22 protein-coding genes are annotated in these 55,232 nt (G+C 71.0%); 13 read left to right on the top strand and 9 right to left on the bottom strand.

The window, feature by feature from the left end; genetic code table 11:
- The 9 genes from JHC79_RS02300 to JHC79_RS02340 all read right to left on the bottom strand — a co-directional run.
- On the bottom strand, positions 1-806 hold an 806-nt coding region (locus JHC79_RS02300; RefSeq protein ID WP_296388253.1), incomplete at its 3' end, for an alpha/beta fold hydrolase.
- Positions 807-974: 168 nt separating this feature from the next.
- Positions 975-1,715, bottom strand: a complete 741-nt coding sequence (locus JHC79_RS02305; RefSeq protein ID WP_296388254.1) for an aspartate/glutamate racemase family protein — start codon at positions 1,713-1,715, stop codon at positions 975-977.
- Positions 1,716-1,732: 17 nt separating this feature from the next.
- Positions 1,733-3,289, bottom strand: a complete 1,557-nt coding sequence (locus tag JHC79_RS02310; protein WP_296388255.1) for an NCS1 family nucleobase:cation symporter-1 — start codon at positions 3,287-3,289, stop codon at positions 1,733-1,735.
- A gap of 98 nt (positions 3,290-3,387) precedes the next feature.
- Positions 3,388-4,098: a GntR family transcriptional regulator gene (locus JHC79_RS02315; protein ID WP_296388256.1), complete on the bottom strand. Its 711-nt coding sequence runs from the start codon at positions 4,096-4,098 to the stop codon at positions 3,388-3,390.
- Between the two features lie 83 nt (positions 4,099-4,181).
- Positions 4,182-4,691: a hotdog fold domain-containing protein gene (locus JHC79_RS02320; protein WP_296388257.1), complete on the bottom strand. Its 510-nt coding sequence runs from the start codon at positions 4,689-4,691 to the stop codon at positions 4,182-4,184.
- A 32-nt stretch (positions 4,692-4,723) separates the two neighbouring features.
- Positions 4,724-6,286, bottom strand: a complete 1,563-nt coding sequence (locus JHC79_RS02325) for a DUF4153 domain-containing protein (protein ID WP_296388258.1) — start codon at positions 6,284-6,286, stop codon at positions 4,724-4,726.
- 74 nt (positions 6,287-6,360) lie between these two features.
- Complete coding sequence (locus JHC79_RS02330; protein WP_296388271.1) at positions 6,361-7,371, bottom strand: ATP-binding protein; 1,011 nt, start codon at positions 7,369-7,371, stop codon at positions 6,361-6,363.
- A gap of 47 nt (positions 7,372-7,418) precedes the next feature.
- On the bottom strand, positions 7,419-8,159 hold the full coding sequence (locus tag JHC79_RS02335; protein ID WP_296388259.1) for a response regulator transcription factor: 741 nt from the start codon (positions 8,157-8,159) through the stop codon (positions 7,419-7,421).
- Entirely contained in the window at positions 8,156-8,425 is a 270-nt protein-coding gene (locus tag JHC79_RS02340) for a hypothetical protein (protein WP_296388260.1), read from the bottom strand. Before JHC79_RS02340 ends, JHC79_RS02335 begins: the two co-directional genes overlap by 4 nt.
- Positions 8,426-8,707: 282 nt before the next feature.
- Here JHC79_RS02340 and rpsJ point away from each other — a divergent pair, with 282 nt between their 5' ends.
- From rpsJ to JHC79_RS02405, 13 genes are all read left to right on the top strand, one after another.
- Positions 8,708-9,013, top strand: coding sequence for a 30S ribosomal protein S10 (gene rpsJ / locus JHC79_RS02345; protein ID WP_003938093.1), 306 nt, complete (start codon positions 8,708-8,710; stop codon positions 9,011-9,013).
- A 25-nt stretch (positions 9,014-9,038) separates the two neighbouring features.
- The gene (gene rplC, locus JHC79_RS02350; RefSeq protein WP_296388261.1) at positions 9,039-9,695 is read left to right on the top strand and encodes a 50S ribosomal protein L3; all 657 of its coding nucleotides are present in this window, start codon (positions 9,039-9,041) and stop codon (positions 9,693-9,695) included.
- Positions 9,692-10,372 carry a 50S ribosomal protein L4 gene (gene rplD / locus JHC79_RS02355; protein WP_296388262.1) on the top strand — a complete coding sequence of 227 codons (681 nt, stop codon included), beginning with the start codon at positions 9,692-9,694 and terminating at the stop codon, positions 10,370-10,372. The genes rplC and rplD overlap by 4 nt, the downstream gene beginning before the upstream one ends.
- A 2-nt stretch (positions 10,373-10,374) precedes the next feature.
- A complete protein-coding gene (gene rplW, locus JHC79_RS02360) occupies positions 10,375-10,683 on the top strand; it encodes a 50S ribosomal protein L23 (RefSeq protein ID WP_188489365.1) in 309 nt (102 codons plus the stop codon).
- 40 nt (positions 10,684-10,723) lie between these two features.
- Complete coding sequence (gene rplB, locus JHC79_RS02365) at positions 10,724-11,560, top strand: 50S ribosomal protein L2 (RefSeq protein WP_296388263.1); 837 nt, start codon at positions 10,724-10,726, stop codon at positions 11,558-11,560.
- A 17-nt stretch (positions 11,561-11,577) separates the two neighbouring features.
- Entirely contained in the window at positions 11,578-11,859 is a 282-nt protein-coding gene (gene rpsS, locus JHC79_RS02370; protein WP_003940820.1) for a 30S ribosomal protein S19, read from the top strand.
- Positions 11,856-12,299, top strand: a complete 444-nt coding sequence (rplV, locus tag JHC79_RS02375; protein WP_296388264.1) for a 50S ribosomal protein L22 — start codon at positions 11,856-11,858, stop codon at positions 12,297-12,299. Before rpsS ends, rplV begins: the two co-directional genes overlap by 4 nt.
- Positions 12,299-13,141, top strand: a complete 843-nt coding sequence (gene rpsC, locus JHC79_RS02380) for a 30S ribosomal protein S3 (protein ID WP_188489372.1) — start codon at positions 12,299-12,301, stop codon at positions 13,139-13,141. The genes rplV and rpsC overlap by 1 nt, the downstream gene beginning before the upstream one ends.
- A gap of 3 nt (positions 13,142-13,144) precedes the next feature.
- Positions 13,145-13,561, top strand: coding sequence for a 50S ribosomal protein L16 (gene rplP, locus JHC79_RS02385; protein ID WP_188489374.1), 417 nt, complete (start codon positions 13,145-13,147; stop codon positions 13,559-13,561).
- Positions 13,561-13,809 (top strand): 50S ribosomal protein L29, encoded by a 249-nt coding sequence (rpmC, locus tag JHC79_RS02390; protein ID WP_296388265.1) that lies wholly within the window; start codon positions 13,561-13,563, stop codon positions 13,807-13,809. The genes rplP and rpmC overlap by 1 nt, the downstream gene beginning before the upstream one ends.
- Positions 13,806-14,102 carry a 30S ribosomal protein S17 gene (rpsQ, locus tag JHC79_RS02395; protein ID WP_296388266.1) on the top strand — a complete coding sequence of 99 codons (297 nt, stop codon included), beginning with the start codon at positions 13,806-13,808 and terminating at the stop codon, positions 14,100-14,102. Before rpmC ends, rpsQ begins: the two co-directional genes overlap by 4 nt.
- Before the next feature lie 337 nt (positions 14,103-14,439).
- A complete protein-coding gene (locus JHC79_RS02400) occupies positions 14,440-22,587 on the top strand; it encodes a non-ribosomal peptide synthetase (protein WP_296388267.1) in 8,148 nt (2,715 codons plus the stop codon).
- On the top strand, positions 22,584-55,232 hold a 32,649-nt coding region (locus JHC79_RS02405), incomplete at its 3' end, for a non-ribosomal peptide synthase/polyketide synthase (RefSeq protein ID WP_296388268.1). The genes JHC79_RS02400 and JHC79_RS02405, both read left to right, overlap by 4 nt.

Raw genomic sequence — 55,232 nt, forward strand, 5'->3', positions numbered from 1 at the left:
ACGTTGCGGACGGTCGCTCCGGGTCCGGCGGTGAGGAAGGTGCGCTCGGGTGGGGTGACGATGTTGTCGTTGCGGGTCCCGACCGCCACGTAGCGGACTCCCGGTCGCGTGTCGCCGCCCGCGTTCAGACGCGCCAGGAACGGTGATCCGACCATCTGCTCGACGTAGGACGGACCGACCGTGGTGGCTGCGAGGGTCACGACCGGGATGCCGATCAACTGTCCGATCGCGCCGATCATCTGGTTGAAGTTGAACGTCGTGCCGTGGTTGGTGCCCGACAGGCTGACCATGGTCCGGACCGCGTTCGCGGCCGGGTTCTTCGCATTGGTGCCGCCACTGAACTTCAGGTACTGCCGCGCCACCAGGGCGCCCTGCGAGTGACCGACGATGTCGACCTGGGACGCGCCGGTCTCCCGACGAACTCGGTTGACGAACGTGGCGAGTGTCTTGGCCGAACTGGAGATGGTGTCGCCGCCGACCATGTTGAACAGATTCTGCAGGCTGCCGGGGGCACGTTTGCCGTAATCGAGTGCGAACACGCAGTAACCGGCCTCCTTGAGGGCAGGCGAGAGCACCTTCCAGGTGTCGCTCATCCCGGCCCACGTGCCGTGGACGAGGACGACCGGTCGCGGGTGCTCGGCGCTCGGTGTGCACTTCCAGTCGTTGGCTCCGGCGGGGGAGGGATCGGCGGTGTCGCCAGGCGTTGCGGGCGCGGCGTTCGCGGTCCAGGAGAAAGCGATCCACGACGCGATCGCAAGGACCAATCCGGCCCCGATCGACCTCACCCAGGGACTACGCACTCGCATCTATACCTCCAGCTCGCAGGATCCCCGGTTGTATGCGAGCGTACGCACGGACGAGCGTTGTGACGAATGACCACAACCGGACACACGCAGGTGGTTATCGAACAGATGCAGACCGGATACCGAGCCGATGCGATCGCCGACCGGCCCGGTCCGGGATGCAGGCTCGCCTCAGTGGAGGCGGAAGTCCGAGAGCAGACCGGAGTATTCCTTGGCCGGGGGGCGGGAGAACTCTCCGCTGGCGGGACCGGGGAAACCGCCGACCGGGACGAGCGCCTGGAGCAGGCGGACCCCGGCGGCGACGCCGTCGATGACCGGGGCGCCGATCTTGTCGGAGATACGGGCGGCCAGGTCGGCCATCCCGCCGCAGCCGAGCACCACCGACTCCGAGCCGTCGCCGGTGAGCGCCCGTGCGCAGGCGTCGGTGAGGATGACCTCGGTGTCCGGGTTCGACTCGAGTTCGAGCACCGGGATCTCGCACGCGTGCAGTCCGCGGCAGAGGCCGGCGACCCCGTAGCGGTGGGTCAGCTCTTCGGCGCGTCCGATGGTGCGCCCCAGCGTGGTCACGACCGAGAACCCGCCGCCGGAGAGCGCCGCGAGATGCATCGCCGCCTGGGCGATACCGAGAACCGGGGCGCCGGCGATCTCGCGCGCCGCGTCGAGGCCGGGGTCGCCGAAACAGGCGATGAGGTAGGCGTCCGACGGCTGCGCCGAGGCCCGGTCGGCGATGATCGCGGCCAGCAGTCCGGGGACCGACATCGCCTCGTCGTAGTGGCTCTCGATCGAGGCGGGTCCCATCGACGACGTGATCGCGACGATGTCGGTGTCGGGGCCGGCCGCCGAACGTGCCACCTCCGCCATGAGATCGGTCATGGCGGAGGTGGTGTTCGGGTTGATGATGCAGATACGCATGACGCCAGTCTGTCGTGTCAGGCGACGACCTTCTCGGTCGCCTCGACGGTGGGTGGGTTCTCGTAGATGAACGTCGGTGGCAGGAACCGCATGCCCAGCCAGTAGATCGCGAACCCGAGACCGGCTCCGACGAACCAGGTGTAGCTGGCCATGTAGGTGGTGCCCTCGACGACGATCAGGATTCCCGCGATCGCGGCGACGACGGTGGCGATCACGGCGACCGGGTTGACGCCCTTGCGGAACCAGTACGTCGCGGTCGGCGACATGCTGAACAGGTCGTCGATGACGATCTTCTTCTTCTTGACGAGGTAGAAGTCCGCGATGAGCACACCGAACAGCGGCCCGATCACCGCGCCGAGGGTGTCGAGTGTGTAGTGGATCGCCGACGGGTTGTTGAAGAGGTTCCACGGGGTGATCAGCACCGATCCGACAGCGGCGATCATGCCGCCCATGCGCCACGTGATCTTCGTCGGGGCGACGTTGGAGAAGTCGAACGCGGGGGAGACGAAGTTGGCGACGATGTTGATACCGATGGTCGCGATGGCGAAGGTGAGCACACCCAGGACCGCCGCAGTGGTGTTGTCGATGCGATCGACGATGTGCACCGGGTCGGTGATGATGTTGCCGTCGGCGTCTCGTCCGATCACCGTGGCGCCCGCGGAGACCGTGCACACCACCAGGATCGAGAAGAACAGGAAGTTCACCGGCAGGCCGAGGAAGTTGCCCTTCTTCACCGCGGAGAACGACTTGCCGTAGCGGGAGAAGTCGCCGAAGTTCAGCATCGGCCCCGAGAAGTACGACACGACCAGGGCGATGGCGCTCAGCAGTGCGGTGAACGACGCCCATCCGGTCTTGTTCGGACCGGCCGACAGGTCGAAGTGGACGTTGCTCCAGCCGGCCTTGTAGATCAGGTACCCGGCGAGGACGACCATGACGACATAGACCGCCGGACCGCAGAAGTCGATGAACTTGCGGATGGTCTCCATGCCGTTCCAGAACACGATGGCCTGCAGCACCCACATGAGGATGAAGCCGCCCCATCCGAGCAGTGACAGTCCGAGGAACCCGTAGTCGTCCACGGAGTCGAACTTCGCGATCGAGGGCCAGAACTTGATCGCCAACAGACCGAACGCGACGGATGCGAGATAGGTCTGGATCCCGTACCAGGCGACCGCGATCAGGCCGCGCAGGATGGCGGGGAGATTGGCACCGCGGACGCCGAACGCCACCCGTGTCGTCACCGGGTAGGGGACACCGGCCTGCTGCGACGGACGTGCGACGAGGTTGCACAGGAAATAGACCATGAAGATGCCGACCAGCAGCGCGATGAGCACCTGCCAGGCCGAGATGCCGAGTGCGAAAAGGCTTCCCGCGAACACGTAGCCGCCGACACTGTGCACGTCGGACATCCAGAACGCGAAGATGTTGTACGACGTCCAGCTCTGCTTCTTCAGCGGCGCGAGGTCGGAGTTGGTCAGGTCCTGGTGATAGCCGAGCTTGATGACGCTCTCCCCGGCCGCGCTCGCGTGGGTCGGTTCCGCGACGGCATCGCCGGTGGTGATCGTTTCGGTCATGGGCTCTCCTGGTGTTCGAGTGAGCCTAGGCTAGGACCGGGTTATTTCTGCTGCGTTACCGCGAAAGTATATTCTCGCTGCTCGGCGGACTCAGGTGCTCAGGATTCGTCCGCGACGTTCAATTGTGCTGCGGTGTCGATGATCATCGTCTCCAACCGGGAGTGGTGCTCGCGTGCGGTCGTGATGAGTGCGTCCGCGTCGCGGGCGGCGACGGCGTCGATCATCGACTCGTGGTCGGCGTGCAGACGCGCCTGCATCTGAGGTGTCGCGGCCCGCATGAGTTGGAACGGTTCGGTGATGTTCCACGTCGCCTCGAACATGTGGACCAGCCGGTGCATGCCGCAGGGCTCGATCAGCGCCTGGTGGAACCGACGTGACTGATGGTGGTACTCACGGAGATCGCCGGCCTGGGTGGCGGCGTACAGGGCCCGGTGGGCCTCACGCGCGGCCGTCAGATCGTCGGGCGTGGCGAGCTCGACGGCCCGGGTCAGCGCGGCCTGCTCGAGAATCCCTCGTACGAAGTAGATCTCGCGCAGTTCGGCGACGGTGAGCTGCGCTACGAAGTACCCGTTGTTGGTCTGATGGCCGACCAGTCCTTCGCCGACGAGTGTCTTGAGCGCCTCGCGCACCGGGATGGGGCTGACCCCGAAGAGCGCCGCGATCTCGCCGACGGGGATGGCCGAACCGGGAATCGCGCCCCCGTCGAGGATGACCCGGCGAAGCCCGTCGAGCACACTGGCCTGGGACGGGCCGGTGGGGATCGCCGACAGGGCCGACAGCAGCCCTGCGTTCCTGCCCTTACCCGGCATCGCCGAACCCCCTTCCCTCGGCGAGAATTGTCGCAGCTTTCGCACCCGCGCGCGGGGCGGTCTCGGGTTCGGCCGGGGGGACGCTACTTCGGCGTCACCCAGCAGGTGATCGCGCAGTGGACGACCTCGAGACCGGTCTTGTCGGTGATCGCGATGTCGACCACGACCTCGGCGCCGTCACCGATCGTGATCGCGTCGATGGGATCGGCCAGGGTGGCCACGGAGCGCAGGCCGGTGGTCGCCTTGGCGAGGTACTGCGACGTCATGCCCTTGGGCAGCCAGCGCAGCGCGGTGGGTGTCGATGCCTCCATCAGCATCCCCATCGCGGTCTCGGCGAGGTTGCAGGCCGCGATCGCGTGGAAGGTGCCGATGTGGTTGTGCACACCGAACCACTTCGGTGCCGTGACCTCGCAGTATCCGGGTCGCAGTTCCTTCACCGACGGCAGGATGGTCCCGAAGTAGGGGACCCGGGCCACCATGCCGACCGAGAACAGAGCCGCGCCGAGCGCGTTCTGGGGCAGGCGACGCCACAGGGCGTACGTCGGGGTGACCGACTCGGTGTCGGTGGGCAGGGTGGTGATCTCGTCCGTCATGGGTCACGACCTTACTCGTCGGTAGGTTCTCGCTACGGACATGCGCCGCCGATGCCTGCGGTCGGGAGTTCGACGTCGCGCAGGTCGTCGCGCGCCTGTGCGCGGCCGATGGTGAAGCCGGTCCACCCGCGCTCCTCCCGTGCGGTCTCGGCGATGAGCCGGAGCACGCACGGCCGCAACTCCTCAGGGAGTCGGAGCAGCTGTCCGGTCGCGTCCGGGGAGAGCCCGGACAGATATGTGGTGTCGATCCGGGGTGCCGTGTCGCGGGCCGTCGAGGCCTCGTACCGATCGACGTTGATGCGGGCGATCTGAGCATCCGGGTCGGAGACGGCGAACGCCAGTGCCGATCCGATGATCAGTCCGCCGATGGCGCGGGCGAGGTGTCGGGTACCGAGTCCGCCGCCGGCGACCACCAGGGCGAGGACGACTGCGCCGAGACACAGTTCGACCGCCATCACACTGATCCGCAGCCGGGTCGCGCCGTAGGCGTCGATGTAGAGATACATCCGGTGCAGTGCGGACGCCACCACGAGCAGCGTCGCGAGACACAGTCCGCCGAGGATGCCCCGGACCAGGATCCGAGCGCGCGCGGTGGTGCGGTCGGCGCGGTGCCAGGCCACCGACACCACCAGGATCGTCAACGCGGTGACGGCGAACAGCTGCCAGAAGCCCGAGCGTGCGTACTCCGCGGAGGTCAGGTTCGCGGTGCGCTGGACGTAATCGCGCCCACCGATCATGGCGCCGGCCTGCGTACCGAGGAACGCCACGAACAACGCGAGCACGGTGCCGGTGGGCACCGCCCAGGTCCAGGTGTCACGTGCGATCGCCCGCTCGCGATCGATCAGACGCGGCCGCGCGTACCGGAGGTAACAGCCCAACGCCGTGCCGAGGCCGACCACGATGCCCAGCACGACGTTCGCGGTGACGGTGGGGTCGTCGACGTCGGGGGTGAGTGCGGAGAGCAGTGTCGCGAACACGGCGTCGGCGCCGGCGAACAACGCGCCGAACACTCCCACGAGCGCCACGGTGACCGCACCCACCCCGAGCACCGCCCGGGGGTTGCCCACCTTCGAGCCCGCGTAGGCCACCGCGGCGCCGCGCGTCATCCACGCCGACGTGCGTAGCGACACCAGGATCGGCGCAACCATCGCGAATGCCATGTCGCGCAGGGTTCGTCCGCCCACGAGCAGTACCCCGGTGGCGGCGACGGCGAGCAGGACGTACCAGACGGTCAGCCATTCGGCGCTGCGCCACCCGGGCACGGCCAGGAGCGCCACGATGCCTGTGGCCGTGAGGAGTTGCCCCCGCCCCGGTCGTTCGGACGACCCCACGTACACCGCGACGAGAACGGTGATGCCGGTCAGCACGATGCCGATGCCCGACAGATCGTCGGGGAGCAGCAGTGCCGCGGCGACGGCCGCGACGGCGACCGCGGCGAACACCCGGCCGGGGGCGACACGCGGCATGTCCGACGCCAGGTCCCACATCGGCGGCCGCGGCGGCAACGGCGGGAGGGGAGGCAGCGCCGGCTCGGGAGGGTTCGGGTAGACCGTCCCCGGGATGGGGATGCCGGGCCAGGAGGGTGTTTCGGGCATGGGGGTATCGCCTCTCGTCGTGCGGGTGAACTCGGTCCGAACGCGCCGATCGGCGCGGGTGGGTGCAGGTCGGGTCAGTGAGTGGCGGTCGCGGGCAACCGGATCCGGATCCGGCAGCCCTCCGGGTCGTCGACAACGGCGATCTCGCCGCGGTGCAGGTGCACGACCCACTGGGCGATGGCCAGGCCCAGGCCGGTCCCGCCGTCGTGCGAACCGCCCCGGGTGAAACGTTCGAAGATGCGGTGGCGCTCCGCGGGTTCCACGCCGGGGCCCTGGTCAGCCACCTCGAGGACGACGGAGTCGCCGTCGGCGTGGCCGAGGACAGCGATCACGCCGCCCGGTGGTGAGTGTCGGGCCGCGTTGTCGAGGAGGTTGGCCAACACCTGATGGAGGCGGTCCTCGTCGGCCTCGACCACCAGCGCGGCCGGGATGGCGATCGAGAATCCGACGTCGGTGGCCCGCCCGGTGTGCTGGTGCAGTCGCACCCGGCACTGCGCCACCGCATCGGCCGCGAAACGCTGCACCTCGATCGGGTCGTGGTCGAGTCGCACGGCGCCGCCCTCCACCCGGGACAGGTCGAGCAGGTCGGTGATCAGCCGGCCGAGGCGGTCGGTCTGTGTCAGCGCCGACTCCAAGGTGTCCTGATCGGGGGTGCGCACCCCGTCGACGAGGTTCTCCAGTACCGCGTGCAGGGCCGCGACCGGGGTCCGTAGTTCGTGGGCCACGTTGCCGACGACCTCGCGTCGGTACCTGTCCTCGTGGGCCAGGTCCTCGGCCATCTGGTTGAAGGCCGTGGCGAGCGTGCCGATCTCGTCCTTCGACGTGGCGCGCACCCGGGTGGTGTAGTCGCCGCCGGACATCCGACGGACCGCCCCGGTCATCTCGCGCAGCGGCGAGGTCATGCCGTGCGCGAGCACCCACGTGACGACGAGGGCCACCACCAGCGCGACGAGCAGGGCGTACCGGAACGCGAGCTGCTGGGTGACCCAGAACGACACACTCGAGGTGAGCAGCGCGCCTCCCACCACCACGGCGGTCTTGAACTTGAACGACGCGACGGCGTCGAGTGGACGCGGGAAGTGCAGTCGCCGAGCCGGGCCCACGGATGTGTGCGCGACCCGTTCGCGGACGCTCACCGCTGCTCACTCTCCAGCGCGTACCCGACACCGTGCACCGTGCGGATCCGGCCGTGGCCGACCTTGCGCCGCAGGGACCGCACGTGGGAGTCGACCGTCCTGGTCTCGCCGGCGCCCGGCCACTGCCACACCGTCTCGAGCAGCTGTCCGCGACTGAGCACCGCACCCGGGTGGCGGGCCAGCGACACCAACAGGTCGAACTCGGTGCGGGTCAGGTGCACCGACTCGCCGTCGACCACCACCCGGCGTCCGGAGTGGTCGATGTGCAGGTCGCCAAGCATCTGCACGTCCGGGCCCGACGCGGGTGGATCGGCATCGGCCGTTCCGTACCGTTCGGCCCGTCGGATCAGCGCGCGGGTGCGCGCGACCAGCTCGCGCATCGAGAACGGCTTCGACAGGTAGTCGTCGGCACCGACCCCCAGTCCGATGACCAGGTCGGTCTCGCCGGACCGGGCGGTCAGCATCAGTACCGGGGTCGGGGAGTGCGCCTGGATACGTCTGCACACCTCGAGGCCGTCCATCCCCGGCAGCATCAGATCGAGGATGACCACGTCGCAGCCGACCTCGGCATGGGTGGCGACCGCGGCCGGCCCGGTGTCGGCCGTGATCACGTCGAAGCCCTCGGCCCGGAACCTCTCGGCGATGGACTCGCGGATGAGTGGTTCGTCGTCGACCACCAACACCGAGGGCAGCGTTGACGACGAGGACCCGGGCGTCGCGGACGGATGTGCGGTCATGGCAGCGACGGTAGTGTCCGTTTGTCGGTGCGCTGCCGAGATGGTGTGAAGAGTCTGTGAAGGTGGTCGCCGCCCAGGTGGCGGCCGGTCGTCGGCCGGTGTCGACGCAATTTGGCCTCGCCGTCGATCTGTTGCATACTGTTCGGGTTGCCTTGATCGGGAACGCGGATTTTCGCGGCCTCGATCAGGTGCGATCGCCACGGCGGGTCAAGCGGAGACGAACTGGCCCGGTAACCGTCACAGCGATCGACCAGCACGACCAGCACGACCTCGATCCCCCTGATCAGGGATCGCAGCCAAGATCTACCGATGTTCGGCGGAGCTCGGATGTGTCTGCAGAGATATGTCCAAGCCGCCCGACACGCCCGACCTCGGGTGTCGGAGGAATCCGACATCTGAGGTCAGCACGACCGGCCCGCGTCATGCGGGCGAATGCACAACGACAGATGAACAGCGTCGATCACCGTCTCATGAGGAGCAGTGGTCATCTGTGAGCCGCGTGATCGCGGCGCGTCTGCCGACTAGTTACCGACGGAAGAGGACACAGCGTGGCGGGACAAAAGATCCGCATCAGGCTCAAGGCCTATGACCATGAGGCGATCGACGCTTCGGCGCGCAAGATCGTGGAGACCGTGACCCGTACCGGGGCACGTGTGGTCGGCCCGGTGCCGCTGCCCACCGAGAAGAACGTGTACTGCGTGATTCGTTCACCGCACAAGTACAAGGATTCTCGTGAGCACTTCGAGATGCGGACGCACAAGCGATTGATCGACATCCTCGACCCCACGCCGAAGACGGTGGACGCGCTCATGCGCATCGACCTGCCGGCCAGCGTCGACGTCAACATCCAGTAGACGCGGATAGGGACGGAAAGCAGATATGACTCAGAAGAACGTGAAGGGAATCCTGGGCACGAAGCTCGGGATGACCCAGGTCTTCGACGAGAACAACCGGGTTGTCCCGGTGACCGTCGTGAAGGCCGGACCGAATGTGATCACTCAGATCCGTACGCAGGAGACCGACGGCTACACCGCCGTCCAGCTCGCCTACGGTGCGATCGATCCCCGCAAGGTGACCAAGCCGGTCACCGGCCAGTACTCGAAGGCCGGCGTCACGCCGCGTCGTCACCTGGCCGAGATCCGCGTGAACGACATCTCCGAGTACTCCGTGGGCCAGGAGCTGACCGCCGAGATCTTCGCCGACGGTTCCTTCGTCGACGTGACCGGCACCTCCAAGGGCAAGGGGTTCGCGGGCGTCATGAAGCGCCACGGCTTCAAGGGCCTGGGCGCCAGCCACGGCGTGCACCGCGTGCACCGTGCGCCGGGATCCATCGGTGGCTGTGCCACCCCGGGTCGCGTGTTCAAGGGCATGCGGATGGCCGGACGTATGGGTAACGACCGCGTCACCACCCAGAACCTGACCGTGCACAAGGTGGACGCCGAGGCCGGCCTGCTGCTGATCAAGGGAGCGATCCCGGGTCGCAAGGGCGGCATCGTGATCGTCCGCGATGCAGTGAAAGGCGGTGTGAGCGCATGAGCGTCGACACCTCGAAGACCGAAGCCACGAAGTTGACGCTGGACGTCAAGACCGCGGACGGGAAGACCGACGGCACCGTCGAGCTGCCCGCCGAGCTCTTCGACGCGCCCGCCAACATTGCGCTGATGCACCAGGTCGTCATCGCACAGCAGGCCGCGGCTCGGCAGGGTACCCACTCGGCCAAGACCCGCGCCGAGGTCAGCGGTGGCGGCGCCAAGCCGTACCGCCAGAAGGGAACCGGCCGCGCCCGTCAGGGCTCGACCCGTGCTCCGCAGTTCACCGGTGGTGGCGTCGTGCACGGCCCGAAGCCGCGTGACTACAGCCAGCGGACCCCCAAGAAGATGAAGGCCGCCGCCCTGCGCGGAGCCCTCTCGGACCGCGCCCGCAACGAGCGCATCCACGTGATCACCGAACTGGTGGCCGGGCAGACCCCGTCCACCAAGGCGGCTCGCGCCTTCCTGGAGGCCCTCTCGGACCGTCGCAAGTTCCTCGTCGTCGTCGGTCGCGAAGACGTCGCCGCGTGGAAGAGCGTCGCGAACCTGGAGTACGTCCTGCCGATCACTCCCGATCAGCTCAACACCTACGACGTGCTCGATTCCGACGAGGTCGTGTTCAGCGTCGAGGCCCTCAACGCGTTCGTCTCCCGGGCGCTGAAGACCGACGAGAAGGAGGCCTGAGAATGACTGTCATCCAGGCAGATCCGCGCGACATCATCCTCGCCCCGGTGATCTCGGAGAAGTCCTACGGACTCATCGAGGACAACGTGTACACGTTCTTCGTGCACCCGGAGTCGAACAAGACGCAGATCAAGATCGCGATCGAGAAGATCTTCGATGTCACGGTCGAGAGCGTGAACACGGCCAACCGCAAGGGCAAGCGCAAGCGCACCCGCGCCGGGTACGGAAAGCGCAAGGACACCAAGCGCGCCATCGTCACCCTCAGCCCTGACAGCAAGCCCATCGAGATCTTCGGAGGTCCGGTCGGCTGACGCCGGGCGGATCGAGAAGAAGTAGAGGACAAGAAGACTCATGGCTATTCGTAAGTACAAGCCGACGACACCGGGCCGCCGCGGCGCCAGTGGCGCCGACTTCGCCGAGGTCACCCGTGACCACCCGGAGAAGTCGCTCGTCCGCCCGCTGCACGGTCGGGGTGGTCGTAACGCACACGGCCGCATCACCACTCGTCACAAGGGTGGCGGCCACAAGCGTGCCTACCGGTTGATCGACTTCCGTCGCAACGACAAGGACGGCATCAACGCCAAGGTCGCTCACATCGAGTACGACCCCAACCGCACCGCGCGCATCGCGCTGCTGCACTACGTCGACGGCGAGAAGCGCTACATCATCGCGCCGAAGGGCCTGAACCAGGGCGACGTGGTGGAGTCGGGCGCGACCGCCGACATCAAGCCGGGCAACAACCTGCCGATGCGCAACATCCCGACCGGTACCCAGATCCACGCCGTGGAGCTGCGTCCGGGCGGCGGGGCGAAGATGGCACGCAGTGCCGGCGCCTCGATCCAGTTGCTGGGCAAGGAAGGCGCCTACGCCACCCTGCGTATGCCGTCCGGTGAGATCCGTCGCGTCGACGTGCGCTGCCGCGCCACCGTCGGCGAGGTCGGCAACGCCGAGCAGAGCAACATCAACTGGGGCAAGGCCGGCCGCATGCGGTGGAAGGGCAAGCGCCCGACCGTCCGTGGTGTCGTGATGAACCCGGTCGACCACCCGCACGGTGGTGGCGAGGGCAAGACCTCCGGTGGTCGCCACCCGGTCAGCCCGTGGGGACAGCCGGAAGGCCGCACCCGCAAGAACAAGTCCAGCGATCAGCTGATCGTCCGCCGCCGGCGCACCGGCAAGAACAAGCGATAAGCAGGAGGGAGTAGCAGATGCCACGCAGTCTGAAGAAAGGCCCGTTCGTCGACGACCACCTCCTTGCGAAGGTGGACGTCCAGAACGAGAAGGGCACCAAGCAGGTCATCAAGACCTGGTCGCGTCGCTCGACCATCATCCCGGACTTCATCGGGCACACGTTCGCCGTCCACGACGGACGCAAGCACGTGCCGGTGTTCGTCTCGGACTCGATGGTCGGACACAAGCTCGGTGAGTTCGCGCCGACGCGCACCTTCAAGGGACACATCAAGGACGACCGGAAGGCGAAGCGGCGATGAGCGCAGCCAAGAGTGCAGAGACTCTGAACCCGACGGCCAAGGCCACCGCGAAGTTCGTTCGCGTCACGCCCATGAAGGCCCGTCGTGTGATCGACCTGGTCCGCGGTAAGAGCGTGGACGAGGCCCTCGACATCCTGCTGTTCGCGCCTCAGGCCGCGAGCGAGCCGGTTGCCAAGGTCGTCGCCAGCGCGGCGGCCAACGCGGAGAACAACCTGGGACTCGACCGGCGCACGCTGGTCGTCTCGCAGGCGTTCGCCGACGAGGGCCCGACGATGAAGCGTTTCCGTCCGCGGGCCCAGGGCCGCGCGTTCCGGATCCGTAAGCGCACCAGCCACATCACGGTCGTGGTGGAAAGCATCACCGACTCGCGCACGGGCACCGCCTCCAAGCGGTCGCGTACGCCCAAGAAGTCGGCACAAGCCAGCAAGGGAGCTCAGTAGTGGGCCAGAAGATCAACCCGCACGGCTTCCGTCTGGGTATCACCACCGACTGGAAGTCGCGGTGGTACGCCGACAAGCAGTACGCGGACTACGTGAAAGAGGATGTCGCCATCCGTAAGCTCCTGGCCACCGGCCTCGAGCGGGCCGGCATCGCCAAGGTGGAGATCGAGCGCACCCGTGACCGGGTTCGCGTCGACATCCACACCGCCCGTCCGGGCATCGTCATCGGTCGCCGCGGCGCCGAGGCCGATCGCATCCGTGGCGAGCTGGAGAAGCTGACCGGCAAGCAGGTGCAGCTCAACATCCTCGAGGTCAAGAACGCCGAGTCCGAGGCTCAGCTCGTGGCACAGGGTGTCGCCGAGCAGCTCTCGAACCGTGTCGCCTTCCGTCGTGCGATGCGCAAGGCCATCCAGTCGGCCATGCGTCAGCCGAACGTCAAGGGGATCCGGGTGCAGTGCTCGGGTCGTCTGGGCGGCGCCGAGATGAGCCGTAGCGAGTTCTACCGCGAGGGTCGGGTGCCGCTGCACACGCTGCGCGCCGACATCGACTACGGCCTCTACGAGGCGAAGACCACCTTCGGTCGCATCGGCGTGAAGGTCTGGATCTACAAGGGCGACATCGTCGGCGGCAAGCGTGAGCTCACCGCCGTCGCGGCTCCGGCCGGCGATCGCCCGCGTCGTGAGCGTCCGCAGCGTCCGCGCCGTAGTGGTTCCTCGGGAACCACCGCGACGAGCACCGATGCGGGCCGCGCCGCGGCCGAGACCGCTTCCGCCGCACCGGTCACCGAGGCTCCGGCCACGGTCGACGCGGGTGCGACCCCCACCGCGAATCAGGAGGGCTGACCCATGCTGATCCCTCGCCGGGTCAAGCACCGCAAGCAGCACCACCCCAGTCTCAAGGGGCAGGCCAAGGGCGGCACCAAGGTGACGTTCGGTGATTTCGGCATCCAGGCTCTGGAGAGTGCCTACATCACCAACCGGCAGATCGAGTCCGCTCGTATCGCCATCAACCGGCACATCAAGCGTGGCGGCAAGGTGTGGATCAACATCTTCCCGGACCGCCCGCTGACCAAGAAGCCCGCCGAGACCCGCATGGGTTCCGGTAAGGGTTCGCCCGAGTGGTGGGTCGCCCCGGTCAAGCCGGGTCGCGTGCTGTTCGAGATGAGCTACCCCGATGAGCACACCGCTCGCGAGGCCCTGCGCCGCGCGCAGCACAAGCTGCCCATCAAGACCCGCATCGTGACGCGAGAGGAGACGTTCTGATGGCACTGGGAATTGTTGCCGCCGAGCTCCGTGAGCTCAACGACGAAGAACTCCTCGAGCGTCTCCGCGAGTCGAAGGAAGAGCTGTTCAACCTGCGCTTCCAGATGGCAACCGGACAGCTCGACAACAACCGCCGGCTGCGGTTGGTCCGTCGCGAGATCGCACGCGTCTACACCGTGCTGCGTGAGCGTGAACTCGGACTCTCGGCCGGCCCCGATGCTGATGCGAAGGTCGGTGACGACGCATGAGCGACGAGAAGGACGTGAACGTGACACAACCCGCCACCACGGAGCGCGCGCAGCGCAAGGTCCGCGTGGGCTATGTCGTGAGCGACAAGATGCAGAAGACGATCGTGGTCGAGCTCGAGGACCGCGTGAAGCATCCCCTCTACGGCAAGATCATCCGCACCACCTCGAAGGTGAAGGCGCATGACGAGAACGAGACCGCCGGCATCGGCGACCGCGTTCGCCTGATGGAGACCCGCCCGCTGAGCGCCACCAAGCGCTGGCGTCTGGTCGAGGTCCTCGAGAAGGCCAAGTAGCCGACACCGCTGCGTGAACAGATCACGCAGAGCACAACGACCCGTCACCGTTCGCGGTGGCGGGTCTTTGTGTTTCCTACCAATTCCATGTGAATACGGGTGGGTGTGGTCCCATCTCGTGTTACGCGTGTGACGCAACATGATTCGCCAGGTGAACGACTGTGTTCGGTCGACGGAGAACGCATCGGATCGGGTCGTCCGAACGTCCGAATGTTGGAGGTATTCACAGCCTGGGTCGCTATGCTTACGGCGTCGGTCCGGTTGCCCGCTCGGGGGGGTGTGCAACGAAACTCAAGCGGGCCGAGATCTATGGGTCGGGAGAATCGGTGATCAGATCATGGGTGCGCCAAGCAACGGGGGACGGGCGACGGACGGCGAGCGCGTCGCCGGTCTGACGACCGGGCCGATCCCGCTGACCGCTGCCCAGAGAGGCATGTGGTTCGCCGAGCGGCTGCACGCCGACTACTCGGTCACCGTCGCGCACTATCTCGACATCCGCGACGAGGGCCGACCGCTCGACCACGATCTGTTCTGCGCGGCGGTGCTCGAGGCGGCGCGATCCCTGGAGTCCGCGTTCACCCGCATCGTGGTCGTCGACGACGTCCCGATGCAGTGGGTGGACCCGAGCGTCGACTTCCGCGTCGTACCCCTCGACATGCGCTCCGAGCCCGATCCGGTCGCGGCCGCGCGGGCGTGGATGGACGCCGATCACCGTCGGCCGATGGATCTCGAGACCGACCGTGTCGCCATCTCGGCGCTCATCCGTGTCGCCGACGATCGCTGCTTCTGGTACCTGCGGGGCCACCACATCGCCTTCGACGGCTTCTCCGCGCTCACCAGCCTGCACGAGGCCGTGCACCGCTACAACGCGATGCTGGCCGGCGCCGAACACGTCCCGCCCGCCCGGGCCTCGCTCGCCGAGATCTCGGCCGACGACGTCAAGTACGCCCAGAGCACCCGTCGACAGACCGACCGCGAGCACTGGGTCGCCCGCGTCGCCGATCTGCCCGAGGGGCCGACGCTGTCGCGGCGGGCCACCAACGCGCCTCTCTCGCCGGCCAACGTCATGGCGAGCACGCGGATCAGCCGCGCCCGGCAGGATCTCCTCGACGCCACCGCCGCCGCGGGGAACACCTCGGCGGCCGCCCTTCTGACCGCCGCGTTCGCGGCGTACCTGTCGCGGATGACCGGCGTCGACGACGTCGTGCTCAGCCTGCCGGTCACCGGACGCGCCAGCGCCCGGGTGAAGCGCGGGAGCGGGATGGTGGCCAACATGCTGCCGGTCCGGATCGACGGGGTCGTCGGAGCGACCGGGCGTGAGCTGATCGCGCAGGTGCAGCTCGAACTGACCGGCGCCCTGCGGCACCAGCGGTTCCGCTACGAGGACATCCGACTCGCCGCGGGCATGGCCGACGCCACCGCGGCGTCGTTCGGTCCGATCGTCAACCTGGTCTTCTTCGACCGCCGCATCGAGATCGACGGCGCGCGAGCCGACTACCACATCCTGTCCTCGGGAACCCTGGACGATCTGCGGATCAACCTCTACCAGTCGAGTCCGGGTGAGTGCCTGGTCGTGGACCTGCACGGCAACCCGAACCTGTACGACCAGGATGAGCTCGACACCCACCTCGAACGCTTCCTGCTCCTCGTCGATCGCCTACTGGGGTCGCCGGACACGCCGATCGCCGATCTGTCGGTGCTGCTCGACGGCGAGCGCGACGCCCTGCTCGCCCAGGGGCGCGGAGCCCGCCGTGCCGACACCCCGGGAGAGCATCTGCTCGCGGGGTTCGAGGCGCAGGTCGCCGCCACCCCCGATGCCGTCGCGATCGAGGCGCCGGACGTGACGCTGAGCTATCGGGGGTTCGCCGACCTCCGCACCGACCTCGCGCAGCGACTGCGCCACGACGGTGTCGTCCCCGGCGACCGCGTCGTCGTCGCCCTCGACCGCGGGGTCGCCCAGGTCGCCGCGGTCTACGCCGTGCTCACCCTCGGAGCGGTCTACGTCCCGGTCGATCCGACCGACCCCCGCGAACGCCGTGACGCGATCGAGGCCGGCGTCGGGGCGCGGCTGCGCATCGACGCGGCCTACCTGACATCGATCGGTGTCGACCCCACCCGTCCGGCTCCCGCGTCGACGGGCTCGGCGGAACTCGTCGTCGCCCCCGGTGCGGCGGCGTACGTCATCTTCACCTCCGGCTCCACCGGCACGCCGAAGGGCGTCGAGGTCGGACACCGCGCGGTGCTCAACCGCCTGGACTGGATGCAGGACGACCACCGGATCGACGGGACCGACGCCGTCCTGCACAAGACGCCCACCACCTTCGATGTCTCGGTGTGGGAGCTGTTCTGGCCGTTGCGCACCGGGGCGCGGATGGTCATCGCCCGCCCGGGCGGGCATCGCGACCCCGACCACCTGCACGATCTGATGGCCGCCCGGGGCGTGACCGTCGCCCACTTCGTGCCGTCCATGCTCGACGTCTACCTCGACGTGGTGTCGGCCGACGGTCGGGCGACGTCCCTGCCCGCATCCGTGCGTACGGTGTTCACCTCCGGTGAGGCGCTCGGTGCGGCCACCGCTGCGCGGTTGCTGGGTTCGTCGACCGCCGAACTGGTCAACCTCTACGGTCCGACCGAGGCGGCGGTGGACGTGACCGCGCATCGCGTCGCCGCGGGCGTCGACCCCGTGCCGATCGGACGCCCCGTCGCCGAGACCGAGGTCTACGTGCTCGACGCGTCGCTGCGCCCGGTGCCCGCCGGTGTCGCGGGCGAGCTCTACCTCGCCGGCCGTCAGCTCGCGAACGGCTATGTCGGAGCCCCCGGGATCACCGCCGACCGGTTCGTGGCCAACCCGTTCGACGGCACGGGTGCGCGCATGTACCGGACCGGTGACCTGGTGCGCTGGAACGACATCGGCGAGATCGACTACCTGGGTCGCACCGACCTCCAGGTCAAGATCCGCGGACGTCGCGTCGAACTCGGCGAGATCGAGTCGGTGCTCGCGTCCCTTCCCGGTGTCGAGGCCGCGGCCGTGCTCGCCCGCTCCGACCTGGGGCCGGCCGTCACCCTGGTGGCCTACGTCCGCGGCGACGCCGACGTGCTCGACGTCGACATGATCGCCGACCGCTGCCGTCGCCGCCTGCCCTCGCACATGGTGCCCACCGCGGTCGTCGTGCTCGACGACTTCCCCGTCACCTCGTCGGGCAAGTTGAACCGCCGCGCGCTGCCCGCGCCCGTCCTGCGCTCCGACACCCCGCACCGGGAGGCGGAGTCGGCGGTGGAGATCGCGCTCGCCGACCTCATCCGCGGCCTGCTGCGGGTCGAGCGCGTCGGCATGCGCGACAACATCTTCGCCCTCGGCGCCGACTCGTTGATCGCGGCCCGACTGGTGTCGGTGGCGCGCACCGAACACCGGCTCGCGGTCGACCTCGCCGACGTCTTCGACAGCCCCTCGATCGGTGAGCTCGCCGCCCGCACCCAGCCCGTCGCCGACGTCGACGCAGCGGCGCCGTCGCTCCCGCGTCCCGCGTCGATCCCGTTGTCGCACGCACAGACCCGGCTGTGGTTCATCAACCGGATGGACCCGTCGGCCCCCACCTACAACATGTCCGGGGCGGTCCGTCTTGGTCCCGATGTCGACGTGGCCGCGTTCGCCGCGGCGGTGCGCGACGTGGTCGAGCGGCACGCGATCCTGCGGACCGTGTTCCCCTCGGTCGACGGCGAACCGGTGCAGCAGGTCCTCGAGATGGACGCCGTCGCACCCGGACTCGACGCCCAGATCCTCGACGGCCGGGTCGTCGATGCCCAGGGTCTCGACGAGCGGGTCGCGTCGACCGTGAACGCCGAGAGCGCCGTCGCCGCGCTGATCGGGACCGGGTTCGACCTCGAACACGAGATCGGGTTCCGCGCGCACCTGCTGCCCTCGACCGGGCCCGGCGCGACGTCCGAGCCGATCGCGGTGCTGGTGGTCCACCACATCGCCGCCGACGGGCAGTCGCTGCGCCCGTTGATCGGCGACCTGCGGCACGCATACGACCGCCGCCGGGCCGGCGGAGTACCCGAGTTCTCCCCGCTGCCGATCGATTTCGCGGAGGTGGCGCTGCGCCAGCAGGCCCGTCTCGGCGGTCTGGCCGACCCCACCCCGGTGTTGATCGACGGCCTCGAGTTCTGGCGGCGCGAGCTCGACGGTGCCCCCGGTCTGCTCACCCTGCCCACCGACCGACCCCGGCCGCAGGTCGCCGACGGACGCGGTGCGCACGTCGACACCGCGCTCGACGCGGATCTGTCGGCCGGGATCCGAAGTCTGGCCACCCATCTCGCGGTCACCCCGTTCGCGGTCCTGCACACCGGTCTGGCCGTCGTGCTCAGCCGACTCGCGGGGACCGACGACGTCAGCATCGGCAGTGCGGTCGCCGGCCGTGACGACCCGGCGACCGCAGACATGGTCGGCATGTTCGTCAACACCGTCGTCCTGCGGTCCCGGATCCGGCCCGCACAGTCCGTCGCCGACCTGGTGACGTCCTCGCACCGGGGCATCGCCGGCGCCATGGCGCACGCGGAGGTCCCCTTCGAGCGGGTCGTGGACGCACTGGCGCCGCAGCGTTCGTCCGGGTACGCCCCGTTGTTCCAGGTGGCGCTGACGATGCAGTCCGATCCGTTGGCCGGTGTCGCGGACCGCTCCGACATCGACGCCGGGCCCGACGCCCGGGTCCCGGCCGCCAAGTACGACCTGACCGTCACGATCACCGAGCCGGCCGAGGGGACCTCGACCCGCGGATACGCGATCGAGATCAACTACGCCACCGCCCTGTTCGACGAATCGACGATCCGGACGTTGGGCGATCACCTGCGCCGCGTGTTGGGTGCGATCGTCGCCGCACCGTCGGCGCCGGTGGGGCGCATCGGCCTGCTCGACGGCCGCGATCCCGTCGTCGCCACGACGTCGGTTCCGTCGAACCCGCAGCGCACACTGTCGGAGCTGTTGGCGGCGGGCGCCGACGCGGCCGACCCGCACGCCCCGGCGGTGTCGGGCGCGGTGTCGATCACCTGGGCGGTGTTCGAATCACGGACCAACGAGCTCGCCCGCGAACTCATCTCCCGCGGGGTCGGCCCCGGCCAGGTCGTCGCGATCTCCATCGGGCGATCCCACCACTCGGTCATGGCCGTTGTCGCGGTCGCGAAGACCGGGGCGGCCTTCGTCACCATCGACCCCCGTCAACCGGATGCCCGCCGCGCCGCCCTGATCGCCGACAGCACGGCCACTCTCGGACTCACGATCTCGGACCTGGGCACGCCCCCGTCGGACGGGCGGGCCATGACGTGGCTGGCCATCGACGAGGTGTCGTTCGAACTCGGGCTCGCCGGGCACAGCGGGTCGCGCATCCACCCGTCCGAGCTGCGCCGACCGGTGCACACCTCCGACCTCGCCTACCTGCTGTTCACGTCGGGCTCGACCGGACGACCCAAGGCCGCCGCGGTGACCCACGCCGGCCTCGCCGACCTCGTCGCGACGCAGGCGTCGGTACTCAGCTGCGACCGCACCTGCCGGGTGCTGCACGTCGCGTCGCCGAGCTTCGACGTGTCGCTGTTCGAGATGATCATGGGCCTGTGCGCGGGCGCGGAGCTGGTCATCAGCCCGCCGGACGTGTTCGCCGGGCCCGAGCTCGCCGCGCTCATCGCCGGGCGGGGCGTGACCCACGCGGTCATGACACCGTCGGCGTTGGCGACCATCGCACCGTCGGAGGTCCCGACGCTGCGGATCGTGGCGAGCGCGGGCGAGCAGTGCCCGCCGGAGCTCGTCACCCGATGGGCGGGCGCGGGACGCGACCTGCACAACTTCTACGGCCCCACCGAGGCCACGATCACCGCGACCACCACGTCGGCGATGCGGGTCGGTGAGCCGGTCACGATCGGCCGCGCGATCGACGGCATGACCACGCTGGTCCTCGACGACTGGCTGCGCCCGGTGCCCGCCGGCGTCGCCGGTGAGCTGTACCTCGCCGGACCGGCGCTGGGCCGTGGCTACCACGATCGCCCGGGGCTCACCGCCACCCGCTTCGTGGCCAACCCGTTCGACGCCGGCGCGACGCGGATGTACCGGTCCGGGGACCGTGTGACCCGCACCCCCGCAGGCGATCTGATCTACCACGGCCGCACCGACTTCCAGATCAAGATCCGCGGCGTGCGCGTCGAACCGGGCGAGATCGACGACGTCCTGACGTCGATCGACGGCGTCGAGGCCGCGCTCACCGTCGCCACCACCGCCCCGGGCGGGGAGGAGGTGCTCGTCTCCTACGTGACGCCGGCACCGGGTGAGGTCCTGGTCCCGCAGCACGTCGTCGACGCCGCCGCCCGTGCGCTGCCCGCCTACCTGGTCCCGCGCACTGTCGCCGTCCTCGACGAGTTCCCGCTGACCACCGTCGGCAAGATCGACCGGTCGGCGCTGCCGCCGGTGACGTTGACGGTGTCGCCGGATTCGGTGGCCCCTCGCAGCCAGCTCGAGTCGGTCGTGGCCGGCGTGTTCGCCCAGGTGCTCGGGGTCGACACGGTCGGGGTGTACGACAACTTCTTCGCCGCGGGCGGGAACTCGTTGTCGGCGACCAAGGTGGTCGCACGGCTGGAGACCCTGCTGGACCGACGGATCTCGGTACGGACGCTGCTCGAGAACCCGACCGTGGCCACGCTGGTGGGCGCGGTCACCACCGCCGACGTCCGCGGCCCCGTCGCCCCGCCGCTGACGGTGCGTCCTCGTTCCGAGGTCGTCCCGGTCTCCGGCGTGCAGCGCAGCATGTGGCTGGTCAACCGGGCCGACCCGGACTCGGCGTCCTACAACGTCTCCCTCGCGCTGCGGTTGACCGGCGCGGTCGATGTGCCCGCACTGCGCGCCGCCATCACCGACCTCGTGCGGCGTCGCGAGACCCTGCGGACGACGTATCCGCTGCTCGGGGGCGAACCCGTGCAGATGATCCGTCCCGCCGCCGCGGTGGCCGACGATTTCGTGGTCCCGCTCGTCGACCTGACCGCCCGGTCCGCGACCTCGACCGACGAGATCCCCGCCGCGATCGCGGCCGTCACCGACCGCGGCTTCGACCTCACCACCGGCATCCCGGTCCGGGCCGCGGTGGTACGGGTCGGTCCCGACGATCACCTGTTGGTGTTCGTGGTGCACCACATCAGCGCGGACGGTGCCTCGCTGATGCCGCTGGCCCGCGACCTCGTCGACGGCTACACCGCGCACCTCGCCGGCCGGACGATCACGCGGGCACCCCTCCCGCTGAACTACGCGGACTGGGTCGTGTGGCAACGCGAGCGGCTCGCTGCGGTCGACGCCGACGGCGCGACGCACGCCGATCGTCAACTGGCGTACTGGACCCGACGCCTGGCCGGAGCCCCGGACCGCATCGGCCTGCCCACCGACCGGCCACGCCCCACGACCCCGGGTTCCGGCGGTGACGTGCTGGACTTCGAGATCCCGGCGCCGGTCGTCGATGCACTGAAGTCCATTGCGCGCGAACACAACAGCACCCTGTTCATGGTCGTCCACGCCGCGTTCGCGGTGCTGATGTCGCGGCTGTCGGGGCACGACGACGTGGTCGTCGGGACGCCGTACGCCGGGCGGGACGACGAGACCCTCGACGACATGGTCGGCATGTTCGTCAACACCCTGGCCCTGCGTACCCGGGTGCGGTCGGGGGAGGGCTTTGATGACCTGCTGCACCGGGTGCGCGGGGAGGATCTCGCCGACATGGCCCACGCCGACGTCGCGTTCGACGAGATCGTGTCGCGGGTGGTCGCCTCGCCCACCGGTTCGCACAACCCGGTGTTCCAGGTCATGTTCGCGTTCCAGAACATCGTCTTCCCGACCGTCGAGCTCGACGGTCTGCGGATCACCCCGGAACCGCTGACGTCGGTGGCGGCCAAGGTCGACCTCGAGTTCATGCTGTTCCCGGTCGATCCGAGCGGCGCCGACCGCGGCGGCGCGATGGCGGGTCGGGTGATCTTCGCGACCGATCTGTACGACGCGCCCACGGTCGACCGCATCGTCGCCCGCTACGGGCAGGTGCTGCGGGCGGTGGCCTCGGACCCGACGCGCATCGTCGGCGACATCGACATCGCGCTCGACCACCCGACCGATGCCGCGGTCCTGCTCGGGGCCATCGAGGAGTCGGCGGCCGGGACGGGCAGCGATCCGGCCGACCTCGCGCACGTGGTGGCCGAGGCCACCGCGATCGATCCCGACGCGACAGCCGTCGAGTACGGCGGCGTCGCGGTCAGCTTCGCCGAGATCGATTCGATGGCAACGGCACTGATGATGACGCTGCCCGACGGCGACGCGTACGGTGCACTCACCATGGCCCTGACCGCAGTGGTTCCCGAGATCGCCGACGACGGTGCCGAGGTCCTCGACGCCGCGCTGGATCAGCTGCAGGTCAATGCGTGCCGGATCGTCGGCGCCGCGACGGCTCCGGAAACGGCCGACCGGGCGTGAGCGCGATCGATTCCGAACCACCCCAGGCGCCACCACGGCACCGTCCTCGTCCGTCCACCCAGCGGCTCGTCGCACTCGCGGCGTCGATCGCACCCACCCGGGTGGCGTTCGACGGTGCCCGCGCACCCGTCACCTTCTCCGACCTCCGGGCCAAGATCGACGCGACGGTGGCGATGTTGGCCCCGAGGGGAATCGACGCCGAGGCGGGCGTCGGGGTGGCGGTCACCGGGCTGCTGCCGCGCGGCGGTCTCGCGCCCGCGGAGGTCGCCGCCGCGACCACCGCCACCGTCGCTCTGATCCGGTCGACGGCAAACGAGATCGCCGGGACCTCGGACTGGGAATCGGTGGCGGGTCGGTTCCGGTCGGCGGTGCACCGACATCCCGGGCGGACCGCGGTCACCGACATTGACGGCACGACGCTGACCTACCGTGAGCTCGACGAACGCTCGGACCGACTGGCGGCGGGACTGGTCGCGGCCGGAGCCGGCCCGGAGATCCTCGTCGGCGTGGCGCTGCCACGGACGGCCGAGCTGATCGTCGCCCTCGTCGCGGTGGTGAAGTCGGGTGCGGCGTACCTCCCGCTCGACCGCTCGCACCCGCTGGCGCGTCTACACGGCATCGTCACCGATGCCGAGCCGCTGCTCATCGTGACCGACGCCGAGACGCCGGCGTCGTGGGAACGACTGGGGGTGCCGCTGCGGACCGTCGACGACCTCGACGGCCCGGCTGTTCCCGACGCCGGCGTCGCGCTGCCGCAGCGGATCGACGGCCGACACCCGGCCTACGTCATGTACACCTCGGGGTCCACCGGCAACCCGAAGGGCGTCGTCGTCACCCACGACGCCGTCGTCACCCTGCTCGAGGGGCTCGACGAGATCTACGACGCCTCCGCCGACGACGTGTGGTCGATGTTCGCGTCCTACGCCTTCGACGTCTCGGTCGGCGAGATCTGGACGGCCCTGACCACCGGTGGGCGACTGGTGGTCCTCGACCACGTGACGACGCGCTCGCCCGACGATTTCGTGGCCGCCCTCGAGCGGGAACAGGTCACGATCATCAACCTGACGCCGTCGGCGTTCTACCAACTCGCCGCCGCCCTGCGCGATCCCGCCGCCGGCCGGTTGGCGCGATCGGTGCGTCGGATGATCTTCGCCGGTGAGCTCCTCGACGTCGAGCAGGTCCGTCGATGGCACTCCGATCGACTCGCCCTCGACGGCGAACCCGGGCCGCAGCTGAACAACATGTACGGCCCCACCGAGACCACCGTCTACATGACCCGTCGCGAGATGAACGCCGAGTTCGTCTCGCAGGCAACCGCATCCGACATCGGCACCGCGATCCCGGGTAGCGAGGTCCACGTCCTCGACGCGCGTCTGCGGCCGGTTCCCGACGGGGTGCCCGGTGAGGTCTATGTCGCGGGCCCCCAGGTCGTCCGCGGATACCTCGCGCGCACCGATCTCACCGCCGGTCGGTTCGTCGCCAACCCGTTCACCGACAACGGCGAGCGGATGTACCGCACCGGCGATGTCGTCCTCGTTCGCGGCGACTCGTATGAATTCCTCGGCCGCAGTGACGATCAGGTCAAGCTTCGCGGCTACCGGATCGAGCTGGGGGAGGTCGAGGCGGCCCTGCTCGCCACCGACGGTGTCGGGGCCGCGGCCGCGGCCATCCGGCAGCGCGGCGATCTGCCCGAACAGCTCGTCGGTTATGTGGTCGCCGCGCCGGCGACCGGCGGCGACCTCGACGTCGCGTCCGTACGCGCAGCGGTGGCCACGCGGGTGCCGGACTACATGGTCCCCGACGTCGTCATGGCTCTCGACCGACTCCCGTTGAACGTCAACGGCAAACTCGACCGCGCAGCCCTGCCGGTGCCGCAGGCTCTCACCCACGACGACGCGGAGCCGGCCGCGTCCGACGCCGAGAGCGCACTGGCGGACCTGTTCGCCGAGGTCCTCGAGATGGACCGGGTGGGGGTCACCACCTCGCTGTTCGATCTCGGGGGCAACTCGCTCGTGGCCGCGCGGATCGCCGCCCGTAGCGCCGACGCCCTCGACATCGTCGTGACCGTCCGCGACATCTTCGAGGCCCCCAGCGTCCGGGCGCTCGCCGGGCGACTCGCCGCGCGCTCCCACGTCGAGCGACCACCGCTGGTGGCCACCGACCACGACGGTCCGGTGCCGCTGTCGGATGCGCAGCGCCGCATCTGGTTCCTGGCCGAACTCGACCCGCAGAGCGCGGGCTACAACATCCCGCTGGTGCTGCGGTTCCGCGGCGACCTCGACGTCGCCGCGCTCGATCGCGCGCTGCGCGACGTCATCGATCGCCACGCGGTGCTGCGCACGCGGTTCGCGACGACCGACGGTGTGCCCGAACAGGTGGTGCTGCCGGTCGGGGACCACCATCCCGACGTGGCGATCGACCCGCCGATCGACCTGCGCCACCACGACCCCACGTCGCGGACGGAGGCCATCCGGGCGATCGTGGACGCCGGGTTCGACCTCGCGGTCGCGCCGCCGCTGCGGGCGCGGTTGGTCCGCGTCGCCGATCTGGAGTTCGTGTTCGTCGTCGTCGCCCACCACGTCATCAGCGACGGCGGGTCGTTCGGGCCGCTCGCGCGTGACCTGATGACCGCCTACCGGGCGCGCTGGAACGGCGCGGAACCGGACTTCGCGCCGCTGCCGGTGCAGTACGCCGACTACACGCGCTGGCAGCGCGCGGTGCTCGGGGACGACTCCGACCCGACGTCCCTCGCCGCGCAGCAGCTGCGTTTCTGGTCCGAGCAACTCGACGGCATCCCCGAGCTGATCGACCTCCCGCTGGACCGCCCACGCCCCGCGGTGGCCTCCGGTGTCGGCGCGGAGTACGCCTTCGTCGTCGACGCCACGACGGCGGCGGGGCTGCGCCGCGTCGCCGAGGAGTGCGGCGCAACGATGTTCATGGCCGTCCACGCGGTGTTCGCCGTGCTGCTCGCGCGGTCGGGGACCACCGACGACGTCGTGATCGGCACCGCGATCCACGGACGTGGCTCGGCCGAACTCGACGACCTGATCGGCATGTTCGTCAACACCCTCGTCCTGCGCACCCCCGTCGACAGGGGCGAGGGATTCGCTGACCTGCTGAACCGCGTGCGCACCACCGACATCGCCGCTCTCGACGCGACCGAGGTCACCTTCGAGCGGCTGGTCGACCACCTCGACCCGGAGCGCTCCGCCGCGCACGCACCGCTGTTCCAGGTGGCGTTGGCTTTCCAAGACGATCAGCAGGTCCGTTTCGACCTGCCCGGGCTGACCGTCGCCGGCGTCGACACCGAGGTCACCACGACCAAGTTCGACCTCCAGCTCACCGTCTCCGAGGGCGCCCACCCGCACGACGGGGACGACGACGGCGCCCTGTCGGCGGTGTTCACCTACGGCACCGCCCTGTTCGACGAGTCGACGATCGCCGAACTCGCGCGGCGGCTGGCCGCCGTGATCGCCGCGGTCGGAACCGATCCGAGCCGCCCGGTCGGTGACATCGACGTCCTCTCGCCCGAGGAGTCCGTGGCGCTGACGACCGCGGCGGGACCGGCCGAGGTCACCCCCCGGACCCTGCCTGCGATCTTCGCCGACGCCGTCGCGACACACCCGGACGGGATCGCGATCAGTGCCGCCGGTGTCGAGCTCACCTACTCGGAGCTGGCGGCACGGGCGAACGACGTTGCCGCCGTGCTGCACTCGGCCGGGGTCCGGGCCGGTGTCCCGGTGGGGCTGGCGGTCGGTCGGTCGGTCGAGGCGATGATCGGATTCTGGGGCATCGCGGTGGCGGGTGCCGCGGTCGTCCCGATCGACACCGCCTCCCCGCCCGGACGCATCGGGTCGATGATCGCCGACGCGGATCTGCGCGTCGGACTGACCACCGCGGCGACGCGCGCGGAGCTGCCGACGTCGGTGGAGTGGTTCGACCTCGATACGCTCTCGACGACCGCCGAGCACGGCGAGACCGGTTGGCCGCAACCGCGTCTCGACGACATCGCGTACGTCATCTTCACGTCCGGGTCGACCGGTCGACCCAAGGGTGTCGCCGTCACCCACCGCGGACTCGGCGATGTCGTCGCCGAGATCGCCGACCGCTTCGACGTGACCCCCACCTCGCGGGTGCTCCAGTTCGCGTCCCCGAGTTTCGACGCGTCGGTCTTCGAGGTGCTCTTCGCCGTCACATCGGCCTCGACCCAGGTGATCGCGCCGCCGTCGATCTACGGCGGCGAGGAACTCGCGCGTCTGCTCGACGAGGAACACATCACCCACGCGTTCATGACCCCGGCCGCCCTGGCCACCGTCGACTCCCGCGGGCTGGACGACCTGCAGGTCGTCTGCGTGGCCGGCGACGTCTGCGCACCGGAGTTGGTGCGCCGGTGGAGCCGCGGTCGGCGGATGTTCAATCTGTACGGGCCCTCCGAGACCACCATCTGGAGCACCTCGACGCCACCGATGGCGGCCGACGGGCCCGTCCGGATCGGTGCACCGATCACCGGGGTGCGCGTCGCGGTCCTCGACGACCGACTGCGCCCGGTGCCCGCAGGAGTCACCGGCGAGCTGTACATCTCCGGATCATCGCTGGCGAGAGGCTATCTCGGCGCACCGGGGCAGACCGCGGGCCGGTTCGTCGCCGACCCGTCCGGCGCGCCGGGGGAGCGGATGTACCGGACCGGTGACCTGGTCCGGTGGCGTCGCGCCGGCGACCGGTCGGCCGACGCGTGGGAGCTGGAGTTCGCCGGCCGCAGCGATTTCCAGCTGAAGGTCCGCGGGTTCCGCGTCGAACTCGGCGAGATCGACATCGCCCTCGGCGAGCAGCCCGGAGTCGAGTTCGCCGCCACGCTCGGTGTCGATGACCCGGCCTCCGGGACGACGGCGATGGCGTCCTACGTCTATCCACGCGTCGGGCACACCCTCGACGCCCGCGCGCTGCGCGCCGGACTGTCGGATCGTCTGCCCGCGCACATGATCCCCGCGTCGATCACCGTGCTCGACGGGGTGCCGCTGACGTCGGCGGGCAAGCTCGACCGCGCCGCCCTGCGCACCCTCGCCCGCGAGCCGGTCGCGGCCGGGGGTGACGATCACGTCCCGCCCGCCACCGATGTCGAGCGCGTCATCGCCGATGTGTTCGCCGACGTCCTCGGCGCCGATCACGTGTCGGTCACCGAGGACTACTTCGACCTGGGCGGCAACTCGCTGTCGGCCACCCGGGTGACCGCGCGCGTCGGCTCGGCGCTGGGTGTCACCGTCCGGGTCCGCGACCTCTTCGACGCCCCGTCCGTCCGCGCCCTGGCGCAGCGGCTCGACACCCGGGAGCGGGACACCGCACGACCCGAACTACGGCGCCGCCCGCGTCCCGAGACCATCCCGCTGTCGTTCGCGCAGCGGCGCATGTGGTTCATCAACCAGTTCGACACCTCCTCGGCCGGCTACAACATCCCGGTCACGGTGCGTCTGCGCGGACCGCTCGACGCCGACGCGATGGCCCGCGCACTCGCCGACGTCGTCGAACGCCACGAGGTCCTGCGCACGATCTACCCGGCCCAGACCACCACTGCCCAGACCACCACTCCCCAGACCGCTTCGGGGAATGCCGGTTCCGGCGAACCCGCGCAGCGCATCCTCGACCCGATGACCGCCCGCGCGGCGCTCGACTGGGCCGCCGCCGACGCCGACGAGGCCCGCGAGCACCGCAACCAGGGCTTCGATGTCAGCGTCGACCTGCCGATCCGGGCCCGCCTGGCCCGCGTCGGCGACGACGACCACCTCCTGGTCATCGTCGCCCACCACATCGCCTTCGACGGTGAGTCGGCGCCGGTGTTGGCCCGCGACCTGGCCACCGCCTACGCCGCACGGGTCGCGGGGGCGGCGCCGGAATGGACCCCGCCGCAGATCCAGTACGCCGACTACGCGCTATGGCAACGGGACCTGCTGGGCGACGCATCCGACCCCGACTCGGAGATGGCTCGGGCGCTCACCCACTGGACCTCACATCTCGCGCACCTGCCGGACATGCTGCGACTGCCCTTCGATCACCCACGTCCGGCCGTACCGACCATGCGCAGCGGGACCGTCGAGTTCACCGTTCCCGCCGCCACCCGCGCCATGCTGCGCCGGCTCGCGCAGGCGCACGACGCGACGCTGTTCATGGTCACCCACGCCGCGCTCGCCGCTCTGCTGGCGCGGGTGTCGTCGACCGGCGACATCGCCGTGGCCACCCCGGTCGCCGGACGTGGTGCGGCCGAACTCGACTCGCTGATCGGCATGTTCGTCAACACCCTGGTGTTGCGCACCGAGGTGGATCCGTCCGCGGGTGTCGACGAGCTGATCGCGCAGGCCCGGCGGGTCGACCTCGACGCCTTCGCCCACGCCGAGGCGCCGTTCGAGCGCGTGGTCGACGCGGTCGACCCGGTGCGCTCGGAGTCCTTCGAACCCCTCGCGCAGGTGCTCTTCGTCTACGACGCCGCGGCCCCGCTCGCGGCCCGCATCGGCGAGATCGAGATCGAACTCGAGGCCCCCGGCGACGACGCGGCCAAGTTCGACCTGACCGTCGGTGTCACCGACGGCCTGACCGCCGACGCGGACATGACCGGCGTGATGATCTACGCCGCCGACCTGTTCGACCGGCCGACCGTGCAGGCCTTCGTCGACGCGTTCGTCCGCATCCTCACCGCCTTCGGCCGGACACAGAACGGCATGGGCGGGCCGGTCGGGGCGGTCGGCGACATCGCGATCCTGCCCCCCGAGGCAGTCGGCGCGCAGACGGCGGCCGCGACCGGCGAGCTCGTCGACCTGCCCGCGACCACCCTCCCGGACGCGACACACGGCTTCGGCTCGGCCCATCCCGACCTCGTCGCACTCGTGACCGACGACCGCACCGTCACCCACGGTGAGTTCGGGATGCGGGTCGCGCACCTCGCCCGCGACCTCGTCGACGCCGGGATCGGGCCCGAGATCGCGGTCGCGGTGTGCATCCCGCGGTCGATCGAGATGCTGATCGCGGTCCACGCCGTCCTCGCGGCCGGCGGCCAGTACGTTCCCGTCGACCCCGACGCACCGGCCGACCGCGCCGAGCACATGCTCGCCACCGCCGCCGCGCAGGTCGTGCTGTCCGCACCGGGAGCCCCACCGCGAGCCGTGGCGACGACGGGATTGCGCCGCATCGTCGTCGACGCCGCCGCCGCTCTCGACGCCGGATCGGCTCGTGCGACTCCTCTCACCGACGCCGACCGGGTCTCACCGCTGCGTCCGGACCATCCCGCCTACACGTTGTTCACCTCCGGCTCGACGGGACGGCCGAAGGGCGTGACGGTGTCGCACCGCGCCGTGCTCAACCGTCTGCGGTGGGGTCTGTCGACCTTCCCCATCGACGACTCCGACGCCGTCGTCCTCAAGACCCCGTACACGTTCGACGTCTCGGTGCCGGAGCTGTTCGCGCCGCTGATGGCCGGTGCGCGACTGGTCATCGCCCGCCCCGACGGTCACACCGACCCCGATTACCTCGTCGACCTGCTGGCGCGCGAGCGCGTGACGTCGGTCCACTTCGTCCCGTCGATGCTGTCGGTGTTCCTCGACGTCGTCGACCCCGCCCGCCTCGCCCGGCTCACCTCTCTGCGCTACCTGTTCGCCTCCGGTGAGGCGCTGTCGGCGTCGGTGGCGCGGGCCGCTCGTCGGGTGCTGCCGTGGGCGGCGCTGCACGACCTGTTCGGTCCGACCGAGGCCGCGGTCGAGGTGGCGCACCAGCCGCTCGATGTCGTGGGGGAGACGGTGCCGATCGGCCGGCCGGTGTGGAACACGCAGACCCTCGTCCTCGACCCCCGGCTGCAGATCGTGCCCGCCGGCGTGGTCGGTGAGCTGTACCTCGGTGGCCCCCAGCTCGCGCGCGGCTACGCGGGCCGGCCGGATCTGTCCGCCGAGCGTTTCGTCGCCAGCCCGTTCGGGGTGGGCGGGGCCGGCGGGGAACGGCTCTACCGCACCGGCGACCTGGTGCGGCGCAACGCCTCCGGAGAGCTCGAATACCTCGGTCGTTCCGACTTCCAGGTCAAGCTGCGCGGCCAGCGCATCGAACTCGGTGAGATCGAGGCGGTGCTCGCCGGCGCGGACGGCGTCGTCCACGCCGCCGCCGCGGTGGTGTCCGGACCGGGTGGGACCGATCATCTCGTCGCCTACCTCGCCGGCCGCTCGGGCGGCGACCTCGCAACGATCGGCGCCGACGACCTCGTCGCACGTGCCCGTGCCGCGGTGGATTCCGCTCTGCCGGAGTACATGCGGCCGACGGTGTGGACCGTTCTCGACGACGTCCCGCTCAGTGCGGCGGGCAAACTCGACCGACGGGGCCTGCCCGCCCCCGACTTCGGCCGCGGTGTCGGCGCCGACGAGGCGATCGTCGAGCCGGCCACCGACGACGAGCGGGTGATCGCCGAGGTGTTCGCCGGGGTGCTCGGCGCCGACCGCGTCTCGGTGACGGCCTCGTTCTTCGCACTCGGTGGCGACTCGATCATGTCCATCCGACTCACCTCGCTGCTCCGTGCGGCCGGCTACTCGGTGACCCCGCGCGACATCTTCACCGCGCGCACCGTGCGGGCGCTGGCCCGGGTGGCGGGCACACACGGCCACGCCCCGCTCGACGAATACGACGGTGGCGCAGTCGGACCGGTGTCGATGACCCCCGCGGTGGCCTGGATGCTCGACCTCGCCGACCGTTCGGAGGACTTCGACGACTTCTCCCAGTCGACGGTGCTCGCGCTCCCGGACGACGCCGACACCGACGCCGTGCGGGCGGTGATCACCGCGGTCGTCGCCGCGCACCCGATGCTGACCGCGTCCCTGCGGTCTGACGACGGCGAATGGACGCTGACCGCGGGCGCCGGAGACCCCGATGACGTCGTCGTGCGGATCGAGGATGCGCCGACCGGCGCCGACGCCTCCGCCGACCCGGATCGCGCGGCCGACCTCGACAACCGGGTGCGCGCCGCGCACGCGAGCGCCCTGGCGAGTCTGGATCCGGCGGTGGGCCGCCTCGTCGCCGCCGTCGGCGTGCGCGCCCCGGGCGGCGGCGGTCGGCTCGTGGTCGCCGCCCACCACATCGGCGTCGACGCGGTGTCGTGGCAGACCATCGTCACCGGCATCGCCTCGGCGTGGTGGCAGCACACCACCGGTCAGCCGATCGCGGTGTCGGCGACCGGCACGTCGTTCCGTCGCTGGGCCGGTGTGATGCGCGAACTGTCCACCCGTGACGCCGAACTCCCGCTGTGGGATGCGCACCTGCCCGCGCCCGACACCGACCACCGTCCGCGACTGGCGCTCGACGCGGCCCGCGACCGCATGTCGACGGTGCAGACGGTGCGCATCGCGGTGCCGTCGGATGTCGCCGAGGCCGTCCTGACCACCGTGCCGACCGCCTTCGGCACCCGCGTCGACACCACCCTGCTGGCCGCGCTGGCCGCGGCGCTGTCCGACGACGCGGGCGACCGGGTGTCGATCCTGGTGGAGAACCACGGCCGCGAGGAGCACGTCGCACCCGGCGCGGACCTGTCGGAGACCGTCGGATGGTTCACCGCGTTCGTCCCGGTCACCGTCGCCACCCCCGTGGGAACGCCGATCGTCGCGGCGGTCAAGACGGTCAAGGACGCCCTGGCCCGGATTCCCGATCGCGGTGTGGCCTTCGGTCCGCTGCGCTACCTGCGCGCCGACTCACCGCTGCGCGACCGTCCTCTGCCGCCGGTGAGCTTCAACTACCTCGGGGTCCTGGGCGACGCCGCGCGGACCGACGACGTCGCGCTCGCGGCCTTCGCCCCCGCACCCGACGCCCCCGCGCTCCCGGCATCGATCCACGGTCGGCTGCAGGCTCTCGCGGCGCTGACCGTCACCGTCGGTGCCGTCGACGGCGACCCGGTCGACGGCGGTGGGGGGCGTGAGATCCGGGCCGAGTTCGCCTATCCCGCCGGTGTGCTCACGGCCGACGATGTCGCCGAGGTCGCGCGCCGTTGGGGGGAGAACCTCGCCGAGGTCGTACGGCAGACCGCGCTCGCCGACCCCGGACCGAGCGAGACCGACCTCGCGTCCACGGGGCTGGTGCAGTCCGAGATCGACGCGATCCTGCGCGAGCGTCCCGGCGCGCATCTGTGGCCGCTGACCCCGCTGCAGCAGGGCCTGTTCTTCCAGGCCGAACTCGCCGCCGGATCCCGCCTGGCCGTCGGGCGCGACGAGATCGACGTCTACGTCACGCAGTCGACCATCACCTTCACCGGCGACCCGTCCGCGTCGTCGATGCACTCCGCCGCACGCGCCCTGCTGGCCCGGCACCGGGTCCTGCGGTCGGCCTTCGTGCGCACCGACTCCGGACGCGCCGCGGTGGCCATCGCCCCGCACGTCGACCCCGACTGGCAGACCATCGATCTCACGGCCGACGAATCGACCCTGGCGACCGCGCAGATCGCCGACATCGCCCACCGGGAACGCACGGCGGGCTTCGACCTTGGTCGGCCGGGTCTGATCCGGTTCGTACACGTCCGCCACCGTGGCGCCGACGGCGAACCGCTGGTGTCGCTGATCATCTCGGCGCACCACCTCATCCTCGACGGGTGGTCGGCACCGATCGTGCTGACCGAACTCCTGGCGTTGGCGCACGGCATGCTGCCGGAGGTCCGCGTGGTCGACGAGCCGGACTTCGGGACCTACCTGGAATGGTTGGAGGGCCGAGATCAGGCTGCGGCGCTGTCGGTCTGGCGAGCGGCCCTCGATCAGATCGACGGCCCGACGCTGGTCGCCCCCGGTCACGTCGCGACCACACAGGCCCCGCCGCGAGATCGCGTGCTGCTGCTCGACGCCGACCTCACCGCCGGACTCGCGGCGACCGTCCGCGCACTCGAGGTGACCACCAGCACCGTGGTGCAGGCGGCCTGGGCGGTCCTGCTCGCGCGGATCACCGGTCAACAGACCGTCGTGTTCGGTGAGACCGTCTCGGGACGCCCGCCCGAGATCGACGGCGTCGCACAGATGATCGGCCTGTTCATCAACACGCTGCCGGTCGCCGCCACCGTCGATCCGGGGCAGACGCTCGCCGCGCTCGTCGACGACCTACACCGCCGCAAGACCGCCGTCCTGGACCACCAGTACGTCGGTCTGGGCGACATCACCGCGGCGGTCGACACGGCGGTGCTGTTCGACACCCTGACCGTCTACGAGTCGTACCCGATCGATTCCGCAGCCCTCTCCGCCGCCGCGCGCGACGCCGACGGGCCGACCATCCGCGACGTGACGGCAACCGACGCAACTCATTACCCGCTGAACCTGATCGCCGCTCCGGTCGGTGACCGGATGCAGCTGACGCTCAAGTACCTCCCGTCGGCGTTCGACGACGCGCAGATCGACGTGTTCGGCGATGCGGTGACCGCGATCCTGCGCGCCGTGGTCGACCGTCCGGAGGCCGTCGTCGGTGAGGTCGACCTGGTCGCCGACGCCGTCGCCGAGCGCATCGCGGGCTGGTCGGTCGGACCCGCACTCCCGGTTGACACCGACGCGCCGACGCTGCTGCCCGACCTCATCGCCGACCAGATCGACCGGACACCCGACGCGACTGCACTCACCTCCGATGGGCGATCGCTGACCTACCGCGAATTCGGTACGCGGGTACGTGCGGTCGCCGAGCGTCTCGTCGGGATCGGTGTCGGGCCGGATGTCGCTGTGGCCGTGTCGATCCCGCGATCGGTCGAGATGGTCGTGGCCATCCACGCCGTGGTCGCGACCGGCGGTCAGTACGTGCCGCTCGACGTCGACGCCCCGGCCGACCGCACCGACCACATGGTGACCACCGCGCGTGTGCGGGCCGTGATCCGCGCGGATCCCGCGGACGACGGTGGGGTCGCGATCACCCCGATCGGGACCACCCCGGCCGGACCGTTGCGCGGGCTGCTGCGGGCCGACGATGCGGCGTACACGGTGTTCACCTCCGGCTCGACCGGACGGCCCAAGGGCGTCACCGTCTCGCACGCCGCGATCGTCAACCGCCTGCGATGGATGCAGTCGGAGTTCGACCTCGACGGCTCCGATGTGGTGCTCCTCAAGACCCCGGTCACGTTCGACGTGTCGGTGTGGGAGTTGTTCTGGCCGCTGATGACCGGCGCGTCGATGGTGATCGCCCGCCCGGACGGCCATCGTGACCCCGCCTACCTGGCCGACCTGATCGCGGCGCAGCGCGTCAGCACCCTGCACTTCGTGCCGTCGATGCTGTCGGCGTTCACCGACGTGCTCGGCGACGACCTCGGCGTCGCCTGCGCGTCGGTCCGGCAGGTCTTCACCTCCGGCGAGGCGCTGACCCCGGCGTCGGCCGCCACGACGACCCGCGGGTTGCCGGACGTGCGGCTGCACAACCTGTACGGCCCCACCGAGGCCGCCGTCGACGTGACCTGGCACGAGGTACCCGCCGGGGCAGCCACGGTGCCCATCGGCCGCCCGATCGCCGGCACCGTGACCCGGATCCTCGACGCGCGCCTGCAGCCGGTTCCCCCGGGGGTGATCGGTGAGCTGTACCTCGGTGGCGTCCAGGTCGCCCGCGGGTACGCATCGCGCCCGGACCTGACCGCCGACCGGTTCGTCGCCGATCCACTGGGCGATCCGGGCGTACGGCTCTACCGCACCGGCGATCTCGTCCGGTGGACCACCGGCGGCGACATCGATTACGTCGGCCGCGTCGATTTCCAGGTCAAGCTGCGTGGCCAACGGATCGAACTCGGCGAGATCGAGGCGGTGCTGTCGGGTGCACCCGGCGTGATGCTGGCCGCGGTCACCGTCGCCACCGCACCCGACGGCGGGCAGCACCTCGTCGCCCACCTCGCAGGCGACATCGAGCTGGCGACGATCACCGAGTCGGTGGCGCGATCGCTGCCCGCCTTCATGCGTCCGACGGTGTGGTCGGTGCTCGAGGAGATGCCGACGAACTCCGCGGGCAAGGTCGACCGGCGGGCCCTGCCCGAGCCGGAGTTCGACGGTGCGGTCGCCGGGACCGAGTTCATCGAGCCCGTCGGGGTCGTCGAGCAGCGCATCGCGGCGGTCATGGCCGAGGTCCTCGGGGTCGAGCGGGTGTCGGCCACGGCCGACTTCTTCGACATCGGCGGCAACTCGCTGTCGGCGACCCGGGTCGTCGCCAGGGTGTCCGACGCCCTGTCGGTCGCGGTGGGTGTCCGCGACCTGTTCGACGCGTCCTCGGCGCGGTCCCTGGCGCACCGGGTGCGCGCCGCCGACGTGACGGTCGTCGAACCGCTGATCGCGGGGGAACGCCCGGAGACGATCCCGCTGTCGCCGGCCCAGCGTCGGATGTGGTTCATCAACCGATTCGACCCGTCGTCGGCCGCCTACAACATCCCGTTCGCCCTGACCCTGAGCGGAACCGTCGACGTCGCGGCCCTGCGCGCGGCCCTGTTCGACGTCATCGTCCGCCACGAGACGTTGCGGACGGTGTTCACGCAGGGTCCCGACGGCGTTGTCGGGCAACACATCCTGGATCCCGAGCAGGTCGATCCCGACGCGTGGTGGACCACGACCGGCGTGACCGATCTGCCCGCCCGCCCGTTCGACGTCACCGTCGACGTCCCCATCCGTGCCGGGGTCGTCGAGACCGGACCCGACGAACACCTGCTCGTCGTCGTGCTCCACCACATCGCGAGCGATGGGGAGTCGTTGTCGCCGTTGGCGACCGACCTCGTGACCGCCTACGCGGCGCGGGCGGCCGGGGTGACACCGGCGTGGACGCCGCTGGCCGTGCAGTACGCCGACGTCACCCTGTGGCAGCAGCGGGTCCTCGGCTCGATCGACGACCCGACCTCGGTGCTCGGCGGCCAGGTCGAGCAGTGGCGGACCCGACTGGCCGGCCTGCCCGGCGTCCTGGAGCTGCCGACCGACCGTCGGCGGCCCGCGGTCGCCTCGATGCGGGGCGCAGGCGTCGCCTTCGACATCCCGGCCGACCTCGTCGCCGCGATCGACGCGTTCGCGAGTCGACGCGGCGCGACCGTCTTCATGCTGGTGCACGCCGCCCTCGCGGCCGTCCTCGCGCGGCTGTCGGCGACGCGCGACATCGCGATCGGCACCCCGGTCGCCGGTCGAGGTCGGACCGAACTCGATCCGTTGATCGGGATGTTCGTCAACACGCTGGTGCTGCGCACCGAGGTCGACCCGGCCGCATCCTTCGCCGACCTGCTGGACCTCGTCCGCACCACCGACCTCGACGCCTTCGCCGGCGCCGACGTCCCGTTCGAGCACCTCGTCGACCTGCTGGCCCCGACACGGTCGGAGGCCTTCGCCCCCCTGACACAGGTGCTGCTGACCGTCGAGCAGCACGCCGCGGACGGTCCCGGTGGTGCACTCGACCTCCCCGGCCTGCGCATCACCCCGGTCGACGCCGGTGACCCCGCTGCCCGGTTCGACCTCACCGTGGGGCTGACGCTCTCGCGTGACAGCAGCGGCGGCCTGGCCGGGCTGACCGGGTCGATCGTCTACGCGACCGACCTGTTCGATGCCGACACCGCAGAGGGGATCGCCCGTCGCCTCGTCGAGGTCCTCGCCGCCGGGGTGGCGGCACCGTCGACGCCCGTCGGCGACATCGACATCGTCGACGACCGCGAGCGCCGCGAGGTCGCACGCTGGTCCACCGGTGAGGACCGACCGCTCGAGGACACGAACCTCGCCGCTCTCGTGGCCCGCCGGGTCGCCGCCGGACCGGAGGCGACGGCGCTGGTGTTCGGCGACCGCACCGTCTCCTACGCCGAGTTCGGCTCCCGCGTGGCGACGCTCGCACGGACGCTGGTCGCCTTCGGGGTCGGCCCCGATGTGGCCGTCGCGGTCCGCATCCCGCGGTCGGTGGAGCTGCTCGTCGCCATCCACGCCGTGGTCGCCGCCGGCGGCCGGTACGTACCGATCGATCCCGAGGCCCCGGCCGATCGCGCCGCGTACATGATCGACACCGCCCGGGCCCGCCTGATGCTGATCCCGGCCGGGTCGACGATCGTGCTCACCCCCGGCGCGACGTACGCGGTGCTGCCCGTCGACGCGTCGACACCGGTGGACGATGCGACGACGCTCGGCGACGTCGGTCTCGCCGCGGCGCACCCCGACGACGCCGCCTACACGCTGTTCACCTCCGGCTCGACCGGACGCCCCAAGGGCGTGACGGTGACCCACCGGGCGATAGTCAACCGGCTGGCGTGGATGCAGGAGCGGTTCGCGATCTCCGCCGACGACGCCGTGCTGCAGAAGACGCCGGTGACCTTCGACGTGTCGGTGTGGGAACTGTTCTGGCCGTTGCTGTCCGGGTCGCGGATCGTCATCGTCGAACCCGACCGACACGGCGACCCCGGCCACCTCGCGCAGGTGATCAGCCGCGAGCGGGTGACCGTGGCCCACTTCGTGCCGTCGATGCTGGCCGCGTTCGTCGACGTCGTGGCCACCGCCGGGACCGCCGACCTCAGCGGCCTGCGTGCGGTGTTCGCCTCCGGAGAGGCGCTGTCCGCCAGTACCGCGCATGCGATGCGGGCGCTGGCGCCGCAAGCTCGACTGCACAACCTGTACGGCCCCACCGAGGCCGCCGTCGACGTCACCCACCACGAGGTCGTCGACGGGGAGACGACCGTGCCCATCGGCCGGCCCGTCCCCAACACCGTCACCCGTGTCCTCGACGACCGCTTGCGCCCGGTACCGCGCGGGGTCGTCGGCGAGCTGTACCTCGGTGGCGTGCAGCTCGCCCGCGGGTACGAGTCCCGCCCCGACCTCACCGCGGAACGCTTCGTTCCCGATCCTCGTGTTCCCGGCGAGCCCGGTCGCCGGCTCTACCGGACCGGCGACCGTGTCCGGTGGAACGCCGACGGTGAGCTGGAGTACCTGGGTCGCACCGACTTCCAGGTCAAGCTGCGCGGTCAGCGGATCGAACTCGGCGAGATCGAGGCCGCCATCGCCACCGCACCCGGCGTGCGCGAGGTGACTGTCACCGTCGCCGCCGCACCGGACGGCAGCGATCAGCTGATCGCCTACGTCACCGGCACTCCCGATGTCGACGACCCGGCTGCCGTCGCGGCGGCAACCGAGACCCTGCCCGCCTACATGCGGCCCTCGATGTGGATCGCCCTCGACGCCATGCCGGTGACCGTGACCGGCAAGGTCGACCGCCGTGCGTTGCCCGCGCCGGAATTCCGCTCAGCGCACCACGTCCCGCCCAGCGGCGCGGTCGAGGAGATCGTCGCCGCCGTGTTCGCCGCGGTCCTCGGCGTCGATCGGGTGTCGGTCACCGACGACTTCTTCGGCATGGGCGGCAACTCGCTCTCGGCGACACGGGTCGCCGCGCGCGTCGCCGACGCCCTGGGCCGTGAGGTCGGGGTGCGGGAGGTCTTCGACGCGCCCAGCGTCCGTGCGCTCTCGGCCCGACTGGCCTCGGCCGACCGTGTCGATTCCCGCCCCGTGATCGCCGGGTCACGTCCGGAACGGATCCCGCTGTCCGACGCGCAACGTCGCATGTGGTTCATCAACACCTACGACACGACGTCACCGGTGTACACGATCCCGTTCGCGCTGCGACTCAACGGCGCCCTCGACGTCAACGCCCTGCGGGCGGCCGTCGGCGACCTCGTCGCCCGACACGAGATCCTGCGCACCGTCTACCCCCAGGACCGCGACGGCGCGGTGCACCAGCACATCCAGGACGCCGAGACGGGGGCGGTGGATCCGGACTGGGCCGTCTGCGCCACCGCCGACGAGGCGTTGGCCGTGCTGCGACGTGGTTTCGACCTGACCGTCGACCTGCCGGTGCGGACCCGGCTCGCGGTCGACGGCGACGACGCGCTCCTCGTCATGGCCGTCCACCACATCGCCGCCGACGGCGAATCGGTGCCGGTACTCGCCCGCGACCTCGTGCGGGCCTACCGTTCCCGGACCGCCGGATCGGCACCCGACTGGACGCCGTTGGCGGTGCAGTACGCCGACTACGCACTGTGGCAGCAGAACTCGTCGAGCGACTCCGGTTCGGAGAGCGCCGGTCTCGCGCACTGGACGGAGCAGCTCGCCGGGGTGCCCGCGTTGCTCGAACTCCCGACCGACAGGCCGCGACCCGCGGTCGCCACGATGCGGGGTGCGACGGTCGACTTCGAGATCCCGGCCGGGATCGCCACCGCCGCATCCGAGGTGGCGCGCGAGTCCGGCGCGACGACGTTCATGGTGCTGCACGCCGCGCTCGCGGTGCTGCTCGCCCGTCTCGCCGCGACCGACGACGTGGTGATCGGGACGGCCGTCGCGGGGCGTGGTCGCGCCGAACTCGACGACCTCATCGGGATGTTCGTCAACACCGTCGTCCTGCGCACGCCGGTGAGGACGGGGGAGCGGTTCGTCGACGTGCTCGACACCGTGCGCCGCACCGATCTCGACGCGCTCGTCCACGCCGACGTCCCCTTCGAGGAACTCGTGGACCGACTCGACGTCGTGCGGTCGGAGGCATTCGCCCCGCTCGTCCAGGTGCTCTTCACGGTTGCCGAGGGAACCGGTGAGGCCGACGCCGGTCTACTCGACCTCGGCGGGTCGCTGAGTGCGGAGGCCGTCGAGGCCGAGATCGCCACCGCCAAGGTCGATCTGACCATCGGTGTGGTCACCGACACCAGCCCCGGACCGTGGCGCGGAACGATCACCTACGCCTCCGATCTGTTCGACGCGGTGTCGGTGTCCGACCTCGCGACCCGGTGGGTACGACTGCTCGACACCCTGGTGACCCGCCCCGACGCCCCCGTCGCCGACGCTCAGATCCTCGGGCCCGGGGAGATCGCGGAGCTGCTGCCCCCGACCGTCCCGGATGCGCCGCCCACGCTCCTGTTGGCCGACCTGTTCTCCGCCGCCGCCGCCGCGACCCCCGACTCCGTGGCCGTCGTCGACGGATCGCGCACCATGACCTACCGCGAACTCGACACCCTCAGTTCGGGGTTCGCCCGCGACCTCATCGCGGCCGGGGTGGGTCCCGACGATGTCGTGGTCAGCGTCATCGGCCGCTCGGCCCTGGTCCAGGTGGCGCTCTGGGCCGTCGCGAAATCCGGTGCCGTGTACGCCCCCGTCGATCCGCGCTACCCGGCCGACCGCGTCCGTCGGGTCATCGCCGACAGCGGCGCCCGCGTCGGGCTGGTGGGGGCCGGGGTCACCGCGCTCGCCGATGTCGGGATAGCGGCGACGGTGCTCGACGACACCGCCCTCGCCGCGATGCGGGCTCGCATCACCTCCGGCGCGGTGTCGGCCGAACCCGTCACCGACAGCGAGCGGGTACGCCCGCTGCGCGCTCACAACGGCGCCTACATGATCTACACCTCGGGCTCCACGGGAGTGCCGAAGGGCGTCGTGGTCACCCACACCGGGCTCGCGGGTGTCGCGTACACCCTGCGCGACCATCACCACTCGGATGCGTCCGCGCGCTGGCTGGGCATCAGCTCGCCCGCGTTCGACGCCGCGATGCTCGAGGTGCTCGGCACCTATGTCGCCGGCGCGAGGCTGGTCGTCACCCCCGCCGACATCGTCGGAGGGGAGGAACTGGCCGAGTGGATCACCGCGCACGACGCGACCCACGCGTTCCTGGTGCCGTCGGTTGCGGCGTCGATGCCGGACCCGGGCGCGGTGTCGTTGACGCATCTGCTGGCCGGCGGCGAGGCCGTCACCGATGCCGAGATGCGCCGGTGGGCGGGTGACCGGTCGTTCTACGACGCCTACGGCCCCACCGAGACGACCATCATCTGCGTCACGTCGGATCCGCTGCACCCCGATGATGCGGTGCCGTTGGGGCAGCCGATGCCCGGAACGGGTGCGGTCGTCCTCGACGAGCGTCTGCGGCCCGTGCCCGTCGGTGTCCTCGGCGAGCTGTACCTGTGCGGGCCGTCGCTGGCCCGGGGTTACCACGGGCGTCCGGACCTCTCGGCCGAACGCTTCGTCGCCGCCCCCTTCGGGCCGGCCGGAGCGCGGATGTATCGCACGGGTGACCTCGTCCGACGCAGCCGCGCCGGCGACATCTTCTACGGGGGCCGGTCGGACTTCCAGGTCAAGCTGCGGGGTCAGCGGATCGAGCTGGGGGAGATCGAGTCGGCGCTCATGGGCCACCCGCAGGTCCGGCGGGCCGTGGTCGTCGGCGTGGGGGACACCGCCGTCGAGTCGCTGGCCGGATACATCGAGGTGCCGCACCCGGATTCGGTGGACGTGGCGCAGGTGCGTGCACACGTCGCCTCGGTTCTCCCCGCGCACATGGTGCCCTCGTCGTTGACCGTGCTGACGGTCATGCCGCTCACCGCGGTCGGCAAGATCGACCGGAGCGCACTGCCCGCGCCCGCACCGATCACGGCGGTCGACGAGGTCGTCGAGGTCCCGGCCGACGACGACGAGCGCACCGCGGTCGCGATCATCGCCGAGGTGCTGGGTGTCGCGCCGGAGACGCTCGGCGCCACCGACGACTTCTTCGCCGTCGGCGGCAACTCGCTGTCGGCGACGCGGGTCACCGCCCGGGCGACGGACGCCTTCGGTGTCCGGGTCGGGGTCCGCGACCTGTTCGAGGCGCCCACCGCGCGAGACCTGGTGCGCCGCATCCGGTCGAACGCACCGATCGCCGACGTGCCCGTCCTGTCCACCACCGTCCCGTCGGCCCCCACAGTGCGTCCCGAGCACATCCCGTTGTCGGTGGCGCAGCAGCGGATCTGGTTCCTCAACCGGTTCGAGCCCGAGTCGGCGGCCTACAACATCCCGATGATCCTGCGCCTGCGCGGAGGGCTCGACCCGACCGCGCTGCGCGACGCGATCGATGACGTCGTGGCACGCCATGAGGTGTTGCGCACCACCTACCCTGAGGTCAACGGCCGGGCCGCGCAACGCGTTCACGCGCTCGATGACGCGCGGTCGATGCTGGTGTGGGCCGACGCGGGAGTGTCCGATGTCGCCGACACCGACGTGACGGCCCTCGTCACGTCCTTCGTCACCGCCGGCTTCGACCTGTCCGTCGACCTGCCGATCCGGGCCCGACTGATCCGGGTCGGGCCGGATCACCACGTGCTGGCCCTGTCGATGCACCACATCGCCGTCGACGGACAGTCGCTGCGGCCGTTGATCACCGACCTGATCACCGCCCATCACGCCCGCACCGCCGGAGTGGCCCCCGAGTTCACCCCGCTGCCGATGCAGTTCGCCGATGTCGCACTCGCGCAGCAGGAGACACTCGGTGCCGCTGACGATTCGGGGTCGGTGCTCGGTGGCCAGGTCGCCTACTGGCTCGACCACCTCGCCGATCTGCCCGACGTGCTGACGCTGCCCGCCGACCGCCCCAGGCCGGCCACGGCGACGCAGACCGGCGGTCGCATCCGCTTCGACCTGCCGGCCGACCTCGCCGCCCGCATCACCGTTACCGCCCAGGAGCGCGGGGCCACCGAGTTCATGGTCGTGCACGCGGCACTGGCGGTGCTGCTCGCCCGCCTGTCGTCGAGCTCCGACATCGCCGTGGCCACCCCGATGGCCGGTCGGGGACAGGCCGCCCTCGACCCGATGGTCGGCATGTTCGTCAACACCGTGGTGCTGCGCGCGACCGTGGAATCGGGCCGTCCGTTCGACCGGTTGCTCGACGACATCCGTGCCGTCGACCTCGACGCGTTCGCCCGCCCCGACGTGTCGTTCGAGTACCTCGTGGAGCGGCTGCGTCCGACCCGCTCGGAGGCGTTCGCCCCGCTGAGCCAGGTCATGTTGTCGGTCGAGCACGGTATCGGGATGGCGGGCGGCTCGGGCCCGAACGCCCAGGCGACAGACACCCTGACGACCGACGGACTGCAGATCGAGCTGCTCGACCCGGGCACACCGCCGGCTCGACTCGACCTCGCGGTCACCGTGGCCACGACCCCGCGCGGACAGGCGTGGAACGCCGAGATCGTCTATGCGGCCGATCTCTTCGACGAGTCCACCGTGGCCGGCTTCGCCGACCGACTCCTCCGGATCCTGGACGCGGCGACGTCGGCGGGTTCGACGGTCGTCGGCGACATCGAGTGGACCTCGGCCGCCGAACGCGACGGCCTGCGCGCACTCGCCCGCGGCGGCGACGTCGGGCTGCCCGACGAGACGATCGCCGAAGCCCTCGTCCGACAGAGCGCGTCGACTCCCGACGCGCAGGCACTCGTCTCGCCCGACCGGTCGCTGACCTACGCCGAGATGTCGGCGCACACCGCGGTGCTGGCCCGACGGTTGATCGCCGCCGGTGTGGGCCCGGAGACCGCGGTCGGGATCCGTATGGCGAGGTCGGTGGAGATGGTCGTCGCGGTCCACGCGGTCATCACCGCGGGCGGGCAGTACGTCCCCATCGATCCCGAGGCCCCCGCCGACCGCGTCGCCTCCATGCTCGACACCGCCGGGGTGCGCGTCATCCTGGCCGGTGGGAACGACCCCTACACGCCGACGTCCGCCGACGTGCGCGTCCTGACCGTCGACCTCGGCGCGGACGGCGCGGGCGACCCGACCCCGATCACCGACGCCGACCGGCTCGCGCCGTTGCGTCCCGACCACGCGGCCTACACCCTGTTCACCTCCGGCTCGACCGGACGGCCGAAGGGCGTCACCGTCTCGCACCGCTCGGTGATGAACCGGTTGCGATGGGGTCTGGCGACCTTCCCGATCGGCGCCACCGACACGGTGATCCTCAAGACGCCGTACACGTTCGACGTGTCGGTGCCGGAACTGTTCGCACCGGTGCTCACCGGCGCACGCATGTACATCGCCCGGCCGGGCGGGCACACCGATCCGGCGTACCTCGCCGACGTACTCGCCGCCGAGCGGGTGACCTCGGTGCACTTCGTGCCGTCGATGCTGTCGGTGTTCCTCGACGTCGTCGCACCGGAGGCGCTGGCACGACTCACCGCACTGCGGTACGTGTTCGCCTCCGGAGAGGCGCTGCCGGCCGGCGTCGCCCGCGGTGTGCGCGCGGCGCTGCCGTGGGCCGGACTACACGATCTGTTCGGACCGACCGAGGCGGCCGTCGAGGTCGCCCACGCCGACCTGCACACCGTCGGGGCCGTGGTGCCGATCGGTCGACCGATCTGGAACACCACCACGCGGGTGCTCGACGACCGTCTGTGCCCGGTGCCGACCGGTGTCGCCGGCGAGCTCTACCTCGGTGGTGTCCAGGTCGCCCGCGGGTACGCCGCCCGCCCCGACCTCACCGCCGAGCGCTTCGTACCCGATGCCGACGGCGAGCCCGGCACCCGCCTCTACCGGACCGGCGACCTGGTCCGCCGAAACGCCGCGGGCGAGCTGGAGTACCTCGGACGCACCGACTTCCAGGTCAAACTGCGCGGACAGCGCATCGAACTCGGCGAGATCGAGTCGGTCATGGCCGCGGTGCCCGGGGTGGTGCACGCGGCCGCCACGGTGGTCACCGCGCCCGGCGGCGCACAGCACCTCGTCGCCTACCTCGCAGGCCCGGCCGCGACCGACACCGCGACGGTGCGAGCGGCCGTCGAATCGGCTCTGCCGGAGTACATGTGGCCGTCGCTGTGGATGCCGGTCGACGACATCGCGCGCAGCAGTGCGGGCAAGCTCGACCGCCGGGCGCTGCCGCAGCCGGACTTCGGACGCCTGACGAGCGGGTACGTCGCGCCGGCCACCCCCGACGAACGGGTGATCGCGGAGGTGTTCGCCGCCGTGCTCGGCGTCGACCGGGTGTCGGTCACCGAGTCGTTCTTCGCCCTCGGCGGCGACTCCATCATGTCCATCCGACTCACCTCGCTGCTGCGGGCCGCCGGATTCGTGCTGACCCCGCGGATGATCTTCGAGCACCGCACCGTCCGGGCGCTCGCCGCCGCCCGCGAGGTCACCGCCGTTCTCGCCGAACATCCCGGCGGCGCACGGGGACCGGTCGCGATCGGACCGTCGATCCGGTGGATGCTGGACCTGAGCGACTCGCCGTCCGACCACGCCGATTTCTCCCAGTCGGCGGTGCTCGCGCTGCCCGCCGATCTCACCACCGACGACCTGCGGACCGTCGTCGCCGCGGTCGTCGACACCCACGCGATGATGACCGCCTCGCTGCGCCGCACCGACGGCGAGTGGCGCCTCGTCGCCGGCGACGGAACCGCGCAGGACGTCCTCGTCCGCATCACCGACGCGACCGGACCCGACACCGCCACCGACATCCGTGCCGCCCACGCCGAGGCGTTGGCGAGCCTCGATCCGCAGGTGGGACGGCTCGTGGCCGTGGTCGGCGTCCGCTCGGCCACCCCCGGGGCGCCAGGACGCCTGGTCGTCGCGATCCACCACATCGCCGTCGACGCGGTCTCGTGGCCGACGATCATCACCGGGCTCGTCACCGCGGCATGGCAGCGCGCCGCCGGCGAGACGATCACGCTGCCCACACCGGGCACGTCGATGCGTCGCTGGGCGGATGTCCTCGCCGAACTCTCGACGCGTGAGCACGAGACACCGCTGTGGCTGGCGCATCTGGCCGGGTCGTCCGGCGAGGCCGCCGACCGGCTGCGGATCGATCGTTCCCGCGACCGGCAGTCGACCGTCATCACCGTCGGCGTCGACGTCGACGCCGCGGTGGGCGAGCAGGTGTTGACCGCGATCCCGCAGGCGTACCGGACCGGCGCCGACACCGCGATGATCGCCGCTCTGGCGCAGGCACTCTCGGGCGCCGAGGCCGACGAGCGGGTGTCGATCCTGCTGGAGAACCATGGCCGCGAGGAGCAGATCGCGCCCGGCGCCGACCTGTCCGGCACCGTGGGCTGGTTCACCAGCTTCGTCCCGCTGGCGGTACCGGCCGGTCCGGGCCGTCCGATCACCGCGACCGTGAAATCGGTGAAGGACGCCATGGCGCGGATGCCGGACCGGGGTATCGCGTTCGGGCCCCTGCGGGCCCGGCACGATTCCCCGCTGCGCGACCACGCCCTGCCACCGGTGAGCTTCAACTACTTCGGCAACGTCGCCGCCGCAGCGGATGTGGCCGACGGCACCGGTGCGCTCCTGCCCGTGACCGATGCACCCGACCTGCCGCCGTCGATCTCCGGGGCGATGGTCGCCACCGCGGCGCTCACCGTCACCGTCAGTGCGGTCCCCGGACCGACCGGGCGCGTACTGCACGCCGAGTTCGCCTTCCCTCGAGGCCTACTCGACACCGAGCAGGTCACCGCGATCGCGGAGCGCTGGGGCGACGCCCTGACCGAGATCGTCACCCACCTCGCGACGGTCGGGGACCCCGGGCCCAGCGAGACCGACCTCGCCTCGACCGGGCTGACGCAGGACGAGATCGACCGGCTCACCGCCGAGCACCCCGGGTCGATCCTGTGGCCGCTGACCCCGTTGCAGGAAGGTCTGTTCTTCCAGGCCGAACTCTCCGGTGGCGCACGCCTGCACGAGGACCCGGCCGGCGGCCGCAGTGACGATGCAACGGTGGCCCCGGACGTCTACGTCACCCAGTCGACCATCACGTTCGGAGGGGACGTCGACGCCGCGGGCATGCGTGCCGCCGCCCGCACCCTGCTCGCCCGTCACCGTGTCCTGCGGTCGTCGTTCGTGCGCACCGACTCCGGTCACGCGGTCACCGTCGTCGCCCCTGTCGTCGAACCGGACTGGCGCGAGATCGATCTCGCCGACCCCTCGCCGTCGGATGCCGCCGACCGGATCGCCGACCTCGCCCGCGACGAGTTGAGCCGACGGTTCGACCTCGCGACCCCGGGACCGATGCGGTTCGTCTGGGTCCGCCACCTGATCACCGATCCCGCTGACCCGGCGGCCGCACCGCAGGCCGGTGCGTCGTTGATCATCACCGCACACCACCTGCTGCTCGACGGGTGGTCCGCCCCGCTCGTCCTGGCCGATCTCCTCGCCGCGCACAGCGGTGGGACGGCCCTGGCGCCGCCGTCCGACGGCGCCGACTTCGCGGTGTTCCTGGACTGGTTGTCGCGGCGGGACACCGCGGCGGCGACCTCGGCGTGGCGGACCGCCCTGTCCGCGGTCGACGGCCCGACCCTCGTCGCCGCCGGTGCCCGCCCCGATGTCGCGCACCCACCGCGCGGTCGCAGCGTGCACCTCGACCCGCGCCTGGTCGGCGCGCTGACCGCCGCGGGGCGGGCCGCGGGGGCGACCACGTCGACGGTGCTGCAGGCGGTCTGGGCGATCCTGCTGTCCCGTATCACCGGTCGCGACACCGTCGTGTTCGGCGAGACCGTGTCGGGTCGGCCACCCGAGATCGACGGTGTGGAACAGATGATCGGCCTGTTCATCAACACGCTGCCCGTCGCGGTCACCGTCGACCCCGCACACACCCCGGCCGACCTGCTGGCGCAGCTGCAGCAGGACAAGGCCCGGGTTCTCGATCACCACCATCTCGGACTGGCCGAGATCGCCGCGGCCGCCGGCGAATCCGCTCTCTTCGACACCCTGGTGGTCTTCGAGTCCTACCCGGTCGACGCAGCGGCGGTCGGCGACGGCTCCCGGGCCGCCGGACTCGACATCCGTGGCGTGAGCTCGGCCGACGCCACGCACTACCCGCTGAGCCTCATCGTCGTGCCGGACGGTGATCGGATGGCGCTGACCGTCAAATACCTGCCCGCGGCCTTCGACGACGACCAGATCGACGTGTTCGCCGACGCACTGGTCACCCTGTGCGAGCAGATCGCGTACCACCCGACGACCCGAGTGTCCGATCTCGCGTTGTCGTCGCCCGCCGTGGCCGCGCGGGTGGATCGGTGGTCGGCCGGTCTGCGGACCCACGACGAGGCCGTCCGAGACGCATCGGTCCCCGGGCGGATCGACGCCCAGGTCGCGCGTACGCCAGATGCTCCCGCCCTGCGATACGACGACCGCGTCGTGACCTACCGCGAGTTCGGTGCCCGGGTCGCGACCCTGGCGCGACGCCTGATCGCCCACGGCGTCGGACCCGATGTCGCCGTCGGCGTGGCGATGAGCCGGTCGATCGAGATGGTGGTGGCGATCCACGCCGTCGTCGCGGCAGGCGGGCAGTACGTCCCGCTCGACGTCGATGCCCCGGCCGACCGCATCGGCTACATGCTGAGAACGTCACGCGCGGTCCTGGTGGTCTGTGCCACCGACGCGACACCCGCCGCGGTCGACGCCCTCGGCGCCGAGGTGCTCACCTTCGGTGCCGACGAGCCCGTCGACGACGCGGTCCGGCCCCTCGCCGCCTCGGAGCGACTCGGTGCGCGTGGCCACCACGACGCGGCCTACACGCTGTTCACCTCGGGATCGACCGGCCGCCCGAAGGGCGTCACGGTGTCCCACGCGGCGATCGCCAACCGGCTGCTGTGGATGCAGAGCGAGTTCGGGATCGACGCCTCCGACGCGGTCCTGCTCAAGACCCCGGTGACCTTCGACGTGTCGGTGTGGGAATTGTTCTGGCCGTTGATCACCGGCGCGACCATGGTCATCGCCCGTCCCGACGCGCATCGTGACCCGCGCCGGCTCGCCGACGTCGTCGCCCGCGCCGGCGTGACCACCCTGCACTTCGTCCCGTCGATGATGGCGGCGTTCGTGGCCGGGGTACCCGCCTCGGACGCCGTGGCGTCGCTGGCGTCGGTGCGGCGGGTGTTCGCCTCCGGCGAGGCGCTGCCCGCCGCCACCGCGCATGCGATGCGGGCGCTGGTGCCGGACGCGCAGCTGCACAACCTGTACGGGCCCACCGAGGCCGCGGTCGACGTCACGCACCATCGCGTCGTCGCCGGCGAGGTGTCGGTCCCCATCGGTCGTCCCGGATGGAACACCACCACCCGTGTGCTCGACGCCCGACTGCGGCCGGTGCCCCCCGGTGTCGTCGGCGAGCTGTACCTCGGCGGCGTGCAGGTGGCCCGCGGCTACGCGGGGCGCCCCGACCTCACCGCCGAGCGGTTCGTCGCCGACCCGTTCACGCCGGACCCGGGTCCCGGGGCCCCGGCGGGCGGCGCGCGCCTGTACCGCACCGGCGACCTCGTGCGCTGGAACACCGACGGTGAACTGGAGTACCTGGGGCGCGCCGATTTCCAGGTGAAGCTGCGCGGCCAACGCATCGAACTCGGCGAGGTCGAGACCGTGCTCTCCGCGGCACCCGGGGTCGTGCTCGCAGCGGCGACCATCGCCACGTCGGGCAGCGGTGACGAACACCTCGTCGGCTACCTCGCCGGCCAACTCGCAGGCACCGTCGACCTCGACGCGGTGGCCGCACACGTCGCGCGGTCACTGCCCGCCTACATGCACCCCACGACCTGGGTGGTCCTCGACGACTTCCCGCGCAACGCGGCGGGCAAGATCGACAGGCGGGCACTGCCTGCCCCCGACTTCGCGGGCGGCGACTTCGTGGCCGCGGCGTCGGCGACGGAGACCGCGATCGCGACGGTGTTCGCCGACGTGCTCGGGGCCGAGCGGGTATCGGTGTCGGACAACTTCTTCGAGATCGGCGGCAACTCCCTGTCGGCCACCCGTGTCGTCGCCCGCGTCGGTGAGACGACCGGGGTCGCCGTCGGACTGCGGGACCTGTTCGACGCGCCGACGGTGCGTGCTCTCGCGGCCCGCGTCGACGCCGCCGACACGGCCGACGCGGTGGCGACCGTTCCCCTCGTCGCACGACCGCGGCCCGATGCGATACCGCTGTCGAGCGCGCAGCAGCGCATGTGGTTCATCAACGTCTACGACCCGACGACGCCCGCGTACAACATCCCGTTCGCGTTGCGGCTGCGCGGGACCCTCGACGTCGAGGCGTTGCGTGCGGCCCTGCGCGACGTCATCGGTCGCCACGAGACGTTGCGGACGATCTTCCCCTCGGATCCCGACGGCGTCGCGCGGCAGCACATCCTCGCCGCCGGTGCGGTCGAGGACAGCCGCTGGTGGGTCCCGGGCGACGTCGAGGCGTTGCCCGCCCGGCCGTTCGACGTCACCACCGAACTGCCGATTCGCGCCGGGGTGCTCGCGACCGGAGTCGACGACCACCTGCTGGTGGTGGTGCTCCACCACATCGCCTCCGACGGCGAGTCGATCGCCCCGCTCGTCGGCGACCTGGTCACCGCCTACGCCGCCCGCACAGCGGGCACCGAGCCCGGGTGGTCGGACCTGCCCGTGCAGTACGCCGACGTGACCCTGTGGCAGCAGGAGGTCCTCGGCGGTGTCGACGACCCCACGTCCGCGTTGGGTCGCCAGATCGATTTCTGGCGAACGCGACTCGCGGGCCTGCCCGACGTGCTCGACCTGCCCACCGACCACCCGCGCCCGCCGGTCGCGTCGCTGCGCGGTGCGATGGTCGACGTCGTCGTACCCGACGACGTGCTGCGGGCCGCCGACGACCTCGCCCGCCGCCACGACGCGACATTGTTCATGGTGCTGCACGCCGCACTGGCCGCGGTACTGGCCCGCTTGTCGGCGACCACCGACATCGCCATCGGCACCCCGGTGGCCGGTCGTGGCCGGGCCGAACTCGACGGCCTCATCGGCATGTTCGTCAACACGCTCGTGCTGCGCACCGAGGTCGATCCCGACGCCGACTTCGCCACGCTCGTCGAAGTCGCCCGCGCAGGCGACCTCGACGCCTTCGCCACCGCGGACGTGCCGTTCGAGCACCTCGTCGACGTCCTGGCGCCGGTTCGGTCCGAGGCGTTCGCCCCGCTCACCCAGGTGATGCTGACCCTCGACCAGCGCACGGACCCCGCGGTGGACATGCCGGCGACCGAGTTGCCCGGGTTGACCATCACCCCGGCCGATCCCGGTACGCCCGCAGCACGTTTCGACCTCACCCTGGGGCTCGGAGCGGCCCGCGACGCGGACGGGGCCCTCACCGGTCTGGCCGGTCACCTCGTCTACGCCACCGACCTCTTCGCCCCCGACACCGCGGCGGCCGTCGTCCGCCGTTTCGTCGCGCTGCTGCGCGCCGGGGTCACCGATCCCCGTCGTCGCATCGCCGACATCGACCTGACCTCCGACGACGAGCGCCGCACCGTCGCAGGGTGGTCGGTCGGTCAGATCGTGGCCCTCGACCCCCGGACCCGGGAACAACAGACCCTCGCCGACGCGGTGTCACGCCAGATCACCGCGACCCCGTCGGCGACCGCGCTGGTCGTCGGCGACCGTCGCGTCTCCTACCGCGAGTTCGGTGCGCACGTCGCCTCGGTGGCCCGGTCGTTGATCGCCCGCGGCGTCGCGCCCGACGTGGGCGTGGGCATCTGCATGGATCGGTCCGTCGAACTCATCGTCGCCGTCCACGCGGTCGTCGCCGCCGGTGGTCGCTACGTCCCCATCGACGTCGACGCCCCGGCCGAGCGTGTCGACCACATGACCGAATCCGCAGCCGTCGCGCTTGTTCTCGTGCGACACGGCGACGTGCCCGGTGCGATCGACCGGTACGCGGGCGACGTCGTGGCCATCGACTGCGCGCACCCGCCGACCGGCGACGTCTCGGTGCTCTCCGACTCGGAACGGCTCGCGCCGCTCCGGCCGCACGACGCGGCGTACACGCTGTTCACATCGGGCTCGACCGGTCGACCCAAGGGTGTGACGGTCTCGCACGCGGCGATCATGAACCGCTTGCGGTGGATGCAGGCCCGGTTCCCGCGTGACGCGTCGGATGTGATCCTGCACAAGACGCCGGTGACGTTCGACGTGTCGGTGTGGGAGTTGTTCTGGCCGATGATGACCGGTGCGTCGATGGTGATCGCCCGTCCGGACGGGCATCGCGATCCGGCGTACCTGGTCGGATTGATCGCGGCCGAGCGGGTCAGCACCCTGCACTTCGTGCCGTCGATGCTGTCGGTGTTCGTCGAGACGGCCGCGGGCGGGCGTCGTCGCGGTGGCCGCCAGGTCGATCTGGCCACACTGCGCACCGTGTTCACCTCCGGCGAGGCGTTGTCGGCCACCGCCGCGAACTCGATGACCACGCTGGTCCCGACGGCCGAGCTGCACAACCTGTACGGACCGACCGAGGCCGCGGTCGACGTCACCCACCACGAGGTCGCCGCCGACGCCGTCGACGTCCCGATCGGGCGCCCGATCGCGAACACCACCACGCGGGTGCTCGACGACCGGCTCCGTCCGGTCCCGCCCGGGGTGGTGGGGGAGTTGTACCTCGGCGGAATCCAGCTCGCGCGGGGCTATTCCTCGCGACCCGACCTGACGGCGGAACGGTTCGTCGCCGACCCCGATCCGTCGCCGACCGACGGACCGGGCGCCCGTCTGTACCGCACCGGTGACCGCGTCCGATGGAACCGTCACGGCGAGCTCGAGTATCTCGGGCGCAACGACTTCCAGGCCAAGATCCGGGGCCAGCGCATCGAGCTCGGCGAGGTGGAGTCCGTGCTCACCGCCGTTCCGGGGGTGAGTCAGGCGGTCGCCCTGGTGATCTCGGCCGCCGGTGGGGACGACCGCCTCGTCGCCTACCTCGTCGGTTCCGACCCGGACGCGGATGTGGCGCAGGCCGCGGTGTCGCGCTCGTTGCCCGCCTACATGCGGCCGACGGCGTGGGTGGTCCTCGACGCGATGCCACTGAGCCCGGCCGGCAAGATCGACCGCCGTGCGCTGCCGGCACCCGACCCCGTCGTCACCGGCGAGCACGTCGCACCGGGGTCGCCGACCGAGACGGTGATCGCGCAGGTGTTCGTCGACGTGCTCGGTCTGGCCGCGGTGTCGGTGACCGACAGCTTCTTCGACCTCGGCGGGAACTCGCTGTCGGCGACGCGTGTCGCCGCGCGCGTCGCCGACGCCACCTCGACCGGTATCGGCGTCCGCGACCTGTTCGCCGCACCGTCGGTGCGGCAGTTGGCGACTCGCGTGGACGGCGCCGACCGCGTGCGGCTCGACACGCCGACCGCGCAGACCCGGCCGGATCGGATCCCGCTGTCGAACGCGCAGCGGCGCATGTGGTTCATCAACTCGTTCGACACGTCGTTGCCGGTCTACACCATCCCGGTGGCGCTGCGGTTGCTCGGACCGCTCGACGTGTCGGCGCTGACCGCGGCGGTCGGGGACCTCGTCGCGCGCCACGAGACGTTGCGGACCGTCTACCCGCAGACCCCGGACGGCGACGTGTGGCAGATCATCCGCGCCGCCGACGACGCTGTCGCACAGATCGACTGGGCCGTCGTGTCCGACGCCGAGGAGGCGTTGGCCGTCACCGCGCTCGGTTTCGACGTCACCACCGACCTGCCGCTGCGCGGCCGGCTCGCCGTCACCGGCCCCGACACCGCACTGCTCGTGCTGGTCGTCCACCACATCGCCGCGGACGGCGAATCCGGTCCGGTCATCGCCCGCGACCTGCTCGCGGCCTACCGGGCTCGGAGCGCGGGTGACGCACCGACCTGGGAGCCGCTGCGGCTGCAGTACGCCGACTATGCGCTGTGGCAGCACCGCGCGCTGGGTCACGACGCCGACCCCGGTGGCGACGCGCCGGCGGCCGCAGCGGTGCGTGCGCAGCTCGCGTACTGGGACACCCAGCTCGCCGGGGTGCCCGCGTTGCTCGAGGTGCCGACCGACCGCCCGCGCCCACCGGTCGCGTCGTCGCGTGGTGCGAGCGTCGAGTTCACGATCCCGGCCGAGGTCGCGCAGGCCGCGAGCCGCGTGGCCCGCGGGCGCGGCGTCACCGACTTCATGCTGGTGCACGCCGCCCTCGCCGCGTTGCTCGCCCGCCTGGCCGCCACCGACGACGTGGTCGTGTCCACCGCGGTGGCCGGTCGCGGACACGCCGCGCTCGACGATCTGGTCGGCATGTTCGTCAACACCCTGGTCCTGCGCACCCGGCTGACGGGGCACGACCGCTTCGTCGACGTGCTCGACGAGGTCCGCCGTGTCGACCTCGACGCCCTCGGCAACGCCGACGTCCCGTTCGAGGAGCTGGTCGACCGGCTCGACGTCGTCCGATCCGAGGCGTTCGCGCCGCTGGCCCAGATCGTGTTGACCGTCGCCGAGGAGGACGGCGCCGCGGGTGCGGTGACCGTGGACGGGTTGACGGTCGAGCCCGTCGAGACCGAGGTGGCCACGGCCAAGGTCGACCTGACCGTCGGGATCGTCACCGGCGGGACGGGGGCCTGGCGCGGCAGCGTCGTCTACGCGACCGACCTGTTCGACGCCGCGACCGTGCAGCGGTTCGCCGGTCGGCTCGTCGAGGTGCTCGATGCCGCGGTGACCCGACCCGAGATCCCGATCGGCGACATCGACATCATCGACACCGCCGAACGGGACGCCGTCACACCGCACCCGGATTCCGTTGCGGTCGAACCGATCCTGCTCGCCGACCTGCTCGCCGGTGCGGCGTCGCGCCGCCCGGACGGGATCGCCGTGGTCGACGATCATCACGCTTTGACGTTCGCCGAGCTGGACTCGCTCAGCTCCGCCCTGGCCCGTGACCTCGTCGCGCGCGGCGTCGGGCCCGAGGACGTGGTCGTCAGCGCTCTGCCCCGCACCGCTCTCGTGCAGGTCTCGCTGTGGGCCATCGCGAAGGCCGGGGCGGCGTACGCACCCGTCGACCCACGCCACCCGGCCGACCGCATCCGCCGGATCCTCGCCGGCAGCGGTGCGCGTGTGGGTATCTCGGTCACCGACGCGCCCGTCACCGACGCCGGCGTCGACTGGCTGACCGTCGACACCGCCGCGCTGGGCGCTCTGCAGGCGCGGATCGCCCGCGGCGAGGTGTCCGACGCCCCG

The sequence above is a fragment of the Williamsia sp. genome (genome assembly GCF_016462415.1).
GTDB lineage: Bacteria > Actinomycetota > Actinomycetes > Mycobacteriales > Mycobacteriaceae > Williamsia_A.

What these genes read in the sequence shown, in the direction of transcription:
- JHC79_RS02305 (WP_296388254.1), bottom strand. Translation starts at nt 1,715, where the DNA reads ATGCGTATCTGCATCATCAACCCGAACACCACCTCCGCCATGACCGAT.
- JHC79_RS02310 (WP_296388255.1), bottom strand. Translation starts at nt 3,289, where the DNA reads ATGACCGAAACGATCACCACCGGCGATGCCGTCGCGGAACCGACCCAC.
- JHC79_RS02315 (WP_296388256.1), bottom strand. Translation starts at nt 4,098, where the DNA reads ATGCCGGGTAAGGGCAGGAACGCAGGGCTGCTGTCGGCCCTGTCGGCG.
- JHC79_RS02320 (WP_296388257.1), bottom strand. Translation starts at nt 4,691, where the DNA reads ATGACGGACGAGATCACCACCCTGCCCACCGACACCGAGTCGGTCACC.
- JHC79_RS02325 (WP_296388258.1), bottom strand. Translation starts at nt 6,286, where the DNA reads ATGCCCGAAACACCCTCCTGGCCCGGCATCCCCATCCCGGGGACGGTC.
- JHC79_RS02335 (WP_296388259.1), bottom strand. Translation starts at nt 8,159, where the DNA reads ATGACCGCACATCCGTCCGCGACGCCCGGGTCCTCGTCGTCAACGCTG.
- rplC (WP_296388261.1), top strand. Translation starts at nt 9,039, where the DNA reads ATGACTCAGAAGAACGTGAAGGGAATCCTGGGCACGAAGCTCGGGATG.
- rplD (WP_296388262.1), top strand. Translation starts at nt 9,692, where the DNA reads ATGAGCGTCGACACCTCGAAGACCGAAGCCACGAAGTTGACGCTGGAC.
- rplW (WP_188489365.1), top strand. Translation starts at nt 10,375, where the DNA reads ATGACTGTCATCCAGGCAGATCCGCGCGACATCATCCTCGCCCCGGTG.
- rplB (WP_296388263.1), top strand. Translation starts at nt 10,724, where the DNA reads ATGGCTATTCGTAAGTACAAGCCGACGACACCGGGCCGCCGCGGCGCC.
- rpsS (WP_003940820.1), top strand. Translation starts at nt 11,578, where the DNA reads ATGCCACGCAGTCTGAAGAAAGGCCCGTTCGTCGACGACCACCTCCTT.
- rplV (WP_296388264.1), top strand. Translation starts at nt 11,856, where the DNA reads ATGAGCGCAGCCAAGAGTGCAGAGACTCTGAACCCGACGGCCAAGGCC.
- rplP (WP_188489374.1), top strand. Translation starts at nt 13,145, where the DNA reads ATGCTGATCCCTCGCCGGGTCAAGCACCGCAAGCAGCACCACCCCAGT.
- rpmC (WP_296388265.1), top strand. Translation starts at nt 13,561, where the DNA reads ATGGCACTGGGAATTGTTGCCGCCGAGCTCCGTGAGCTCAACGACGAA.
- rpsQ (WP_296388266.1), top strand. Translation starts at nt 13,806, where the DNA reads ATGAGCGACGAGAAGGACGTGAACGTGACACAACCCGCCACCACGGAG.
- JHC79_RS02400 (WP_296388267.1), top strand. Translation starts at nt 14,440, where the DNA reads ATGGGTGCGCCAAGCAACGGGGGACGGGCGACGGACGGCGAGCGCGTC.